The organism is Amycolatopsis ponsaeliensis (assembly GCF_030182635.1).
Lineage (GTDB): Bacteria > Actinomycetota > Actinomycetes > Mycobacteriales > Pseudonocardiaceae > Amycolatopsis > Amycolatopsis ponsaeliensis.
The window spans coordinates 57,672-113,691 of the sequence record NZ_JAPZLD010000026.1 but is presented as its reverse complement, the minus strand read 5'-3'; the positions used below and the strand labels follow the sequence as shown (position 1 = coordinate 113,691).

Annotated in this window: 51 protein-coding genes and 1 pseudogene (2 of these 52 only partly in view); 17 read left to right on the top strand and 35 right to left on the bottom strand. The window is 71.8% G+C overall.

The window, feature by feature from the left end; translation table 11 throughout:
* Both QQ657_RS33310 and QQ657_RS33305 read right to left on the bottom strand, forming a co-directional pair.
* On the bottom strand, positions 1-227 hold the 5' end (the start) of the coding sequence (locus tag QQ657_RS33310; RefSeq protein WP_284746260.1) for a DUF6529 family protein. 319 nt of this gene lie to the left of the window's left edge; 227 of the gene's 546 nt are visible here — the first part of the coding sequence; it begins with the start codon at positions 225-227; the stop codon falls past the left edge of the window.
* Positions 227-907 carry a hypothetical protein gene (locus tag QQ657_RS33305; RefSeq protein ID WP_284746259.1) on the bottom strand — a complete coding sequence of 227 codons (681 nt, stop codon included), beginning with the start codon at positions 905-907 and terminating at the stop codon, positions 227-229. Before QQ657_RS33305 ends, QQ657_RS33310 begins: the two co-directional genes overlap by 1 nt.
* Positions 908-1,042: 135 nt before the next feature.
* Here QQ657_RS33305 and QQ657_RS33300 point away from each other — a divergent pair, with 135 nt between their 5' ends.
* Positions 1,043-2,065: an alpha/beta hydrolase gene (locus tag QQ657_RS33300; RefSeq protein WP_284746258.1), complete on the top strand. Its 1,023-nt coding sequence runs from the start codon at positions 1,043-1,045 to the stop codon at positions 2,063-2,065.
* A 3-nt stretch (positions 2,066-2,068) separates the two neighbouring features.
* Here QQ657_RS33300 and QQ657_RS33295 read toward each other — a convergent pair whose 3' ends face one another.
* Positions 2,069-2,380, bottom strand: coding sequence for a hypothetical protein (locus tag QQ657_RS33295; protein ID WP_284746257.1), 312 nt, complete (start codon positions 2,378-2,380; stop codon positions 2,069-2,071).
* A gap of 78 nt (positions 2,381-2,458) precedes the next feature.
* Between QQ657_RS33295 and QQ657_RS33290 the strand changes: the two genes are divergently transcribed.
* Positions 2,459-3,313 (top strand): alpha/beta fold hydrolase, encoded by an 855-nt coding sequence (locus QQ657_RS33290; protein ID WP_284746256.1) that lies wholly within the window; start codon positions 2,459-2,461, stop codon positions 3,311-3,313.
* Here QQ657_RS33290 and QQ657_RS33285 read toward each other — a convergent pair.
* Entirely contained in the window at positions 3,271-3,612 is a 342-nt protein-coding gene (locus QQ657_RS33285; RefSeq protein WP_284746255.1) for a DoxX family protein, read from the bottom strand. The two genes, QQ657_RS33290 and QQ657_RS33285, sit on opposite strands and share 43 nt — an antisense overlap.
* Before the next feature lie 155 nt (positions 3,613-3,767).
* Between QQ657_RS33285 and QQ657_RS33280 the strand changes: the two genes are divergently transcribed.
* Entirely contained in the window at positions 3,768-4,286 is a 519-nt protein-coding gene (locus QQ657_RS33280; protein ID WP_284746254.1) for a hypothetical protein, read from the top strand.
* 1 nt (position 4,287) lies between these two features.
* On the opposite strand, the gene QQ657_RS33275 is transcribed toward QQ657_RS33280, so the two are convergent.
* The 5 genes from QQ657_RS33275 to ligD (QQ657_RS33255) all read right to left on the bottom strand — a co-directional run bounded on the left by QQ657_RS33275 (position 4,288) and on the right by ligD (QQ657_RS33255) (position 7,823).
* On the bottom strand, positions 4,288-4,752 hold the full coding sequence (locus tag QQ657_RS33275; RefSeq protein WP_284746253.1) for a GNAT family N-acetyltransferase: 465 nt from the start codon (positions 4,750-4,752) through the stop codon (positions 4,288-4,290).
* Positions 4,749-5,741, bottom strand: coding sequence for a non-homologous end-joining DNA ligase (gene ligD / locus QQ657_RS33270; protein ID WP_284746252.1), 993 nt, complete (start codon positions 5,739-5,741; stop codon positions 4,749-4,751). The genes QQ657_RS33275 and ligD (QQ657_RS33270) overlap by 4 nt, the downstream gene beginning before the upstream one ends.
* A 32-nt stretch (positions 5,742-5,773) precedes the next feature.
* Positions 5,774-6,193 (bottom strand): DUF6292 family protein, encoded by a 420-nt coding sequence (locus tag QQ657_RS33265; RefSeq protein ID WP_284746251.1) that lies wholly within the window; start codon positions 6,191-6,193, stop codon positions 5,774-5,776.
* Between the two features lie 56 nt (positions 6,194-6,249).
* Positions 6,250-6,654 (bottom strand): STAS domain-containing protein, encoded by a 405-nt coding sequence (locus QQ657_RS33260; protein WP_284746250.1) that lies wholly within the window; start codon positions 6,652-6,654, stop codon positions 6,250-6,252.
* 248 nt (positions 6,655-6,902) lie between these two features.
* A complete protein-coding gene (ligD, locus tag QQ657_RS33255; RefSeq protein WP_284746249.1) occupies positions 6,903-7,823 on the bottom strand; it encodes a non-homologous end-joining DNA ligase in 921 nt (306 codons plus the stop codon).
* Between the two features lie 59 nt (positions 7,824-7,882).
* Here ligD (QQ657_RS33255) and QQ657_RS33250 point away from each other — a divergent pair, with 59 nt between their 5' ends.
* The gene (locus QQ657_RS33250) at positions 7,883-8,104 is read left to right on the top strand and encodes a hypothetical protein (RefSeq protein WP_284746248.1); all 222 of its coding nucleotides are present in this window, start codon (positions 7,883-7,885) and stop codon (positions 8,102-8,104) included.
* 106 nt (positions 8,105-8,210) lie between these two features.
* Here QQ657_RS33250 and QQ657_RS33245 read toward each other — a convergent pair whose 3' ends face one another.
* The 8 genes from QQ657_RS33245 to QQ657_RS33210 all read right to left on the bottom strand — a co-directional run bounded on the left by QQ657_RS33245 (position 8,211) and on the right by QQ657_RS33210 (position 18,207).
* A complete protein-coding gene (locus QQ657_RS33245) occupies positions 8,211-10,997 on the bottom strand; it encodes an AfsR/SARP family transcriptional regulator (RefSeq protein ID WP_284746247.1) in 2,787 nt (928 codons plus the stop codon).
* A gap of 287 nt (positions 10,998-11,284) precedes the next feature.
* The gene (locus QQ657_RS33240; RefSeq protein ID WP_284746246.1) at positions 11,285-12,037 is read right to left on the bottom strand and encodes a D-Ala-D-Ala carboxypeptidase family metallohydrolase; all 753 of its coding nucleotides are present in this window, start codon (positions 12,035-12,037) and stop codon (positions 11,285-11,287) included.
* A gap of 97 nt (positions 12,038-12,134) precedes the next feature.
* Positions 12,135-12,563 carry a S26 family signal peptidase gene (locus QQ657_RS33235; RefSeq protein WP_284746245.1) on the bottom strand — a complete coding sequence of 143 codons (429 nt, stop codon included), beginning with the start codon at positions 12,561-12,563 and terminating at the stop codon, positions 12,135-12,137.
* Positions 12,560-14,374 (bottom strand): ABC transporter ATP-binding protein, encoded by a 1,815-nt coding sequence (locus tag QQ657_RS33230; RefSeq protein ID WP_284746244.1) that lies wholly within the window; start codon positions 14,372-14,374, stop codon positions 12,560-12,562. Before QQ657_RS33230 ends, QQ657_RS33235 begins: the two co-directional genes overlap by 4 nt.
* Before the next feature lie 3 nt (positions 14,375-14,377).
* Complete coding sequence (locus QQ657_RS33225; protein WP_284746243.1) at positions 14,378-14,881, bottom strand: thioredoxin domain-containing protein; 504 nt, start codon at positions 14,879-14,881, stop codon at positions 14,378-14,380.
* Positions 14,881-15,387 (bottom strand): MauE/DoxX family redox-associated membrane protein, encoded by a 507-nt coding sequence (locus tag QQ657_RS33220; protein ID WP_284746242.1) that lies wholly within the window; start codon positions 15,385-15,387, stop codon positions 14,881-14,883. Before QQ657_RS33220 ends, QQ657_RS33225 begins: the two co-directional genes overlap by 1 nt.
* Before the next feature lie 73 nt (positions 15,388-15,460).
* Complete coding sequence (locus tag QQ657_RS33215) at positions 15,461-15,628, bottom strand: hypothetical protein (RefSeq protein ID WP_284746241.1); 168 nt, start codon at positions 15,626-15,628, stop codon at positions 15,461-15,463.
* A gap of 155 nt (positions 15,629-15,783) precedes the next feature.
* Entirely contained in the window at positions 15,784-18,207 is a 2,424-nt protein-coding gene (locus QQ657_RS33210) for a tetratricopeptide repeat protein (RefSeq protein ID WP_284746240.1), read from the bottom strand.
* A gap of 414 nt (positions 18,208-18,621) precedes the next feature.
* On the opposite strand from QQ657_RS33210, the gene QQ657_RS33205 reads away from it, so the two are divergent.
* Positions 18,622-21,486 carry an AfsR/SARP family transcriptional regulator gene (locus QQ657_RS33205; RefSeq protein WP_284746239.1) on the top strand — a complete coding sequence of 955 codons (2,865 nt, stop codon included), beginning with the start codon at positions 18,622-18,624 and terminating at the stop codon, positions 21,484-21,486.
* Here the strand turns inward: QQ657_RS33205 and QQ657_RS33200 are convergent.
* From QQ657_RS33200 to QQ657_RS33165, 8 genes are all read right to left on the bottom strand, one after another.
* A complete protein-coding gene (locus tag QQ657_RS33200; protein ID WP_284746238.1) occupies positions 21,459-21,875 on the bottom strand; it encodes a S26 family signal peptidase in 417 nt (138 codons plus the stop codon). The two genes, QQ657_RS33205 and QQ657_RS33200, sit on opposite strands and share 28 nt — an antisense overlap.
* Positions 21,875-23,665 (bottom strand): ABC transporter ATP-binding protein, encoded by a 1,791-nt coding sequence (locus QQ657_RS33195; protein WP_284746237.1) that lies wholly within the window; start codon positions 23,663-23,665, stop codon positions 21,875-21,877. Before QQ657_RS33195 ends, QQ657_RS33200 begins: the two co-directional genes overlap by 1 nt.
* Positions 23,662-24,153, bottom strand: coding sequence for a TlpA family protein disulfide reductase (locus QQ657_RS33190; protein WP_284746236.1), 492 nt, complete (start codon positions 24,151-24,153; stop codon positions 23,662-23,664). Before QQ657_RS33190 ends, QQ657_RS33195 begins: the two co-directional genes overlap by 4 nt.
* 12 nt (positions 24,154-24,165) lie before the next feature.
* Positions 24,166-24,699 carry a MauE/DoxX family redox-associated membrane protein gene (locus QQ657_RS33185; protein WP_284746235.1) on the bottom strand — a complete coding sequence of 178 codons (534 nt, stop codon included), beginning with the start codon at positions 24,697-24,699 and terminating at the stop codon, positions 24,166-24,168.
* Positions 24,700-24,771: 72 nt separating this feature from the next.
* Positions 24,772-24,915 carry a hypothetical protein gene (locus tag QQ657_RS33180; protein WP_284746234.1) on the bottom strand — a complete coding sequence of 48 codons (144 nt, stop codon included), beginning with the start codon at positions 24,913-24,915 and terminating at the stop codon, positions 24,772-24,774.
* A gap of 131 nt (positions 24,916-25,046) precedes the next feature.
* Positions 25,047-26,117 (bottom strand): S53 family peptidase, encoded by a 1,071-nt coding sequence (locus QQ657_RS33175; protein WP_284746233.1) that lies wholly within the window; start codon positions 26,115-26,117, stop codon positions 25,047-25,049.
* A complete protein-coding gene (locus QQ657_RS33170) occupies positions 26,066-26,815 on the bottom strand; it encodes a protease pro-enzyme activation domain-containing protein (protein WP_284746232.1) in 750 nt (249 codons plus the stop codon). Before QQ657_RS33170 ends, QQ657_RS33175 begins: the two co-directional genes overlap by 52 nt.
* Positions 26,816-26,939: 124 nt before the next feature.
* Entirely contained in the window at positions 26,940-29,816 is a 2,877-nt protein-coding gene (locus tag QQ657_RS33165; protein ID WP_284746231.1) for a glycoside hydrolase family 9 protein, read from the bottom strand.
* Between the two features lie 239 nt (positions 29,817-30,055).
* Between QQ657_RS33165 and QQ657_RS33160 the strand changes: the two genes are divergently transcribed.
* The 6 genes and pseudogenes from QQ657_RS33160 to QQ657_RS33135 all read left to right on the top strand — a co-directional run bounded on the left by QQ657_RS33160 (position 30,056) and on the right by QQ657_RS33135 (position 36,366).
* Positions 30,056-30,805, top strand: a complete 750-nt coding sequence (locus QQ657_RS33160; RefSeq protein WP_284746230.1) for a GH12 family glycosyl hydrolase domain-containing protein — start codon at positions 30,056-30,058, stop codon at positions 30,803-30,805.
* A 20-nt stretch (positions 30,806-30,825) separates the two neighbouring features.
* The gene (locus QQ657_RS33155; RefSeq protein WP_284746229.1) at positions 30,826-32,196 is read left to right on the top strand and encodes a glycoside hydrolase family 10 protein; all 1,371 of its coding nucleotides are present in this window, start codon (positions 30,826-30,828) and stop codon (positions 32,194-32,196) included.
* A 56-nt stretch (positions 32,197-32,252) separates the two neighbouring features.
* Positions 32,253-32,654 (top strand): annotated as a pseudogene (locus QQ657_RS56780) (DUF998 domain-containing protein); the annotation flags it as partial.
* A gap of 388 nt (positions 32,655-33,042) precedes the next feature.
* Complete coding sequence (locus tag QQ657_RS33145) at positions 33,043-34,419, top strand: glycoside hydrolase family 10 protein (RefSeq protein ID WP_284746227.1); 1,377 nt, start codon at positions 33,043-33,045, stop codon at positions 34,417-34,419.
* Positions 34,420-34,527: 108 nt separating this feature from the next.
* A complete protein-coding gene (locus QQ657_RS33140) occupies positions 34,528-35,511 on the top strand; it encodes a MerR family transcriptional regulator (protein ID WP_284746226.1) in 984 nt (327 codons plus the stop codon).
* Between the two features lie 150 nt (positions 35,512-35,661).
* A complete protein-coding gene (locus tag QQ657_RS33135; protein ID WP_284746225.1) occupies positions 35,662-36,366 on the top strand; it encodes a FadR/GntR family transcriptional regulator in 705 nt (234 codons plus the stop codon).
* A 4-nt stretch (positions 36,367-36,370) separates the two neighbouring features.
* Here the strand turns inward: QQ657_RS33135 and QQ657_RS33130 are convergent, their stop codons facing one another.
* The 4 genes from QQ657_RS33130 to QQ657_RS33115 are packed head-to-tail and all read right to left on the bottom strand — an operon-like array spanning position 36,371 to position 41,333.
* Positions 36,371-37,396 (bottom strand): ABC transporter permease, encoded by a 1,026-nt coding sequence (locus QQ657_RS33130; RefSeq protein WP_284746224.1) that lies wholly within the window; start codon positions 37,394-37,396, stop codon positions 36,371-36,373.
* Positions 37,386-38,888 carry a sugar ABC transporter ATP-binding protein gene (locus QQ657_RS33125; protein ID WP_284746223.1) on the bottom strand — a complete coding sequence of 501 codons (1,503 nt, stop codon included), beginning with the start codon at positions 38,886-38,888 and terminating at the stop codon, positions 37,386-37,388. Before QQ657_RS33125 ends, QQ657_RS33130 begins: the two co-directional genes overlap by 11 nt.
* A gap of 29 nt (positions 38,889-38,917) precedes the next feature.
* Complete coding sequence (locus tag QQ657_RS33120; protein ID WP_284746222.1) at positions 38,918-39,964, bottom strand: sugar ABC transporter substrate-binding protein; 1,047 nt, start codon at positions 39,962-39,964, stop codon at positions 38,918-38,920.
* Positions 39,965-40,010: 46 nt separating this feature from the next.
* Positions 40,011-41,333 carry an enolase C-terminal domain-like protein gene (locus tag QQ657_RS33115; RefSeq protein ID WP_434056807.1) on the bottom strand — a complete coding sequence of 441 codons (1,323 nt, stop codon included), beginning with the start codon at positions 41,331-41,333 and terminating at the stop codon, positions 40,011-40,013.
* 166 nt (positions 41,334-41,499) lie between these two features.
* Here QQ657_RS33115 and QQ657_RS33110 point away from each other — a divergent pair, with 166 nt between their 5' ends.
* From QQ657_RS33110 to QQ657_RS33100, 3 genes are read left to right on the top strand one after another with little or no spacing between them, the layout of a single operon-like run.
* Positions 41,500-42,597 (top strand): sugar ABC transporter substrate-binding protein, encoded by a 1,098-nt coding sequence (locus QQ657_RS33110; protein WP_284746220.1) that lies wholly within the window; start codon positions 41,500-41,502, stop codon positions 42,595-42,597.
* 9 nt (positions 42,598-42,606) lie between these two features.
* Positions 42,607-43,581, top strand: coding sequence for an ABC transporter permease (locus tag QQ657_RS33105; RefSeq protein WP_284746219.1), 975 nt, complete (start codon positions 42,607-42,609; stop codon positions 43,579-43,581).
* Positions 43,578-44,345 carry an ATP-binding cassette domain-containing protein gene (locus tag QQ657_RS33100; RefSeq protein ID WP_284746218.1) on the top strand — a complete coding sequence of 256 codons (768 nt, stop codon included), beginning with the start codon at positions 43,578-43,580 and terminating at the stop codon, positions 44,343-44,345. The genes QQ657_RS33105 and QQ657_RS33100 overlap by 4 nt, the downstream gene beginning before the upstream one ends.
* Here QQ657_RS33100 and QQ657_RS33095 read toward each other — a convergent pair.
* Positions 44,257-45,129 carry a transporter substrate-binding domain-containing protein gene (locus QQ657_RS33095; RefSeq protein ID WP_284746217.1) on the bottom strand — a complete coding sequence of 291 codons (873 nt, stop codon included), beginning with the start codon at positions 45,127-45,129 and terminating at the stop codon, positions 44,257-44,259. The genes QQ657_RS33100 and QQ657_RS33095 overlap by 89 nt on opposite strands.
* A 79-nt stretch (positions 45,130-45,208) precedes the next feature.
* Complete coding sequence (locus QQ657_RS33090; RefSeq protein WP_284746216.1) at positions 45,209-46,465, bottom strand: serine hydrolase domain-containing protein; 1,257 nt, start codon at positions 46,463-46,465, stop codon at positions 45,209-45,211.
* Between the two features lie 178 nt (positions 46,466-46,643).
* Between QQ657_RS33090 and QQ657_RS33085 the strand changes: the two genes are divergently transcribed.
* The 3 genes from QQ657_RS33085 to QQ657_RS33075 all read left to right on the top strand — a co-directional run bounded on the left by QQ657_RS33085 (position 46,644) and on the right by QQ657_RS33075 (position 50,192).
* Entirely contained in the window at positions 46,644-47,906 is a 1,263-nt protein-coding gene (locus QQ657_RS33085) for a sensor histidine kinase (protein WP_284746215.1), read from the top strand.
* Positions 47,891-48,547, top strand: coding sequence for a response regulator transcription factor (locus QQ657_RS33080; protein WP_284746214.1), 657 nt, complete (start codon positions 47,891-47,893; stop codon positions 48,545-48,547). The genes QQ657_RS33085 and QQ657_RS33080 overlap by 16 nt, the downstream gene beginning before the upstream one ends.
* Before the next feature lie 199 nt (positions 48,548-48,746).
* Positions 48,747-50,192 (top strand): non-reducing end alpha-L-arabinofuranosidase family hydrolase, encoded by a 1,446-nt coding sequence (locus tag QQ657_RS33075; protein WP_284746213.1) that lies wholly within the window; start codon positions 48,747-48,749, stop codon positions 50,190-50,192.
* 43 nt (positions 50,193-50,235) lie between these two features.
* Here QQ657_RS33075 and QQ657_RS33070 read toward each other — a convergent pair whose 3' ends face one another.
* The 4 genes from QQ657_RS33070 to QQ657_RS33055 form a co-directional block, all read right to left on the bottom strand.
* Positions 50,236-51,438 (bottom strand): PucR family transcriptional regulator, encoded by a 1,203-nt coding sequence (locus tag QQ657_RS33070; RefSeq protein ID WP_284746212.1) that lies wholly within the window; start codon positions 51,436-51,438, stop codon positions 50,236-50,238.
* Between the two features lie 26 nt (positions 51,439-51,464).
* A complete protein-coding gene (locus tag QQ657_RS33065) occupies positions 51,465-52,181 on the bottom strand; it encodes an alpha/beta fold hydrolase (protein ID WP_284746211.1) in 717 nt (238 codons plus the stop codon).
* 124 nt (positions 52,182-52,305) lie between these two features.
* Positions 52,306-53,772 (bottom strand): arabinofuranosidase catalytic domain-containing protein, encoded by a 1,467-nt coding sequence (locus QQ657_RS33060; RefSeq protein ID WP_284746210.1) that lies wholly within the window; start codon positions 53,770-53,772, stop codon positions 52,306-52,308.
* Positions 53,773-53,803: 31 nt separating this feature from the next.
* Positions 53,804-56,020, bottom strand: partial view of a ricin-type beta-trefoil lectin domain protein gene (locus QQ657_RS33055; RefSeq protein ID WP_284746209.1) — the 3' portion only. The gene runs 165 nt beyond the window's last position; only the last 2,217 of its 2,382 coding nucleotides appear in the window; the start codon falls outside the window, past its right edge; its stop codon occupies positions 53,804-53,806.

Sequence of the window (56,020 nt, the reverse complement as noted above, 5' to 3'; positions counted from 1 at the left end):
TTGCCGTACATCGCCAGTGCCGAGAGCAGCTGGACGATCGCCAGCACGACGACGACCGTCGCGAGCCACGCCTTCACCGACATCGGGCTGGAGAAACCGGCGACGTTCACCGCGACGCCGGTCGGCGTGTGCAGGCTGCCGTAGACGCCGAGCACCACCGAGACGACGGCGCCGGCGACGAGCGGCACGAGGAGCGCGACCCCGGCGCGGTTGCCCGCCGTGGTCATCAGAAGTCACCTTGCCCGGCCAGGCCGCTGACCGGCTCGGCGGTCACGCGCGCGCCGTCGACGAGCGCGCCGGCCCCGTCTCCGAAGCCGAGTGCCGGGGCGGACGCCGAGTCCTCGTCCGTGGTGAGGATGCCGACCTGGCTGCCGTCGGACTGCACGATCCAGCCGACCTTCGCCGTCTTGCCCTTCACCTTCGGCGCCGCGCGGTAGAGCCCCGCGGGCTTCTTCGCGGTGGGCGCGCTGAACTGCCACGTCTTGCCGGCCGCTGTCACCGTCCCGGTGACCGACGCGGCGTCGAAGCTGCCCGTCAGGCTGGTGTTCTTGGCGCCCCTGAGGTCCAGCTTCCCGCCGACCGTCACGCCCTGCAGCCAGGCTTCGACCTTCTTGCCGTCGCAGAGGTAGGCGATCGCGTGGCCGTCACGCACCGATACCGCCACGGACGCGCCGCCGCCGGTGACGCGCCCGGCGTAGTCCGCCCGGGCGGGCGCATCCGCCTTCGGCGCCTCGGGTTTCGGTGCCGCCGCCGATGTCGTCGGCGGCGAAGAGCTCGCGACGCTCGCCGCGTTGGCGGCGCCGGCGACCGGCGCGACGCCGGTCCCGGTCGCCAGGTTGACGATCCCGATCCCGCCGGCGAGCGCGACACCGGCGAGCAATGTGAACAACGGCCCCGGATGTTTCATCGTTCTTCCCCGCATTCCCCTGACCCACCACCGTGCCCATAACACGGAGGTCGGGGCGGAACGGCTCAACGCTACCCGCGGAAAAGAGGTATCGCTTAGCCCGTGCAACCGGTTGAGCCGTGGTTGACTGGCGGCATGCTGCCCTGGGACGGCGACCTCGCCGGCCGGCTCGACCGGCACACCGTGGAATCCGCGCTGCTGCGGGACAACCCGCTCGGCGACCCGCACGAGCGACCGCTGTGGGTGTACGTCCCCCCGGGCTACGACGACGGCGCCGAGCGGTACCCGGTCGTGTACGTCATCCAGGGGTACACCGGGCACCTGTCGATGTGGGCCAACCGGACGCCGTTCCGGCAGCCGTTCGTGGAGACGGCGGACGCGGTGTTCGCCGGCGGCGCGCCGGGCTGCGTCGTGGTGTACGTCGACGCGTGGACCGCGTACGGCGGCTCGCAGTTCGTCGACTCCCCGGGCACGGGCCGCTATCACTCGTACCTGTGCGACGAGATCGTGCCGTGGGTCGACGTGCACTACCGGACGATCCCGGACCGCGAGTCCCGCGCGATCGCGGGCAAGTCGTCGGGCGGGTTCGGCGCGATGATCACGCCGATGCTGCGTCCCGACCTGTTCGGCGCGCTGGCGACGCACGCGGGCGACTCGCTGTACGAGCTGTGCTACGTCCCGGACTTCGGCAAGGCGGTCCGTGCCCTGCGCGGCTACGACCGCGACATCCAGGCGTGGTGGGCGGACTTCCGCGCGCGGCCGGCGTTCACCCGGCCGGAGGACGCGACGCTGCTGCAGCTGATCGGGGTCTCGGCGTGCTTCTCGGCGGGTCCGGACGGGACGCCGGAGCTGCCGTTCGACCCGGCGACCGGCGTCCTGCGGCCGGAGGTGTGGCAGCGCTGGCTGGACTGGGACCCGGTCCGCATGGTCCCGGACCGCGCGGAGGCGGTCCGGTCCTGGCGGGCGGTGTGGATCGACGCGGGCACGAGCGACGAGTACTTCCTCGACGTCGGCGCGGAGGCGTTCCGGGCGGAGGTCGTCAAGGCGGGGCTGGCGGAGGACCGGATCCACTTCGAGCTGTTCGAGGCCGGTCACGCCGCGATCGACTACCGGTACCCGCTGTCGCTGGCCTGGCTCGCGGAACGGCTGGCCCGCTGAGCCTCACCGGCCGGCGGCGAGCGCCTCGATGACCTGCGGGCGCTGGGCGAGCTGCCGGGGATGGACCGGGACCTCGTCCGGCGCGGCTTTGCCCTGCTGGCGGAGGTACCGCGCGAACCGGTTGAAGTTGCCCGGGTCGTAGTCCGCCGAGCGCGGGTTCGCGTTGAACTCGCGGAAGAACCCCGGCTTCTGCCCGTTCCCGTCGGTCAGCCGGGGGTCGCTGCAGGTCAAGTGGATCGACTGGCTCTCCTCGTCGTACCGGACGGTGAAGGGGTACCGGTCTTCCCCCAAAGTCGCGTAGTTCCCGGTCGTCATGGCGGCTCTCCTCGCGGTCGTGTCGTGGTTCTCCGACGATCGGAACCGGCCTTTCGTTACAGCGGCTAGGCTCGGCGCATGGTGATCGAGACCGACCTCGCGCTGCCGGACGGACGCACCCTGCACGTCTACGACACCGGCGGACCCGCGCGGCTCACCGTCTTCTGGCACCACGGCACGCCCAACCTCGGTGCCCCGCCCGGACCGCTGCTGCCGCTCGCCGAAAGCCTCGGCGTCCGCTGGGTTTCCCACGACCGGCCCGGTTACGGCGGCTCCACGCACCTGCCGGACCGGACCGTCGGGAACGCCGCCGAGTGCGTGGCCGCCGTCGCCGACGCGCTCGGAATCGAGGACTTCGCCGTCATGGGGCACTCCGGCGGCAGCTCCCACGCCCTCGCCACCGCGGCCCTGCTGCCCGGCCGGGTCAAAGCCGTCGCCGTTCTCGCCGCCGTCGCGCCCTTCGGGGCCGAAGGCTGGTTCGACGGCATGGCCGCCGCCAGTGCCGCTTCCCTGCGCGCCGCCGCCGAAGGCCGGGCCGTCAAGGAAAAGCACGAGGCGACCGCCGAGTTCGATCCCGAAGTCTTCACCAAGGCCGACTTCGCCGCGCTCGCCGGATCGTGGGCCTGGCTCGACGACGTGGTCCGGCCGGCCCTCGGCGCCGTCGGCCTGATCGACGACGACCTCGCCTACGTCACGCCGTGGGGCGGCGACCCCGCGGCCATCACCGCGCCGACGCTGCTGGTGCACGGCGCCGACGACCGGATGATCCCCGCCACGCACAGCGAGTGGCTCGCCGCGCGGATCCCCGGCGCCGAGCTCCGGCTCACCCCCGGCGACGGCCACATCTCCGTGCTGGAGCACGCGGCCGACGCGCTCACCTGGCTCGCCGGTCAGGACAGCAGCGCCAGCGAAGCGACCACCGGCGCCATGTAGAGCACCGGGAACGCCAGGTGCCCGTACGAACGGGCACGGGCCACGGTGACGACGGCGCCGAGGAAGTACAGCACCAGCCCGATCGCCGCGGCGACGCCGATCGGCGGCACGAACAACCCGACGACCAGGCCGATCGCGCCGGCGGCCTTGGCCGCGCCCAGCCACGGCCACCACGCCTCCGGCACGCCGTAGGAGGTGATCGGCTCGACGACCCACTTCGCGCGGGCGAAGACCGAGACGGCCGAGAAGCCGACGAAGGCGGCGGCGAAGAGGGTGACGACGAGGTAGGCGGTGGACATCGGGATTCCTCCAGGGGATCGCGTTTCTTGGTCGGTCACCCCGTCGACTCCGCGGCCCGGGCCGATGTGACAGCTCCGGCCGTGACGACGGCCACAGTGCCGGTGACGGTGTTTGTCCCCTCTCGGCGAGCCCGCGCCCGTGATCGGCTGGGCCGATGATCGTGCTGCGGCTCATCGGGACCGTGCTGTGGTTCGCGATCCCGGCCGGGCTGCTCACGTACTCGATCCACGACCTGAACGTGCGGGACGCGCCGACCTACGACATCGAAGGCACGGTCGTCGCCCACCGGCAGGTGGTCCACCCCGCCACCGATCCGGGCACGACTTCGTCCACGACCTACTACATCACCGTCCGCAGCGCGGGCGAGCCGGACTGGGAGTTCGGCGACAGTCAGCAGGCACTCGACACCGAGCCGGGCACGCCGGTGGTGGTCAAGGTTTCGAAGGTGACCGACGAGGCCGTCCTGGTGCGCAAGAACGGCACCGTCGTCGACCTGCGTGCCACGATCGGCGACGACGTCTGGATGATCGTGTTCGGCGGGTTCGGCCTGCTGGTCGCGCTCGTGCGCGAGTCGTTGCTCGAGGACTACGACATCCCGCACTGGGCCGGGTTCGTCCTCGGGGCACTGTCCGCCGGCGGCGGTGTGTACCTCGCGCTCCGGCTGGCCGGGTAGGTCAGAGGGCGAGCCGCACGACGATCTCGCCGTGGTCGATCTCCCCGGTCGGGGTGAACCCGAACTTGCGGTAGAAGGCGCCTGGGCCGTCGTCGCCGGGCTGATGGCTCGTGAGCAGTTCGGTCGCGCCGTCGGCCCGGACCAGCGAGACGACCTCGGTCAGCACCGCGCGGCCGATCCCGCGGCCCTGGTGCCGCCCGTCGACGAGCAGCCGCCACAGGAAGTACGGCCCGAGGATGCCCGGGCGGCCGGGCGGGACGTCCCAGCTGAGCATCACGAAGGCGACCGGCTCGTCGCCCGCGTAGACAGCGCGATACCAAGGCTCGGCTTCGGGCGTCGTCGCGGCGTCCTCCAGCGACTTCACCACCGACGCGACGAACCGCTCCTGCCCCGGCTGCACGCTCAGCGCGCACACCGCGTCCCGGTTTTCGCCGGTGATCTCGACCAGACGCACGGCTGGGGTCACAACGCTCCCGTCGGTTTCGGCACCCGCACCTCGCCGGGGGTCCGGTCCGGCCGCAGGCCGCGCCACGAAGTGTGGCGCAGCCGCAGATCCGGCGTGACGCGGCGGTGGACGACCTCGCCGACCAGGTCGGGTTCGACCCAGTGCGCGCCGCGGGCGCGGTCGCGCGGCACCTCGGTCGTGAACGGGGACTCCGGGCGCGCCAGCGGGGCGAGGACGTCGCGGAGGCGGTCGAGGGCGTCGTCGGTGAACCCGGTGCCGACGTCGCCGATGTACACCAGCGAGCCGTCGTCGTCGTACGCGCCGAGCAGCAGCGCGCCGAGCGTGCCCGCGCGGCGGCCGGCACCGGTCCGCCAGCCGCCGACGACCACTTCGCGCGTCTGGGTCAGCGCGCGCTTCGTCCACAGCGGCGACCGGGCACCGGGCAGGTACGGCGCGTCCAGCCGCTTCGCGACGACGCCCTCGATGCCGTGCTGGGCCGCCGTCGCCAGCAGCTGGTCCGGCGTGATGTCGGCGCGGGTGTACCAGGGCGGCACGACGAGCCGGCCGTCGGTGGGCCGGACCAGCTCCGCGAGCAGCTCCCGGCGCTGCTCGTAGGGCCGGTCCAGCAGCGACTCCGACCCGATCCGCAGCAGGTCGAAGGCGAAGTAGACGACCGGGACCTCGGCCCGCAGCTTCGGCGTCGGCTCGTGCATCGCGCGGCGCTGCATCAGCTCGAACTCCGGGCGGCCGGCCGCGTTCAGCGCGACGACCTCGCCGTCGAGCACCGCCGCGTGCCCGCCGAGCGCGGGCGCGAAGATCTCCTGCAGCTCGGGGTAGCGGTGGGTGTGGTCGCTGCCGCTGCGGCTGGTGATCCGGGCCTCGCCGGTGCCGGCGACCCGGGCACAGCCCCGGAAGCCGTCCCACTTCCACTCGTAGCCGTGCTGGTCGTCGTCCGGGAGGGTCCCGTCGACGGCCAGCATCGGCACCACCGCGTCCGGCACCGTCCCCATCGCTCCAGTGTGGAGGATCGGCCGGGGCCGCGTCACCCCGCCGGCAGCAACGGCAGGAGCTCCTGGTGGCTCCCGGCGCGGCGCAGCACGGGCGAACCCGGCCCGTCCGGCTCCAGATCCCCGGCCCGCAACGCGGCCAGGAACCGCACGATCGCGCGCGACGGCGGCAGGATGTCGGCGCCGCCGAGGTAGGCCAGCACGATCATCTCCTCCCCGCACGCCGCCTCGACCGCGACGGCCCAGCCGTGCACCTCGTCCCACAGCAGCGCCACGTCGCGGTCGGGGAACCGGCGCAACCGCCAGTCCACCGCGAGGTAGGCCGACACCGGGACGTCCACGTCCACGGTGCAGGACTCGAGGCCGAAGCCGAGCGCCCCGGCCACCTCCCCGAGGTACGCGCGCAGGCCGCGCTGGAACCAGAACTCGAGATCGGTGTCGATCAGGCCGGACACCCGTTTCCCTTCTTCCCGGAGCCCGGCCGCGCACCCTGCGCGGCCGGTCGAGCGGATCAGCCGACCGCCGCCAGCGCGTCGGCCCGATCCCGGTAGCAGGAGAAGCCGGCGGCGCCGGTCCCCCGCAGCTGCCGCCACATCGACGGCGTGCGCACCACCCAGGCCAGCGGGACGGCCAGTTCGTCGGCACATCCCTGCACGCGCCGCAGCGCGCGGAGACCGACGCCGGAGCAGAACGTCACCCCGCCGAGGTCGACGACGAGCCGGCGGCCGGCCTTCAGCGCGGTTTCCGCGCATTCGACAAGAATGGCGACGGTCGCGAGATCAATGTCGCCCACCACCGCGATGAGCGTGCTCCGATCACCCGGGAACGACGTCGTGACCGAGAACGGCTCGCACAACGCGCCCGGCGAAGAACGGCCGAAGGCCCGCGAAAGCCGCGGCGGTTTCTGGATCTTCATGACCGGCTCCGGCGGCTCAAGATGGTGGTTTACGCGTAGACCGTACCCAGTTCGTCCAGCTTGGTGCACAACGGAATCGTCCCGCCCACCGGTGCCGTGCACCGACACGGCCGTCTGCACGTGCAGCGGTCCACAAGGGACGATCGAAATCGCCTGGTCGGCCCCGCCGTCGCGCAATTGCGTCCACAGTGGCATCCGGCACCGCCGGAACCGGTGCGGTTTCCCCGCGGAATTGCGAATTCCGAAATTCAGCCGAACGCAGGAATCGGGACGCGCGTCCGGTCCAGTTCGGCGAAGAGGTCACCGAGGTCGCCGACGCGGTCGAGGACCTCGTCGGCGGTGAAGCGCAGGTGCGAGACGTGCCGGCAGGCGCGCACCTCGTCCCACGTGACCGGAGTGGACACGGTCGGCTCGTCGCGCCCGCGCAGCGAGTACGGCGCGACCGTCGTCTTGAACGGGTTGTTCTGGCTCCAGTCGATGAAGACCTTGCCCGGCCGCAGCGTCTTCGTCATCCGCGCGACGACGAGGTCCGGCGTCTCGGCGGCGAGCCGCTCGGCGAGCGCCTTCGCGTACTGCGACGTCTCGGCGCCGTCCGTCGTCACGACGCCCGCGTAGAGCTGCATGCCCTTGGAGCCGCTGGTCTTCGCGACCGGGGTGAGCCCGTCGGCGGTGAGCACGTCGTGCAGGCGCTCGGCGACGCGGCAGCAGTCGACGACCGTCGCGCCGGGCCCGGGGTCGAGGTCGAACACGAGCCGGTCCGGCGTGCTGCGCTCGTCGGAGTCGTCGACCGTCCACTGGTGGACGTGCAGTTCGAGCGCGGCGAGGTTGGCCGCCCAGACGAGCTCGGGCAGGTCGTTGATCAGCGGGTAGGCGATGATCTCGGGATCCTTGCCGCGGCCGCCGACGGTGAGCCGGGCGGTGCGGACCCAGTCGGGCGCGTGCCGCGAGACGTCCTTCTCGAAGAAGGAGCCGCCGGCCACCCCGTCGGGGAACCGCACGAACGTCATGGCCCGGTCGCGGATGTGCGGCAGCAGCAGCGGCGCGATGCGCGTGTAGTAGTCGAGCACCTCGCCCTTGGTGAAGCCGTGGCGCGGGTAGAGCACCTTTTCGAGGTTCGAGAGCGTCAGCTGCCGCTCGCCCACCTGCACCGTGATCCGGCTCCCCGCCACGCCGCAACGTTATCACCCATGGTTATGATACGGCCGTATCACCAACTGGAGGGGGCATCGTGAAATTCGACGTGCTGCAGATCCTGGGAGCGGTCCTGACGGTCCTGGGCGCCCAGGGCGCGATCCGGCTGCTGGTCGACCACGCGAACACCGGGCTGCTCGCGTGGCTGGGGGCCGGGTTCGCCGGGACCCTGGTCGGCTACCTGGTGGTCACGGCGCTGGGTGTCGTGCTCGCCGGCTGGGCGCACGACCGGGCGAAGGCGCTCGGACGCCGGAAGTAGCGGCGATCCGATTCCGAGCCGGACCGTGGCGAACGGCCAGCGCCGCGATGACCGTGGTGGCCGCGGCCTTCGGGCTTCCGTGCGGCGGCGCACTTCGCGTCCCTGGTCAGCGCACTTGTGACTCGCCCGGTTCTCCGAGCGCGTCCAGCCGCTGCCGCACCCGCTCGGCTTCGTCCGGTCGATCCTGGCGCCGGTAGAGCTCGTGCGCCTCGCTCCAGGCCGCGCGGGCCCGCTCGACGTCGCCGAGGGCCGCGTACGGGTGGCCGATGTTGTCGAGGGTGTTGGCGATCTCGAAGGTGTAGCCGAGCCCGCGCAGCACCCGCACGGCCTGCTCGTAGTACTCGACGGCCTCACGGTGGTGGCCAAGGTGGTCCTGGATGTAGCCGAGGCTGTCGAGGGTGGCCGCCTCACCGGACGGGTCGTGGTTGCCGCGGAACAGGTCCAGGCCGGCCAAGCAGTGCGTCAGCGCCGTGTCGTGGTCGCCGAGCCGGGCGGTGTACCACCCCAGTGCGTTGAGCGCTTCGGCTTCCCACACTGGCCGGGCGAGGCCGCGGAACAGGTCGAGCGCGTCGGCGGCGTGCATCGCGGCGAGCTTGTCGTCCCCCTGCCTGGCCCACGTCAAGGCGAGCACGCGATGGGCGTAGGCGTGCGCGATGTCATCGCCGTGTTCGACGGCGAGGGCGAGCGCTCGGTCGAGGTGCCGCGTGGCCTCCTCGAAGCGACCGAGTTCGGCGTAGGCGCCGCCGAGGAGCCGCTGCACGAGGCTGCCGGTGGCGCCGCCGGGCAGGGACGCGGTGGTCTCGGCGGCGAGCTGCCACCCCGCAAGGTGGTCTTCGCGGCGCCCGGACCGGTGCTGGAAGGTCGTCAGGGCCCAGGCCAGCTGCCAGGCCGTCGTGTGCCTCTTCTGCGCGACGGCGGCGTGCTGGGCGGCGAGCAGGTTGGCGTACTCGCTGTCGAACCACGCCATGGCGGCCGCGTCGTCGGCCGGCCGGCCGGGGCCGGCTCCGGCCGCCGCGGGATCGAGCTCGATCGGATGGCGATGGGGCGCCAGCCGGCGGTCCGCGGTGAACGCGGTGTGGCAGTAGAAGTCGAGCACCCGCCGCAAAGCTTCCCGCCGCGCGCCTTCGGGCAGTTCGCAGGCGATGTCGGTCGCGTACCGGCGGGTGAGGTCGTGCATCCGGTAGCGGCCGCGGGCGTCCTGGGAGATCAGCGACGACTGCTCCAGGACGCGCAGCGTCGTCCGGCACGCCTCGGGCGGGCTGCCGACGAGCGCCGCGGCGGCGGGCAAGCCGATGTCGGGCCCCGGCGCGATGCCGAGGAGGGTGAACGCGGTGGCCTGGTCCTCGGTGAGCGCGTGCAACGACCACGACAGCACGGCGGGCAGGCCGCTGGTGGGTTCGACGCCTTCGAGTGCGCGCAGGCCGGACTCGCGCAGTTCGGAGACGAGGCCGGCGAGCGACGCGTGCGGCCGGGTGGCGGCTCGGCCCGCGACGATGCCCAGCGCCAGCGGGAAACCGCCGCAGAACCCGGCCAGCCGGTCCACCGCCGCTTGCTCCGCGCGGGTGCGCGCGTCGCCGAGCCGGTCGGCGAGCAGGGCGGTGGCCTCGTCGCCGGACAGAACGTCCAGGGGCAGGTGCCGGGCACCGTGTCCGGTGATCAGGCCGGGCAGCTGCGTACGGCTGGTGACCACGACCGTGCAGGACCCGCCGCCCGGCAGCAGGGGCACGACCTGCTCGGTGTCGACGGCGTTGTCCAGCACCAGCAGCATCCGCTTGTCCGCCACCAGGCTGCGGAACAACGCCGCCTGGGCCTGGGTGCCGGCGGGGATCCGCGCCGGTTCGACGCCGAGCGCGCCGAGGAACCCGCGCACGGCCACCGCCGGATCCATCGGCTGCCCCGCGGGGCTGAATCCGCGCAGGTCCACGAACAGCTGCCCATCCGCGAACCGGTCCAGCCGGCGCCGGATCCAGTGCAGCGCCAGCCACGTCTTGCCGATCCCGCCGGCACCGGCGATGGCCAGCACGACCACGCGCCCCGGCTTCGCGTCGTCCAGAGCGGCGTCGAGGAACCCGAGTTCGGCGTCACGGCCGACGAACGAAGCGGGAACCGCGGGCAGCTGGCGGGGCGGCACGACCGGCGCGGCCGCGGAACGCGCGTCGAGTGCGGGATCGGCGCCCAGGATCCGCCGGTGCACGTCCCGCAGCGCGGTGCCGGGTTCGGTGCCGAGTTCGGCGACCAGCCGTTCCCGCAGCCGCCGGTAGTACGCCAGCGCGTCGGCCGTCCGGCCCGCGCGGTGCAGGGCGAGCAGGTAGTGCCCGGCGGCACGCTCGTCCCACGGGTGTTCGGCGGCGCGGGCGGCGAGGCCGGTGACGAGGTCCTCCCCGTGGCCCAGCGCCAGCAGCGCGCCGGTCAGATCGTGTTCGGCGTCCAGGCGTTCCCGGTGCAGCCGTTCGCGTTCGGCGGTGACCCACTCGCCGGTCAGGCCGGCCACCGCATCGCCGTGCCACAGGCCCAGCGCTTCTTCCAGCAGCGCCGCGGCGTGGCGCGCGTCGCCGGCGCGAGCCCGTGAGCAGAGGCGGCGGAACCGGTGCACGTCGATCTCCGCCGGGTCCAGCCGCAGGGAGTAGCCGCCCGCGTGCCGCCGGATGACCGCGTCCGCCGGTCCGGCCGTGGCCAGGGCATGACGCAACCGGGTGAGGTAGTTCAGCAACGTCTTGCGGGCCCGCAGCGGCGGATCGTCTCCCCAGACCCGGTCGACGAGCCGGTCCACGGACACCACCCCGGGGGCGTCGACCGCCAGCGCGGCCAGCACGCACTGCTGCCGGACCGGACCCAGTTCGACCACGGTGCCGTCCACGACGGCGACCACGGCTCCCAGCAGACGGAACTCCACAGCCGCCCCCTCCCCCTCGCCCGGACTATACGTACCGGCCTTGAGCAGCGGGTTGTGCTAAATCGCAGACCGTTCACACGAACGGCCGTCCAGGCTGGCCCCACGGCGAACCAGGAGGACTGAAATGCACAGGAAGATCGTGCTCGGGACGGCAGGCGCAATCGTGCTGGGCGGCATGGCGGCCGGCGTACCGGCGAGCGCCGGACAGCAGGCGCTACGCGGGTTTCATCCCGGAGGCCTACCTGGACGACAAGCCCAGGACTTGCACTGCTGACACAGGGACACGGTCAGATCCCGCAGGACGACGCCGACCAGAACCGGCTCGAGCGGTGCGCCACGTGGGTGTGGTCGCCGTGGTCCGGGTAGCCCGGCCCGAGGATCTCGCTGAAGCCGTGGTTGCGGGCCTGCAGCGCCAGTCCGCAGAATCCCTGCGCGCCCGCGCCGAGGTCGACCGCGTCTCCGTAAAGGTGGCGGCTGGCGGCCGCCCCGCCGACTGCGTTGTTGCAAGCGACGCTGCGGAACCCGCCGTTGACCACGATCGGGCGGTCACCCATCGCGTGCCGCATCGCCTGCAGCTTCCACATCGACACCAGCGCGTTGGCCTTCGCCGTCGCGGCGGGTACGTTGCCGCCCGACCAGTCCGCGTTGCACCTGTTCAGCTCGGCGTAGGTGAAGTTGACCGGCGTGCAGTCGTCGTCCTGCAGCTGGTAGACCTTCGCGAACGTCGCGGGTCCGGCGATGCCGTCCGCACCGAGCCCGTAGGCCTGCTGGAACCGGGTGACCGCGGCCTTGGTCCCCGCGCCGAACTGACCGTCGATGGCCAGGACACCGCCATAACCCGGATAACCCGCGACCCGGATCTGCAGCTGCCGGACGTCGTCGCCGGACGCCCCTGGGGACAGGGTGCGTCCCCAGGAGTAGCAGGCGTCGGCGGCGGCCTCGGCCGTCATCGGACCCGGATCCGCGGCCATCGGAGCGGCCACTCCCGAGCCGACGCCGGCCAGCACGGCGAGCAGGGGCAGGACGAGACGAATGCGCATGACAGGAACACCTTTCGAACGGGGAAGGTGCCGCAGGTGGTCGGCGATTCACTGTCCTGCACGGTAATGCGGTTCCGGGCACCGTACTGTGGGTCGTTCACACCACAGGGCCGCGAGCACCCCGCACCACCACGCCGACCACCCGCTCCCGCGGCACGAACCCGTAGTGCCGGGAGTCCCAGCTGGCCGGCCGGTTGTCGCCCAGGACGACGGCGCAGCCGCCGGGCACCACCGCGCCGCCGAGGCCGTGCACGTCCGGGTCGGCCCACTCGGCCGGCAGGCGGTCGCCTGCCACCGCCACCACGCGTTTGAGCAGCAGCTGCTCCCCCGTCGGCGCTCCGCTCGGCAACGGCGGGTAGCGCAGCAGGGCCACCTGACCGCGCCGTGCGCGGCGGGTGCGGCGCACCAGGACCCGGTCGCCGGACCGCAGGGCCGGTGCCATGCTCGAACCGTCCACTGTGGTCAGGATCAGCAGCCGCCGGGCGGCGAAGGCGGCCAGCAGCCCGGCCAGGACCAGGACTCTCACGGCACGGCCTGGTAACCGTCGGCCTGCAGGCGGAACAGGCGCGCGTAGCCACGGCCGTCGGCGAGCAGGGTGTCGTGCGTGCCCAGCTCGCCGATCCGGCCGTCCTCGAGCACGGCGATGCGGTCGGCGTCGCGCACCGCGCTCAGCCGGTGCGAGATGAGCAGGCTCGTGCGGCCCTGCCGGTGCTCGCGGATGCGGGCGTGCACCTCGTGTTCGGCCTCCGGGTCGAGACCGGAGCTCGGCTCGTCGAGGATCATCAGGTCCCGTCCCTCCCGGACGAGCGAGCGGGCCAGTGCCAGCCGCTGCCACTGCCCGCCGGAGAGCACCACCCCGGTCGAGGTGTCCTCGCCGATCTCGAAGATCCGCGTCAACGGCGTGTCGTAACCGCTTGGCAGGGCGGCGATCCGGTCGTGCGCGCCCGCCCGGGTCGCGGCCGCCACGACCCGGGCCCGGTCGTCCATCGCGGACAGTTCGCCGAGCCCGATGTTCTCGGCCGCGGTCATGTCGTAGTTCATGTGGTCCTGGAACACGGCGCTGATCCGCTCGCGCAGCGACGCGGGCGGGATGTCGCGCAGGTCCACGCCGTCCCAGAGGATCCGCCCGCGCGTCGGGTCGTACATGCGGCACAACAATTTCACGAGCGTGCTCTTGCCCGCGCCGTTGAGGCCGACGAGGGCGACGGCCGCGCCGTGCGGGATGGTGAGGTCCACCCCGCGCAGCACCCACGGGTGTTCGTCGCTGTAGCGGAACCACACATCGCGCAGCTCGAGTCCCTGCCGCAACGCGGGTGCTGTACCACCGGCGTCGCTCGGCAAATCGGGTTCCGCCCGGACCACGGCGACGTAGTGCGCGAACGACAGCAGCCGGGCCTGGCCGTTGGCGATCGCCGAAGCCAGCGTGCCCAGCGCGGCCTGCACCCCGGCGACGGCGGCCACGAACATCGACACGTCACCGGCGCTGAGCGACCCGTCCCGCGCCGACGTGATCGCCCACCAGAGCCCGGCACCGGCGACCGCCGCGCTCAGCGCCGTCAGCCCGCCCATGGTCCGCAGCTCCCGCTCGTCCATGCGGCGCTGGGCGTCGTTGGCGCTGCGGCGCTCGTCCATCATCCGGGCGCGCAGGAACGCGCCGATGCCGAACAGCCGGATCTCGGTCGCGGCGGCGACGCCGGTGAGCAGCTGGCTGTAGAAGAACTCGCGCCGGGCGAACCGTTCGATGCGCCATTCCACCGCGGCGCGGCGCCGGGCCAGCAGCAGTTCAGCCAGCAACGCGGGGACCGCGGCGGCCAGCACGACCCCGGTCATCGCCGGGCTCAGCAGGAGCAGCGAGCCGAGGAACCCGGCCAGGGAAAGCGTTCCGCTCAGGGTGCCGCCGACGCCGTCGACGATCTCCGGCACCCGGCCGCAGCTCTCCTGGGCCAGCCGCAACCGGTCCTGGTAGGCGGGGTCCTCGAAGGTGCGCAACCCGACCTGACGGCCCAGCGCGTCGAACAGCCGGTCGGTGGCGACCATGCTCGCCGCGCGGCCGATCTGCGCGCGGACGTAGTGGACCACCACCGGCAGCGCGGCGACGGCGAGCCCGGCGAGCACCAGCGCCAGGGCGAGACCGCCGACCGCGCCGGTGCGCGAGACGAGCCGGTCGAGGACGAGCTTGGTCAGCCACGCGGTGGCGATCGGCGCGGTGGCCGCGGCCGCCGTCATGACCAGGAGCCCGGCCAGCCGCGCCCGGCCGGACCGCCACAGCAGCACGGCGGCGGCCGCGGCCGCCGCCCGCACCTGGTCCGCGCTGATCCGCCGGTCCGGTTCGCGCACCGGTCAGCGCCCGGCGGGCACGGGCAGCTCGTGCACCCGGCCCGCGGTCGCGACCACCCGCCCGTCGGCCACCACGTACAGCGCGGGGGTCCAGGTGTTGCGGAACGCGGCGGCCACCGGGCCGCCGTCGAGGTCGGCCGGCACCACCCGCGCGACCTCGGCGAGCGCGCGCACAGTCTCGGGCTCGTCGCCGCCGAAGACGGCGAAGACGTTGTCGCGGCCCTGATCGCGGGCGTAGGCGAGGAAGTCCGGCAGGGTGTCGTGGCAGGCGGCGCAGTCGGCGGAGAAGAACGCCACGGTGCCGGTCAGCGTCGCGGTGGTCACCGGCTCGCCCTCGGTCGTGGTGGCGGCGAACTCGCCGACGGCCGAACCGGGGCGCAACGCGAAGAGCGAGCCGGAGCCCGTGGTGCTTTGTGCCCGCATCCGGCGCAGGATCCCGACGGTCAGGAGCAGGTTCAGCAGGCACAGCAGGCCGAGCAGCACCAGGGCGGCGACGACGAAGGGCATCAGGAACTCCTTGCGAACACGACGGCGATGTCATCCATCGCGATGACGAGCACGGCCACCACCACGCCCGCCGCGACCGCGACGGCGGCCCCGGCGACGGGCGGCAGGTATTCCGGCGCGAGCGCGCCGAGAACGGCGAGGCAGGCCAGCACGGTGTTGCGGGCCAGGTGGCGCGGGCCGACCGGGGTGTCGGCCGCGCCGAAGCAGCGGCACGACGCACGCTGCCCGCGGCGCAGTGAAGCGGCGATGGCGACGGTGAAAGCCAGCAGCAGCCCCGAGGCGAGGACGAACCCCGCCGTCGCGGTGGCGGGCACGACCACGAGGACCGCGATGCTCGCCTCGGCGACCACAACGGCCACCGACACGGGCGGGACCCAGCTCGCGGGCATCGGCACCAGCACGGGCACCGACCGCGCGAACCCGCGGAAGTCCCGCAGCTTCGACACCGACGAGACGGCGAACACCACGGCGATCAACGCCGCGCCGGCCGCCCGGAGGTACTCCATGTCACTCCTTCGATGCCGGGTGGTGTCCGCGGGGAAGGCGGCGGACACCACCCGGCAAGCCCGGGACTGCCGCTCAGCAGCTGCTGCGGATCTTGGTCCATTCGCAGCCGTCCTGCGGGCAGCAGAACCGGTACCAGTAGCCGGGGTGGCCGGCCGCGTTGCAGAAGTAGCCGCCACTGCAGGCGGAGGCCTCGGCCGTGGGCACGATCCGGGCGAGCACGCGGTCGATCAGGCGCCCCATGGTTTCTCCCTTCGACGGTGGATGTCCGAGGCGTGGGAAGCGTTTCCGCATCCCGCGCCGGCTGCGAGCATCGCGGTGACACCGCGCCCCGGGCAGCAATCCCGGACGAACCCGGACGCCGTCACCCGAGGGGGTCCGGCCGAACCCGGACGCCGTCACCCACCGGCCGCCACCGAACAGTCCGCGCCCGCCGTGATCTCGGCCGGTTCCGGCAGGCCCAGTTCGCGGTGGTGGTCGCGGGCCGCGAGCCAGTGGTGCCGGGCGCGCACCGGGTCGCCCAGGACCGTCAAAGCCCGGGCGAGGCCGGTGTGCGCGCGGGCCGCCTGGTGCAGGCTGCCCAGGTCCACCGCCATCGCGAGCGCGCACTCGTGCGTGGTCCGGGCGTGGCCGGTGCGGCCGAGCTCCAGTGACGCGTCCGCGAGGCACAGCAGCGCTTCCACGTGCAGGTCCCGGTCGCCCGCCTGCTCGGCGATCGCCGTCGCGCGGCGGAAGTACCCGCACGCCTCCGCGTGCCTGCCGGACCGCAGGTGCGTGTCGCCGATGTTGAGCAGGGTGCGGCCGGTGTCGCTCAGGTCGCCGGTCTCCTGGTCGATGGCGAGCGCCTTCAAGTGGATTTCCAGTGCCTCGGCGTACCAGCCCAGCCGGCCGTAGACATAGCCGAGATTGGTCAGTGCGGTGCGTTCGCCCGATCGGTCGCGGACCTCGCGGGCCAGGGTCAGCGCCTCCCGCAGGAACCCCGCCGATCGCGGGAAGTCGCCGTTCCAGGAGGCGATCGCGCCCAGCGTGCCGAGTGCCCGGCACTCGCCCCAGCGGTTTTCCGCACCGCGGAAGCAGTCCAGCGCCTGTTCGGCGAACCGCGTCGCCAGCTCGTAGCGGCCGACCTGGCTGTGCGTGGCCGCGAGGCTCGCCAGGGCGTCCCCGCGGGCGACCGGGTCCGCCGACTCCGCCGCGCTCGCGTGCAGGACCAGCGCCTCCCTGATGTAGCCGCCGGTCTGCAGGTACCGGAACAGGATCTTCGACAGCAGTCCCGCGTGGCCCGACGGCACCCCGTGGATGCCGGCACCGACCAGGTTGGCTCGTTCGGCGTCCAGCCACGCGGCCGCCGGCCCGCGGTCGGTCAGCGGCGGGATCGGCAAGCCGGGGTCGGGGACGGGCGGCAGAAGACCACGCACGCGCGGCGCGTAGTGGGCCATCGCGGTGACGGCGGCGAACGTGTAGTAGTCGAGCAGCCGCGACACCGCGGCCCGCCGGCCGGCGGAGACGTCCTCGTCCTGCGCCCGCGCCATCCCGAACGCGCGGACGAGGTCGTGCAGCTCGAACCGGTTCGCCTCGCTGCGCCGCACCAGGCTCGCGGCGACGAGCCGGTCCGACGTCCGGGTCGCCTCGTCCAGGCCGGTGCCGGTGAGCGCGGCGATGCCGTAGGCGTCCAGGTCCGCGCCCGGGTGCAGGGCGAGCAACCGCAGGGCCCGCCGTTCCGGCTCGCCGAGCTGGTCGTAGGACAGGCTGATCGAGGCGTCCACGGCGTTGTCCAGGCGCAGGTGCGCGCGCCGCTGCTCGAGCCGCTCCAGGTGGTCGGCCAGCAGCCATGACCGGTGGGCCGGCGCGGTCATCCACAACCCGGCGAGGCTCAGCGCGAGCGGCAGGTGCCCGAGTTCGGCGGTGATCCGGCGGGCCACGGCGGGCGCCTGGTCGACCCGCTCCGCGCCGACGGTGCGCCGCAGGTAGGCCAGCGCCTCGTCCGGGCTCAGCACGTCCAGCCGGACGTGCGCCGCACCGGTCAGGCCGGGCAGTGCCAGGCGGCTGGTGACGAGCACCGGCCCGCCCGGCAGCAGTGGCCGGACCTGGTCCTCGCTGCCCGCGTTGTCGAGGACGACGAGCAGGCGCCGCCCCGCCGACCGCTCCCGGTACAGCCGGGTCTTGCCCCGCAGGTCGGCGGGGACGGCGTGCCCGGGCACACCGAGCAACCGCAGGAAGGAGTCGAGCACCGCGGCCGGGTCCACCGGCGGGCGGCCGGGGTCGGGGTGGAAACCGCGCAGGTTCACGAAGAGCGCGTTGTCGAACCGGCCCGTGTCCAGGAGCTCGCGCCCGACGTGCACGGCCAGCCCGGTCTTCCCGACGCCGGCCATCCCCGCGATCACCGGCACCTGCCCGCCCGCGGCATCGCCGAGCACCTCGCGCAGCCGCGCGAGTTCCGCCCGGCGCCCGGTGAAGTGCGGGATCGCCTCGGGCAGGCCGAGCTGGGCCTGCACGAAGGTCGCCGCCTCCGCGCGGCTGCGGACCGCCCGCAGCATGTCCTGCCACTGGGCGACGTACCCCGGGTCCGGGTGCAGCACCTCGACGACCGCCAGCACCAGATCGGTGTTGGGGCGGGCGCGGCCGGTCTTGAAGCAGTCGGCGACCGTGGTGCGGGCGGTGCCTTCGGCGGCCGGGCGCCCGGCCGCCGTCCAGAGCCGGTTCACCCGCTCGGTGATCTGCGCGTACGACGGGCCGCCCGCCCACGCCTTGAGCAGCCGCAGCTGCGCGATCAGCTCGGCCAGGGTGCGCGCGTGGCCGGGATCAGGTGGTTCGGTGTACGCCATACCACCATGGTGGCCGCGGTTGCGGTGACTGCTCCGTCCAAAGCGGACAAGCGGTTGCCCGATCCAGGGAGCGGCCTCATGTTTCGAGCCAGCACGAAACGTTTTCGGGCCGGTTGACGGTGCTCGCGCGCCGCTGGCAGCGTCGGCACGGACGAGAGTGGCTTCACCGTGCCGGGGAAGGCGGCGGTGACGAGCCGGCCACTTTCGTCACTGGGGCTGAATCTTCACCGGGGAACGCAGACGCCCGCATGACGACGGCGCAGCTGCGGGCCCGCGTCCGGGAGCTGTCGCGAACCCGGGTACCTCATCGATTCCGGCCGACGGCCGAGTGCCGCGCCGCGGCGTCGAGCGCCTGCGCGCGCTCCGGACCCGGCTATGGGATCGCCACACTGTCTTGAAGGGTGCGGGCACGTATTGCTGGAAGCCACTGTCCTCGGCCCGGTCGGCGCGCGGGTCCACGGGACACCGGTGCCGGTCAAGGGGCGGTTGGGGCGCACGGTGCTCGCCGCGCTGGCGCTCGCCTGCCGGCAGCCGGTGTCGGTGGAACGGCTGATCGACGCACTGTGGGGCGAGCTGCCGCCGGCCACCGCGCGGACCCAGGTGCACATCCAGGTGTCCAAGCTCCGCGCGTCGCTCGACCGGGTGGGTGCGGGCGGAGCCGTGGTCACCGTGTCGAGCGGGTACCTGCTGGACTGCGTCGCCGACGTCGACGAGGTGCGGCAGCTGCTGGTCACGGCCCGGGCGGCCGGGGACCCGGCGGACACGGCCGGTCTGCTGCGGGCCGCGCTCGACCACTGGACCGGGACGCCGCTGGGCGGGGTGACCGCGCACCTGGCCGGCGCGGAGCTGCCCCGGCTGGACGAGCTGCGGATCGGCCTGGCCGAGGAGTGGATCGACGCGGAGATAGCGTGCGGGCGGGCCGCGCGGCTGCTGCCCGAGCTGACCGCGCTGGTGCAGGCACATCCCCTGCGCGAGGGCCTGCACCACCGCCGGATGCTGGCGCTGCACCGCGCCGGACGGCGGGCGGACGCGCTGGCGGCGTTCCAGGAAGCCCGGCGCGTGCTGCGCGACGAGCTGGGCATGGATCCCTCCCGGGAGCTGCTCGCGCTGGAGGCGGAGATCCTCTCCGTCGAGACGCCTCCGGCGGTGACCGTGGTGCCCGCCCAGCTGCCGCCGCGGACCTCCGGGTTCGCCGGGCGCGACGCGGAGTCGTCCGCGATCAGGACCGCGCTGGCGCGCCGGACCGACGCGCCGCCGCTGGTGCTGATCACCGGGATGCCCGGGATCGGCAAGACGGCGCTGGCCCTGCACGCGGGCGCGGCGTCGGCGCACGCCTACCCCGATGGGCAGCTCTACGCCGACCTGCGGGGCGCCGACACGCGACCGGCCGCACCGCACGAGATCCTCGCCGGCTTCCTCCGTGCACTCGGTGTGCCGGCCCGGTCGATGCCGGCCACCGTCGAGGAGCGCACGGCCGAGTTCCGCAGCCGCACGGCGGGCAAGCGGGTGCTCGTGGTGCTGGACAACGCCGCCACCGCCGCGCAGATCGAGCCGCTCCTGGCCGCCGATCCGGGCTGCGCCACGATCGTGACCAGCAGGTCCGTTCTTCCCGACGTCGAGCAGGCGGTCCGGGTGCCGCTCGCGCCGCTGTCCGACCGGGTGGCCGGGACGGTGCTGGCGAACGTGGCGGGCGCGGCTCGGCTGGGCGAGGACGAAGACACGGTCGCCACGGTGCTCGAGGCGTGCGGGGGTGTGCCGCTCGCGTTGCGGATCGCCGGGGCGCAGCTCGCCGCGTACCCGAAGCTCAGCGTAGCGGAGCTGGCCGCGCGGCTGTCCGACGAGTCGAGGCGGATGCGGGAGCTGACGGTCGGGCAGCGCAGCGTTCGGGACAGCCTCGACGCCAGCTTCCGGTTGCTGGACCGGGAAGCGCGGGCCGCGATGCTGGCCCTGGCGGCCATCGGGGCGCCGACGTTCACCGGCTGGCCGCTCGCCCCGGTGCTCGACGTGCCACTCCCCCGCACCGACGAGGTGCTGGCCCACCTGTGCGCGATGAGCCTGCTCGACCAGGCCGGGCCGGGGCGTGACGGGGTGCCTCGCTACCGGATGCACGACCTCGTCCGGGCCTACTGCCGCACGGTCGGCCCGTCGCTCGGCTCGCACGCCCTGGACCGGCTGGCCGGGTGGGCGGTCGCGCTGACCCGGCACGCCTACGAGGGCATGCTGGGCATGCGGGTCGGTTACGCGGTGCTCGCCGAGACCGCCGCGCCCCTCGGCCAGGACGTGGTGGGGCACGTGGTGAAGGAGCCGCTGCCGTGGGTCGGCGCGGACGTCGACGTCCTGCTCGCCGTATTCGGTCTGGCCGTGCGCGGCGGCCTGCTCCGTCCCGCGGCGGCGCTGCTGCTGGTGCTACGCGCGCCGCTCGTGCGGCTCGACCTGTCCGACCACGGGGCCCGGGCGGCCGCGCGGCTGGCGAACGTCGCCGGCTCGGACCCGGTGGTGCGGGTGACCGCGGCGCTGGTGGCGGCGACGGCGCGGATGCACCGCAGCCGGTACGCCGACGTGGTCGCCATCCTGACCGAGGTGCCGCTGGCCGGCGTCGACCTCGCGCTGCGGGCGGAGGTGCTGACCAAGCTGGGCGACGCGTACGAGCGCTGCCGGGACTGGCACCGCGCGATCACCGCCATGCGCGAAGCCGTCGTGTGCTTCCGGAAGTCCGGCAACCTGGCGGGGATGTCGGGCTGCCACGGCACGCTGGCCGCCCTGTACCGGGACCACCTCGGCGACCTGCGCGCGGCGACGGCACACGGCACGAAGGCCCTGCGCCTGGCCGACGCCGCCGGCGACTGGAAGACCCGCGCCCAGGTGCGGCTCGTGGTCTTGCGCACCGCCTTGGCCTGCGGCGACGCGACGTTCGCGGCCGAGCTCGCCGAACAGGCCCGCTGCCTGTCGGAGCGGAACGGCGACCCGATCGGCCAGACCTGGTGCCTCACCGCCGAAGCCGACGCCCACCGCGCGAACGGCGACCTGTCCGCCGCCCGGAGATCCGCGGACCGCGCGCTGGGCCTGGCCCGCCGCATCCGCCGCCCGGACGCCGAGTCCGCCGCGCTGCTCGCCCTGGCCTCGATCGAGCTGGCCGCCGGTGACCGGGCCGCGGCCCGCCGCATCGCCCACGCGGCTCTGCGCCTGCAGGACCGGTTCGACAGCCCGGTCGAACGAGCCGGGGTGGAGAAGGTGCTGGCGGAGATCGATTGTCAGCTGCCCTCCGGTGCGGAGCGGTGAGGGACCGCCCCGGCGACGCCGGCCAGCTCGATGTAGCCGAGCTGGCGGGAATCCTGGCTGTGGCCGGCATTGTCGCCGGCCACCACCACCCGCCCGGCCGGGACGACCGGGTGGTCCGTCTCCAGCCAGGCGGGGACCGGGTCGCCGGCGACCGCGGCGATCCGCTTGATGCGCCACGCGACGTCAGCGTCCTTGGTGGACCCGGTTCGCGGGCGGAAGACGATCACGTCGCCGACGCGGTAGTGCCGTCGCCGGGTCGCGACCACCCGCTCGCCGTCGTGGAAAGTCGGGGACATGCTGTGGCCCCGGACGCGGGCCACCACGTAACGGCGGCGCAGCAGCACGACCAGCAGAACCAGCACCACCACGACCACAGCGAGCCCGGCCATCACGCCTCCGCCATCGCGTATCCCTTGGCCTGCAACGAGAACAGCCGGGCGTACTCGCCGCCCGCGGTGAGCAGCTCGTCGTGGGTGCCCTCTTCGATCACCTGGCCACCACCCAGTACGACGATCCGGTCCGCGCCGCGCAGGGCGGACAGGCGGTGGGAGATCAGCACGCTCGTCCGGCCGGCCCGGTGGGCGCGCAGGGCCTCGTGGGTCCTGGTCTCGGCGTCGGCGTCCATGCCGGAGCTGGGTTCGTCGAGGATGAGCAGGTCGGCTTCGTCGCGCATGAGTGACCGGGCCAGCGCCACCCGCTGCCACTGGCCGCCGGACAAGGCCGCCCCTGCCTTGTCGTCGACGTCCAGGAACGCCCTGGACAGCAGGGTTTCGTACCCTCGCGGCAACGCCGAGAGGGCCGGATCGATTTCGGCCAGGCGGGCCGCCGCGCGAACGCGGTCGAGGTCGCCGAGGCGGCTGACGTCGCCGATGCCGATGTTGTCGGCCGCGGTCAGGTCGTAGCTGGTGAAGTCCTGGAACGTGGCACCGATGCGGGCACGCAGCCCGGCCGGGTCGCAGGAGCGGATGTCGACGCCGTCCCAGAGGATCCGGCCGCGGTCCGGGTCGTAGAAGCGGCACAGCAGCTTCACGAGCGTCGACTTGCCCGCGCCGTTCACCCCGACCAGCCCGACCGCCGCGCCGCTGGGGATCACCAGGTTGACCCCGCGCAGCACCCAGGGGCCGGTCTCGTCGTAGCGGAACCACACGTCACGCAGTTCGATGCCGGCCTTCAGCTCGGGCACGGCGTCCGTCCCGGAGGTCAGGTCGGGTGCGGTCGTCACCACGTCGAGGTAGTGCTTGAACAACCCGAGCGAGCTGCCGGCCCGGCCGAGCTGGCCCAGCAGCGAGCCCACCGGTGACTGGATGCCGGCCACCGCGGCGGTGAAGAGCGTTACGTCGCCGATGGACAACGCCCCGCGGGCGGCGCCGGTCGCGGCGACCACGAGGGCGATGCCGGCCACCAGCGCCGACACGATCGCGGCGGAGATCCCGGCGACCGCGATCCGGCGCTGCATCGCGCACTCGCTCGCGGTGGCCGTGCGGACGGCGGTCACCATGCGCGACCGGAACAGGTCCGCGAGGCCGAAGAGCCGGATCTCCTTGGCCGCCCGGATGTCCGAGCACAGCGAGCGGAACAGGAACCGCTGGCGCTGGGTGGTCATCATCGCCTCGGTCTCCCGCGCGCGCAGGCGGGACAACGTCAGCTGGGCGATCGCCGTCGCCGCCAGTGACGCGGCGAGCAGCCCGGCCATCGGCGGCCACACGAGCAGGACCGCGCCGCCGAACGCGAGCACGGCGATCAGGGTGCGCACCGACTCGACGGTCAGCGCCAGCACCGCGGGCGCTGCCTCCTGCGCGCCCTGTTCGGCCAGCCGCACCTGGTCCAGGAACGCCGGGTCCTCGAGCCGGCGCAACCCGGGTAGCGCACCGACCGCGCCGACCAGGCGGTCCTCCGCCTCGATCGCGGCCTCGGCCCGCACGAGCGCGGTGCAGTAGGAGGCGACGGCGGTGATCGCGGCCGCGACGGCGAGGCCGGCCGCCGAGCCGATGGCCAGCAGCACGATCAGGCCGCTGTCCCGGCCGCCGGCCAGCTCGTCGAACAGCAGCTTTCCCAGCCACGCCGACACCGCCGGCACGGCCGCGGCGAGCACCGCCAACGCGACCGAGCCGGCGGTGGCCACCCGCGACGCGCGCCAGGCGATGCCGAACGCGGGGCCCGCCGCCCGGAACAGGTTCATCGGACGTGCTGCGGACGCACGGCGTCGAGGTCGTGGCCGGCGGCGGCGATCCGCCGGTCCCGGACGCGGACCAGCGTCGGGGTGACGTCGCCCGCGTCGAACGCGGCCGCCACCGGGCTGCGGTCGCCGACGAAGGCGACGCGCACCGCGGGGCCCAGCCCGGCCGCGTACTCGACGGCCTTGTCCCGGTCCCCGCCGTCGAGCACGAACGCGACGGTCGGCTCGGTGAGCTTGCCGGCGATGCGCAGGCACGGCCCGCAGGTGGGCGAGAGGAACGCGACGAGCACGTCGTCCAGCTCGCGGTCGGTGACGGTCAGACCGTCGGCGTCGGTCACCTCGAACGCCCCGATTTCGGTGCCCACGGCGGGCAGCGCGGGTGTCACCGGCCGGCGCTGCTCCTTCAGCATCCGGATGATCGCCGAGGACAGCAGGAGGTTGAGCACCGTCAGCACGGCCAGCACCGCGACCACGGCCACCAGGAACGACATGAGATACCTCTTTCAGCGATGGGCGGTGTCCGCCTTGCCGACCAGGCCGGCCAGGCTGTCCCAGTTGATTGCGACGAGCGCGGCGAACGCGCCGACGAGCGCGGCGGCCGCGGCGGTGTCGAGTCCGAGACCGAGCCCCGGCGGGACGGCGAGGGCCGCCGCGGCCCACCCGGCGAGGAGCGCGTTGCGGACGAGGTGGGCACGGCCGAGCACCGCCCCGGAGCGGCCGAAGCAGCGGCAGGTGACGCGGCGGCCCAGCCGCATCGAACGGGCGATCGCGGCGCAGAACACGAGCATCACCGCCGTCGCCAGCCCGAGCCCGAGCCGGTAGGTAGCGGGGAACGCGACGAGCACGGCGACGGCCAGCTCGGCGACGGCGGTCCCGGCGGCGATCGGCAGCCAGCCCACCGGCGACCGGCCGAGCGGCGCCAGCGACGCGGCGAACTCCGCCAGCCGCACCCGCCCGGCGAGCTTGCCGACGGCCGCGACCGCGAACACGAGCCCGGCCAGTACCCGGGCGGCGAGCACGAACTGGGCGCCGATCATCGGTGAACCTCCTTTGCGCGGCAACGCCTTTCCCGCCGCGAGGCCGCGGCGGGAAAGGCATGGGCGTCGCGGTTACTTGCAGCTGCCGTAGCAGTCGTAGTGGTAGTAGACCGTCTTGCAGACCTGGCCGTGCTCGGGGACGCAGGCGCCGGCCTTGACCTCGCGCAGGAACAGCCCCAGCAACCGGTCACCCAGGGTGTTGATCATGCGAGCCATGATCACTCCTCTCACTAGCGGGAATCGACCGGGAGATCGTGGCTCAGCCTCGCTATCCGTTCGCTATCGAGGACAACTCCGTCCTCGGGGCGGTCCGGAACGAAGCCGCGTGGAAGCCGGACGGAAGCGGCCTAGTGCTTCCGGCGGAAGGACTCGATCAGCTGCCGGGTCGGTGAGCCGAGGCCGGTGACCGTGTCGTAGCCGGGGGCGTGGGTCAGGTTCGCGTCCGCGTACTGCCCCGGTGTGATCAGGTCGACGAACCCGTGGCTCACGACCGCGAACGCCACCGTGTCCGGTGTCCCGGCGGGGTTGTCGGCGATCGCGTGGTACGCCGACCGGGGCCGCGCGTACAACGCCGGGTTCGCGAAACCGAGGGGACCGTGCTCCTGCACCAGGAGCGCCTCGACTCCGGCGAAAGCGGGCGAAGACAGGCTCGTCCCGCCGCCGTTGCCCACCTTGTAGCTCAAGGTGCCGTCGAGGTTGTAGTCGGTTTCGCCGACGAGCAGGCACAGATCGGGATCCGCCAAGGCGGCGACGTCCGGCACCGTCCGCATCGGCGGGGAACCCGCGAACGACGCGGGCACGACACCACGCTGGTAGAACGGCTGCGGGAACACGGTGCTGGTTCCGCCGCCGGAAGCCTTTCCCTGATAGCCCGGCGGTGGCAGATCCCACGACGTTCCGTCGGCGGACAGGGAGGTTTCGTCGGTCGCCCAGCCGATCTCCCACCGGTAGGAGTTCCCGGGCCCGATCGCCAGCGTCGTGCCGCCCACCGCGGTCACCCACGGGCTGGACGCCGGGTACTCGACGGTCCGGGCCTCGTCCGGGGTGCCGCCGCCACCGGAGTCGCCGCCGGCGAAGGTGAACGTGATGCCCTCGACGGCGCCTTCCTGGAACGCGCGTTCGTACGCGACGATGGCGTCCGGGGCGTAGCCCGGGGTGAAACCGACGATGATCGACCCCGACACGACGTCGGCCAGGTGCCGGTCGACGATCGCGAACTCGCCGCTGCCTTCCTCGGGGGCGACATCGGCCGGAACGTAGGCGGTGAACTGACCCGGGGCGAAAACGGGCTCACCGTGCTCGGCCGCGAACCGGTTGGCATCGGGCAGGGTGTTGACCTCGTTGCCGATGCTGATGATCCCGACGGTCACCCCCTTGCCCGTGAGGCCGGTTCCGGTGATCCCGTACGCGTCGCGCACTGCCGGGGTGTGTAACCACACGGCGCCCACTGCACGGGATGCCCGTAGGCGGAAGGCAAGTCGGCGGCCGGGGTGTCGCCGTAGTGGTCCGGGCAGGGACTGGCAGGCGTCCCGACGCGGGCGGCGGTGCGGGATCCGGTCGTGGGCGGTCCGGGCGGTTGCCAGGTACCGGTCGCGACGGTGAGCCCGGTGACGGTCAGGATGTCGGGCCCGAACCCGGCGGGCACCGTGGGGTCCACCGCCGCCCGGAACGGGATCTGCTGGTAGGTGTAGTTGTCGAACCGGGTGCCGAACGCTACCGCCGCCTGGGCGACCGTGCCGCGGGCGACGACGGCACGCGGGCCGGCGCTGACGATCGACAAGCCGGTGCCGCGCAGCCAGCCGCTGACGGCGTCGATCCGGTGCTGCGCCGGTCCGAAGCGGGCGCGGACTTGCCCGGGCGTCAGGAAGTGGCCGTAGCGGAAATCGCGCGGGTCCGACACGGCGCGGGCGTAGTCGGCCAGCCGCCGGGTGTCCCCGGCGAGGAACACCTGCGTGGTGACCTGTGCTGCCGGATCAGCCGGTCCGATGTCGGTGCCCTCCCGGACCACGCGCGAGGATTTGGTGCCCTCCGACCCGCCGACCGGTACCCGCGCCGGCCCGTCCGCGGACGCGGCGGCGGGCACGAGAACGGTCGCGGCCAGGAGGCTTCCGAGCAAGACCAGAAGAGGTCGGTGTCTCCGCACTGGCTGTCCCTTCGTCGGAGGACGGTCCCCCTCTCTCAGATGCTCGCTCGGGTACATCCTGTTGCACGTCCTGGTATCGAATCGGTGATCGGCGTGGTCAGCCGCAGGTTCTCCCGTCGACCGTGAACGACGCCGGGTTGTCGTTGGTTGCCGGGTAGCTGCCGTTGAAGCCGATCGCGACCGACTGCCCCGGGGCCACCGAAGCGTTCCAGGACAACGCCGTCGCGGTCACGTCCGCGCCGGACTGCGCCCACGTCGCCGACCAGCCCTGCGTCACCTTCTGGTTGCGGGGGAACGCAAACCCGAGTTTCCACCCGGTCCACGCCGTCGTGCCGGTGTTCTTCACCGTGACGGTGGCCGTGAAGCCGCCGTTCCACGTGTTCGCCGCGTACGTCACCGCGCAGCCGCCCGCCGGAGTGGCCGGCCGGGTGGTGAACTGCGCGGCGGCCGAGTCCTGGCTCGTCAGGCCCGCGCCGTTGCGGGCCACCACGACGACCGAGTACGCGGTCGACGGCGAGAGGCCCGTCAGGGTGGCGGTCGTGCCGGTGACGGTGGTGAGGACCGTGCGGGCCGAGCCGGTCACGCGGACCACGTCGTAGTTCCGCACCCCGCTCTCCGGATCCGCGGCCGCCGTCCAGGTCAGGGTCGCGCCGCCGCTGGACACCGCGGACACGGCCGGGGTGCCCGGCGCGGCCGGAGCCGTGGTGTCCACATCGGACGGAGACTTCTCCGCGGTCCAGTTCGCCAGCCAGGCCAGCGCCGAGTTCCAGTTGATCGCGACCTCGTTCACCGAGTACGCCTGGATGTCGTCGACGAAGCAGCGCTGCGGGGCGCAGCCGGCGAGCAGCCGGGCCGCGGTCGGGTCCTGCAGGCCGCTGTTGGGCCCGCCCGACAACGCACCGGGCGGCGCGGCCGGCAGGGACGCGTCCAGCTGGTGCGCCCAGAACCGGTGGTGCACGTTCCGCACCGGCTGGTCGCCGTGGCCGGAAACGTAGGAGTAGTTCGCGGGGTTGCGGCCCAGCAGGTAGTCCATCGCGGCGAACGCGCCGTCGCGGTACTTGTCCTGCTTGGTGAAGTCGTAGGCCAGCGCGAGCACCACGCCGTTGTTGGCCACCAGGCCGTTGGAACCCCATTCGTAGGAGCCGTCGGCGGTGCGGTAGGGCGCCGGGTAGCCCATGGCCGCCATCTGCGCCAGGTGGCTGTCGGCGGTCGTGGTGATCGCCGACCTGATCGCCGTGACGTCCGCCGCCGGCAGATCGGTGGGGACCACCGCGAGCGTGATGTCCCCGAGCGCGCCCGTCGAGGCCCAGTCGAAGCCGTGGGTGGTGAAGCTCTTCCCGCGGTAGAGCGCCGAGCCGGTGACGTCGGCGCGGTACGCGCTCTTGCCCGTGGTGGTGAACAGCTCCGCGGCCGCCCAGTAGAACTCGTCGGTGACGCTGTTGTCGCTGTAGGTCCCGCCGCCGGTGCCGTCGTCCGGATCGGCGAGCCGGCCCGGGTTCGCCTTGGCCGCGGCGTACGCCTTTTCGGCCGCGGCCAGCAGCTTCGCCGAGTACGCCGGATCGATGGCCCGCCACAGCCGGGACGCCTGCGCCGCGACCGCGGCCGTGTTCAACGTCGCCGCGGTGCTCGGCGGCGACAGCCGGCGCGGCTGGCTGTCCTGGTCGGGCCGGGTGGGCAGCGACGTCCACTGCGCGTCGTGGATCTTGTGGTGCACCATGCCCGCGTCCGGCTTGCCGGCCGGCACCTGCATGGAGAGGAGGAAGTCGACTTCCCAGCGGGCTTCGTCGAGGATGTCGGGCACGCCGTTGGCCCGTTCCGGGATGGCCAGCTTGCCGTCGCCCAGCGCGCTCGCGTCGCCCAGGCGCAGCGCGCGCTCGTACTCGTCGAGCAGCTCCCACGCCGCGATGCCGCCGTTGACGACGTACTTGCCGTGGTCGCCCGCGTCGTACCAGCCGCCGCGCACGTCGAGGGTGTAGCCGCAGTTCAGGTCCGCCCGGCAGGGAACGGCGTCGTCGCCCTGGTTCGGGGCCACGTTCACGTGACCGGCGGGCCGCGCGTAAGCACTGCCGACGTAGGTGGCGTCGATCGCGATGCCGCTGCGCTGGTGGTAGAAGAACGCCAGCGAGTCGTAGCGCAGCTTCCGCGGCCCGGCGGCGGAGATGTCGAACGGGAAGCTCGTCTCGGAGCCGACGCTCAGCGTGTACCCGGTCCCCGCGGTGTCGTAGGCGGAGAAGTCGATCTCGTGCACGTTCTCGCCGGAAGCCGCGTCCGCACCCCGCGGCGTCGTCCGGCCGGTGGCCACGGCGGTCCCCGCGGAGCTCTTCAGCGTCCAGGTCTGCGCGGCGGCCGAATCGCTGATCAGCGTGGCCCGCTTCGGCAGGCCCGGGATGTAACTTTCCTGGTTCACCCGGATGCCGCTCGTCGGCGGCAGGCCGCCGGGCGGGACGACGCCGCCGACGAGGGAGATGTTGTCCAGGCAGACGGTGTTCGCGGCGGACTGGCCGCCGAACCAGAACGCCAGCTGGCCGTTTCCGGCGGCCGGGAAGTCCAAAGTGGACGTGAAAGTGACCGTGAAGTGCTGCGTGGACGGCGTCACCGTCAGGTCGGTTCGCGAGATCTGCCGGTAGGGCGACACGGCCTCGCCCGCGACGGCGGAGATCTGCTGGGCCGTCGTCGCGTGCGCGTCGAAGGTCAGGGTGTACTGCTGTCCCGCCTCGAACGGCACCCCGTTCTGGCCGGACAGCGCGTCGTACCCGTTGGCCGTGCCGCCGGGGACGTCGGTGCAGAACTCCCCGCCGGTGACGTGGCCGGTCGTGCCCGACCCGGCCCACCAGGGGTCGAGGGTGCCCCCGGAGAAAGTGCCGTTGAGCAGGCGTTCGTAGTCCGCGGCGGACGCGGGTGCCGCGGCGCCCGCCAGCCCGAGCGCCACCGCGACCAGCAGGGCCGGACCGGCCCGCAGCTTCCTTGCCCGCATTCGCCAGCTCCTCGTCTTCGTCGGCGTGTCGATGGTGATCCGGACTGAGAGCGCTCCCAGGTGAAGGTAACCGTTCCCACGCTCCCCTGGCAATCACCGGCGAAACTTTCGAAGACGAGCTGGAAAATTGATCACGGCCGAGGTCTTTGCTCCCCGCGCCCCTTGTGCTTTCATCGGAACGACCCCGGGCTGAGAGCGCTCCCAGCAGGTTCCCGCACACGACGAGGTGGAGGCGGCACATGAAACTGAAGCACGCTCTTTCGGCGGTGGTCCTGGCCATGGCGGGGCTCGTCGTCCCGGCCGTCGGCGCGGCACCGGCCGCCCACGCGGACACGCTCATCTGCGACCAGTACGGGTCGACCACGATCGGCGGCCGGTACGTGGTCATGAACAACCGCTGGGGCAGCAGCGCGACCCAGTGCATCAACGTCACCGGCAGCGGGTTCCGCATCCAGACGCAGCAGGGCTCCACCAGCGGCGGCGCGCCCCTGTCCTACCCGGCGGTCTACGCCGGGTGCCACTACGGGAACTGCTCCCCCGCCACGAACCTGCCCCGGCAGCTGAGCCGGATCGGCAGCGTGTCGTCGTCGATCTCCTACACCTACACCAGTGGCACCTTCGACGCCTCCTACGACATCTGGATGGATCCCACCGCCAAGACCACGGGGGTCAACCAGATGGAGCTGATGATCTGGTTCACCCGCACGGGCGGGGTGCAGCCGGTCGGCGGCCGGGTCGGCACCACGACCATCGGCGGGCGGAGCTGGGAAGTCTGGCAGGGCAACAACGGCGGCAACGACGTGGTCTCCTACGTCGCCCAGTCGCCCATCTCGAGCTGGTCGTTCAGCGTCCTGGACTTCGTCAACGACGTCGACGCCCGCACCCGCGTGGACCGCTCCTGGTACCTGACCAGCATCCAGGCCGGTTTCGAGCCGTGGAGCGGCGGCGTCGGCCTCGCGGTCAACTCGTTCTCGGCCACCGTCAGCTGACCGTTCCGGAAAGGCACGCCATGAAACCGACCTCGCGATCCCTGTCCCGCGCAGCGCTCGCTTCGACGCTGCTGGCGGCGTCGCTCGGTGCTTCGCTGCTGCTCGCCACCTCCGCCGGAGCGGCCACGACGCTCGGCGCGTCGGCCGCCCAGACGGGCCGGTACTTCGGCACCGCCGTTTCGGCAGGGAAGCTCGGCGATACGACCTACGTGGGCATCCTCAACCGCGAATTCAGCATGGTCACCCCCGAAAACGAGATGAAGTGGGACGCCACCGAACCGAACCAGGGCCAGTTCAGCTACGGCAACGGGGACCGCATCCTCAACCAGGCGGTGAGCAACGGCAAGCGGGTGCGCGGGCACGCGCTGCTGTGGCACCAGCAGCAGCCGGGCTGGGCCCAGGGCCTCAGCGGCTCCGCCCTGCGTCAGGCCGCGATCAACCACGTCACCCAGGTCGCCACCCACTACCAGGGCAAGATCTACGCCTGGGACGTAGTCAACGAGGCGTTCGCGGACGGCGGCGGCGGCGGGCGGCGTGACTCCAGCCTCCAGCGCACCGGCAACGACTGGATCGAGGCCGCCTTCCGGGCCGCACGGGCCGCCGACCCCGCCGCGAAACTCTGTTACAACGACTACAACACCGACGGCGTCAACGCGAAGAGCACGGGCGTCTACAACATGGTGCGGGACTTCAAGTCCCGCGGTGTCCCGATCGACTGCGTCGGCTTCCAGTCGCACCTGAGCAACTCGGCACCCGGCGACTACCAAGCCAACCTCCAGCGGTTCGCCGACCTCGGCGTCGAGGTCCAGATCACCGAGCTCGACATCTCCGGCTCCAACCAGGCGAGTGTCTACGGCACGGTCACCCGAGCCTGCATGGCCGTCGCCCGCTGCGCCGGCCTCACCGTCTGGGGCATCCGTGACAGCGATTCGTGGCGCACCGGCGAGAACCCGCTCCTGTTCGACGGCAACGGGAACAAGAAGGCCGCCTACACGAGCGTTCTCGACGCCCTGAACGCCGGTGGCACGACCACGACGCCGACCACCCCGACGACGCCCACCACACCCACGACACCGACAACGCCGACGACCCCGTCGGGCGCCGGCTGCACCAGCTCGGTCTCCCTCGACTCGTGGAACGGCGGCTTCGTGGCCACCGTGCGGGTCACCGCCGGCGCCACCGCCCTTTCCGGCTGGTCGGTGACGACGAACCTGCCGTCCGGTGCCGCGGTCACCAGCGGCTGGAACGCCGGCCAGAGCGGCACCACCGGCAACGTCACCTGGACGAACGTCGGCTACAACGGCAGCGTCGCCGCCGGGCAGTCGACGCAGTTCGGATTCCAGGGCACCGGCAGCGCCGACGGCATCACCTCGTCCTGCGCGGCCGGCTGATCCTCGCCGGCGCGGCTCTCAGTACGGTCTCAGAGAGGAGTCCCCAGCCTCGCACCATGAATTGGCGACGCGCGATGCTGTGGTGCGGGGCGACCGGATCGGCTTTGTTCATCGTGCTCTTCCTGGTGAACGATGCGGTCAAACCGGACTACAGCCCGGTCCGCTTGTCTTCCCTCGCGCTCCGGCGGACGGTGGACCGCTGGACGAGCGGGCTGATCGCGCTCGCCGGGGCGGGATTGGCGCTGGCCGGTGTGTTCCTGTCCGATCCGGTGCCCGCCGAGCAGGGCACCTGGCACGGGATGGTCCACGACGTCGTCGGGACCGTGAGCTCCGCCGCGTTGATCGCCGCGTGTTTCACCGCCGCGCGGCGGACCACGGCCCCGCTCTGGCGCTGGTACTCCCTCGCGGTCGGTATCGCCATGCCGGCGACCTTTTCGGTCGCCGTCGTGGCGACCGAATCGCTCGGTGTCTGGCAGCGGCTGACGAACGTGCTCGGCTGGACCTGGCTCATCGCACTGGAACTGCGTGCGCTGCGGGCACCCGGTCGCGATCCCACGATCCTGACGTTCTCGCCGGAACGGTTGCGCAACATTCTCCGCAAGCTTCCGGCGCCGCCGGAGAGCCCCGCCCGGCGGCAAGTTCCGGAGACAGGTGGTCGGCCCGCGGGTGAACCGGTCGAAACTCGACCGAAACTCTTTGCCCGGCAACGAAGTGCCGTGTTCTCCTGCTCGCAGCAAGTGAACATCATCGGATCGTCCAGGTCACCGGCGACTTGGTTCCCGGCTCCAGCCGGGACTCGTCGTCGGGTGGGCTACTCCTGGGCGTACGCCCGGAAGGAGACCACGGATGGCAAGAAGTTCCTCGAGCCCGAGCGGCAAGCGGTGGTGGCGGTCACCGACCGGCCGCGTGGTGGCGGCCGCGGCCACCGTCGCCGCGACAGCCGCCGTCCTCGTGACCGCCCCCGGCGCCGATGCCGCGGCGAGCACATTGGGCGCCGCGGCCGCGCAGTCCGGCCGGTACTTCGGCACCGCGATCGCCGCCGGCAAGCTCAGCAACTCGGCCTACACCACGATCGCCGCACGTGAGTTCAACATGGTCACGCCCGAAAACGAGATGAAGCCCGACGCGACCGAGCCGAACCAGAACCAGTTCAACTTCTCCTCGGGCGACCAGATCTACAACTGGGCGGTCAGCCACGGTGCGCAGGTCCGCGGCCACACGCTGGCCTGGCACGCCCAGCAGCCCGGCTGGATGCAGAACATGGGCGGCAGCTCGCTGCGCAGCGCGATGATCAACCACATCCAGAAGGTGATGGCCCACTACCAAGGCAAGCTCGCGTACTGGGACGTCGTCAACGAAGCCTTCAACGAAGACGGCAGCCGCCGTTCGTCGAACCTGCAGAGCACCGGCAACGACTGGATCGAGGTCGCGTTCAAGACCGCGCGCGCGGCCGACTCGTCGACCAAGCTCTGCTACAACGACTACAACATCGACAACTGGAACTACGGCAAGACCCAGGGCGTGTACAACATGGTGCGGGACTTCAAGTCCCGCGGCGTGCCGATCGACTGCGTCGGCCTGCAGGCCCACTTCACCGGCGGCAGCTCGGTCCCGAGCAGCCTCCAGACGACGATCTCCAGCTTCGCGGCGCTCGGCGTCGACGTGGCGCTGACGGAGGTCGACGTCACGAACGCGTCCACGTCGCAGTACGCGGCGCTGACCCAGGCGTGCATGAACGTCGCGCGCTGCGTCGGCATCACGGTGTGGGGCGTGCGGGACAGCGACTCCTGGCGCTCCGGCGAGAGTCCGCTCCTGTTCGACGGCAACGGCAACAAGAAGTCCGCCTACAACTCGGTGCTGAACGTCCTCAACTCCGGCGGAGGTACGACCACCACACCGACGACGACCCCGACGGGCACCACCACCCCGACCACTCCGACCACGACACCCGGCGGGGGCAGTTGCACCGCCTCGCTTTCGGCCGGGCAGTCCTGGAGTGACCGGTACAACCTCAACGTCTCGGTCAGCGGCTCCAGCTCGTGGACGGTCACGATGACCGTGCCGAGTCCCGCGAGGATCAGCGCCACCTGGAACATCAACGCCACCTGGCCCAGCAGTCAGGTCCTCGTCGCGACCCCCAACAGCAACGGCAACAACTGGGGCGTCACCATCCAGCACAACGGGAACCGGAACTGGCCCAGCGTCGGCTGCAGCACTTCCTGAGGCAGGGCACCACAAGTCGTCACCAGCCCGTCCGCGCACCGGGAGCTTCGCGGACGGGCTGGTGATGTCCTTGACTCTCAAGCCACTCGAGACCCCATAGTGGTCGGTATGGAAGAGCTCTACCCCATCGGGGACGTCGCCCGCCGCACCGGTCTGAGCGTGAGCGCGATCAGGTACTACGCCGACGAAGGCATCGTCGCGCCCACGGCGCTCACCGCGGGCGGCTTCCGGCAGTACGACGTGCAGGCCATCTCGCGGCTCGAGCTCGTGCACACCCTGCGCGAACTGGGCGCCGGCCTGGACGACGTCCGTCGCGTGCTGGCCGAAGAGACCGCCCTGCCCGACCTGGCCCGCACGCACCTGCGGCTGGTCGAGGACCAGCTGCGGCAGTTCCGGGCCCGCCGCGCCGTGCTGCGGACCGTCGTGCGGCAGCGGAGCACGGCGGAGCAGGTGAGCCTGCTGCACAAGCTCGTCTCCCTGTCCGACGACGAGCGCGACCGTCTCGTCGTCGTGTTCTGGGAGTTCGTGACCGAGGGTCTCGACGTCCATCCCGAGTACGTCGAACAGCTGCGCAGCCGGCGGCCGCACCTGCCCGAGGATCCGTCCACCGAGCAGCTCGAAGCGTGGATCGAGCTGGCCGACCTCGTGCAGGACGACGGCTTCCGGGCGTCGGTGCGCGACTTCTACCACCGCACCTTCGCCACCGAGCGGGGCAAGCTGATGACCACGCCGGACATGCTGGCCCGCACCGAGAAGCATCGGAAGCTCCTCCTCGAAGCGCGGGCGGCCCAGCAAGCGGGGGTGGCCGCGGACTCCCCGCAGGCCCGGGACCTCGCCGAACGCGCGGCCGCCGGCTCGGCCGACCTCGTCGCCGCCATGACCGGGACGCACGACCCCGCAAAGGCCCGGCTCAGCATGACCGAGCCCGACCGCGACGGCAAAGCCGCGCAATGGCTCGCCAAGTCGGCCGGCCTGAAGCTGCTGACCCGGTACGAGGCCCTGGTCGCGACGATCAACGGCACGCCTGTGCCGGACGTGGATCCGGAAAAGGCGGCGGCTCTGCGGGAGTGGATCGCCACCGCGCTGCGGTAGAACTGCCGCGGCCGGAACGTCACATGTCCCGGTGACCGAAAGTCACTTCTCTCGCGACAACCCGTCGAATCCGGCGAACGCGCCCGCGCTTCCGCGACATTCATCATATGACTGATAGGGTCTGGGGCAGTTCACTGCCCGAGGAGCACCATGGCGAAGTCCCTGACCGACGATGCGATCGACCGGATCCGGGAGTTCGTCCGGTCCGGGCGGTTCCCCGCGGGCTCCCGGCTGCCGCCCGAGCACGAGCTGGCCACCGAACTGGGGATTTCGCGCAGTCCCACGCGGGAAGCCGTGAAGGCGCTGGAGCTGGCCCGGGTGCTCGAAGTCCGCCGCGGCGACGGCACCTACGTCACGAGCCTCGCGCCCAGCCTGCTGCTGGAGGGCTTGGGCAACGCGGTGTCGCTCATGGAAGGCAGCGTGCTCGAGCTGACCGAGGTGCGGCGGCTCCTGGAGCCGGCCGCCACCGGGCTCGCCGCGACCCGGATCACCGACAGCGGGCTGCGCACCGTGGCCGATCTGCTCGACGCGATGCAAGAAGCGGTCGAGGACGTCGAACGCCTGACGGTCCTCGACGCCGCCTTCCACCGCGAGGTCGTCGCCGCGGCGGGCAACGAAACCCTGACCGCGCTGCTGGACGGCATCTCCTCGCGCACACTGCGGGCGAGGATCTGGCGCGGCACCGTCGACCGGGGCGTCACCCACGTGACCCTGGACCAGCACAAGGCGATCTACGACGCCCTGGCCGGCCGCGACCCCGCCGTGGCCACCGCGGCCGCGCTGATGCACGTGGACACGTCCGAGCGCTGGCTGCGCGACCACCTGGCCGAGCTGCGGACCCTCGGCGAGCAGTAGCGGCTCAGCTCTGCCGCTTGCCGCTGGTGATCCGGGACATCACCAGCGCGACCAGGATGATCGTGCCGTTGAGCGCCCCGATCCACTGCGCGGGCACCCCGGCCAGGGTGAGCACGTTCTGGATCATGTACAGCAGCAGGATCCCGGTGAAGGCCCCGAAAAGCGTGCCGCGGCCGCCGTTCAGGCTGACCCCGCCGATCACCGCCGCGGCGAAGACCGTGAAGATGTAGCCGTTCCCCTGGGCGGCGGCCACGGAAGCCAGCCGGCCGGAGAGCAGCAGCCCGCCGAGCGCGGCCAGCACGCTCGCTCCGATGAGGACGATCCACACGATCCGGTCGGTCCGGATGCCCGCCGCCTTCGCCGCGTCTTCGTTGCCGCCGATCGCGTAGAGACTGCGGCCGAACCGGGTGTGGCCGAGCAGGACGATGCCCCCGGCGAACAGCAGCACGCAGACCCAGATGGACGCCGGGATCCCGGCCCACAGCGTGGTGCCGAGGTAGAGCATCGAGTCGGGCATGCCGAAGAACGTCTGGCCGCCGGAGATCCCGGTCAGCAGGCCGCGCAGCACGATCAGCATGCCGAGGGTGACCACGAACCCGCTCAGCCCGAACCGGACGATCAGCAGGGCGTTGAGCGCGCCGACCAGCACCCCGACCGCGAGCACCAGTGGCACCGCCGTCCACGCGGGCAGGAGGCCGAGCGAGTGGCCGCCGTCGATCGTCAGCCAGGCCGCCACCCCCGGGGCGAGGCCGAACGTGGACTCCAGTGACAGGTCCATCTTGCCGACGACCAGGACCAGCGTCTGGGCGAGCACCAGCAGGGCGATCTCCGACATGGTCTGCAGGATGTTGATCACGTTGTCGTACTGGAGGAACACGGGGTTCACCAGCTGGCCGACCACGGCGATCGCGACGATCCCGGGTACCAGCGCGAAGTCGCGCACGCGGGCGAGCGCGATCCTCCGCGGCGGCCGGGCGGCGGCGGGCTCGGTCCGTGCCTCGGCACGCACGGCGGTGGGGCTATCCGGCATCGAGGTCGACTCCTTCCATGGCGGCCACGACCTCGCGGTCCGGCCAGCCGGCGGGGATTTCGGCGGTGAGCCGTCCGTGCACCATCACGAGCACGCGGTCGCAGAGGCGCAGGTCGTCCAGCTCGTCGGAGGCGATCAGCACCGCGGTGCCCTCGGCGGCGGCTTCGGCCACCTTGCCGAGCAGGAACTCCTTCGACCGCACGTCCACCCCCGCGGTCGGGGTGATCAGCACGAGCACCCGGGGATCGCCGGCGAGCGCCCGGGCCATGACGACCTTCTGCTGGTTGCCGCCGGAGAGCGCCGACACCGCGAGGTCCGGACCGGGCGTCTTCACCTCCAGCCGGTCGATCATCGTCCCGGCCAGCCGGTCACGGAGGCCGGCCCGGACGAAGATGCCCGGGCCGAGCCGGTCCATGACGGACAGGGTCGCGTTGTCCGCGACCGACATGTCGGGCACGAGTCCCTGCCGGTGGCGGTCTTCCGGGACGAAGCCGATCCCGGCGGCGAGTGCCGCCGGGACGTCGCCGGGGCGAGGACGGTGTTCCCCGACGAGGATGGTTCCCGAGCCGGCCGCCCGCAGCCCGGTCAGCGTTTCGGCGACCTCGGTCTTGCCGCTGCCGCCGGCCCCGGCCAGGCCGACGATCTCCCCCGGCGCGACGTCGAAGGAGACACCTTCGTACTCCGGAGTGAGGCTGAGCTCACGGACCTGGAGCACCGGGGGCGAGCCGGACCGCACCGACGACGGGCGTTCGTCGGCCGCCACGGCGTTCTCCCCGGTCATCGCCGCGACGAGGTCGGGCTTCGGCAGCTCGGCGACCGGCGCGGTCAGGACGTGCCGGGCGTCGCGGAAGACCGTGACCGTGTCGCAGATCTCGTAGACCTCCTGCAGGTGGTGGCTGATGAACAGGAACGTCACGCCGTGGCGCTGCAGGTCGGCGATGTGGCCGAACAGGCGGGTGATGGCGCCGCCGTCCAGCTGCGCGGTCGGCTCGTCGAGGATGACGAACCGCGCGCCGAAGGACAGCGCTCGCGCGATCTCGACGAACTGCCGCTGCTCGACCCCGAGCTCCCCCGCGGGCCTTCGGACGTCGACGTCTACCGACCAGCGTTCGAGCAGCCGGGTCGCCGCCCGGCGCACCGCGGACCAGCGGACGAATCCGCGCACGGTCTCCTGCCGGTTCAGGAACAGGTTCTCCGCCACCGAGAGGTCCGGGATGATCGTCGAGCGCTGGTACACGCAGGCGACCAGCGACCGCCAGGCGTCCCGATCGGACAGTCCCGGCGCGGGCTCGCCGTTCAGCAGGAGCGAGCCGGAATCCGGCCCGGTCAGGCCGGTGAGCACGGAGACGAGCGTCGACTTCCCGGCGCCGTTGCGGCCGACGAGCGCGTGCGTCTGTCCCGGCAGGACGGTCAGGTCGGCGTGGTCCAGCGCGACGGTGGCGCCGTAGCGCTTGACCACCTGCCGTGCTTCGACGACCGGCACGGTACTCATGTCCACCTCCTCTCCGAAGCCGGTCGCGGTCAGCTCTTGCTGTTGCCCCACAGGGACTTGTCGTCGACCTTGACACTGGCGACCGGACCGAAGGTGGCACCGTCCGCGGTGACCAGCGGCGCGGCCAGCTGGTCCTCCATCAGGCCGTCGCGGACCGCGACGATGGTGCTGTCGTGGTCGGTCTTGCCCGGCGCCGGCGTCTTGCCCGCGATGGCGTCCTTGAGGTACTGCAGCGCGTACTTGGCGAACAGGTCCGCGGGCTGGGAGACGGTCGCGTCCATCTCGCCGGCGCGGATCTTCTCGAGCTCCTCGGGGATCCCGTCGTTGGACACGATGAACACGTGCTTCGGGTCGGCCGCCGGCACGAGCAGGCCCCGTTGCTTCAGCAGCTGCAGCGTCCCCGAAAGGGCGAAGCTGGACTGCATGTAGACGCCCTTGATGTCCGGGTTCGCGGTCAGCCGGGTCTGGAGCTTCTGGGCCGCGGTATTGGCGTCCCAGTTCGTGGCCTCCCCGAAGACCGTGATGCCGGGGAAGTTCTGCTTCATGCAGTCGTTGAAGGCTTCGGTGCGGTCCCGTCCGTTGATCGACGCGAGGTCGCCCTGCAGCATCACGACCTTCCCCTTGCCGCCGAGCTTCGTGCCGAGGAACCGGCACGCCTTTTCGCCGTAGGCACGGTTGTCCGCCCGCACGACCATGTAGACGTTGCCCTGGTCGGGGCGGGTGTCGACGGACACGACCGGGATCTTCTTCCCGGCCAGCTGCTGCAGCGTCGGGATGATCGCCGCGGTGTCCTGCGGGGCCATGACGACGCCCTTGACGCCCTGGCTGATCATCGTCTGCACGTTGGCGGTCAGGGTGGCGACGTCGTTCTGCGAGTTCGTGGTCTTGAGCTCGAAGCCGTCCTCGCCGGCGAACTGGGGCACGTACTTGATGTAGGCGTTCCAGAAGTCGGTGTCCGAGCGGGGGTAGTCGACGCCGACGACGGTTCCGCCGGACGCGGTGGTGCCCCCGCCACTGCAGCCGGCGAGCAGGCCGGCGGCGACGACGGCGGCCGAGCACAGGTAGCGGATCTTCATGACCTCTCCTCGTTGACAGGCTGCAGAAGGACGTGCGGGCCGGTGGTCACGCGACCACCACCACTCGGTCGCGCCAGGCCGGACCGTCGGGATACCGGTAGCGCGCGACGGATTCGGTGTGCAGGCGGGCTCCGAGGCCCGGCCGGACCGGCGCCAGGTACCTCCCCCGCTCGACCCGAGCCGGGTCGACGAAGTGCTCGTGCAGGTGATCCACGTACTCGATGACCCGGTCCTGCCGGGTCCCGCTGACCGCGACGAAGTCGAACATCGCCAGGTGCTGCACCATCTCGCAGAGCCCGACCCCGCCGGCGTGCGGGCACACCGGCACGCCGAACTTCGCGGCCAGCAAAAGGATCGCGATGTTCTCGGTGACACCGGCGACCCGGCTCGCGTCGAGCTGGAGGATGTCGATCGCCTCCGCCTGGAGCAGCTGCTTGAACATCACCGCGTTGTGCGTGTGCTCCCCGGTGGCCACCTTGATCGGCGCCACCGCCCGGCGGATCGCGGCGTGGCCGAGCACGTCGTCGGGCGAGGTCGGCTCCTCGATCCAGTACGGGTCGAACTCCGCCAGCGGCCGCAGCCAGGCGATCGCCTGCCCGACGCCCCACACCTGGTTGGCGTCGATGGCGATCCGCACGTGGGGGCCGACGACCTCGCGCGCCAGCCGCAGCCGCCGGATGTCGTCGTCGAGGTCGGCCCCGACCTTGAGCTTGATCTGGGTGAACCCGTCTTCGACCGCCGCCGACGCGAGCGTCGCCAGCTTCTCCGGCGAATAGCCGAGCCAGCCGGGAGTGGTGGTGTAGGCGGGATAGCCCGACGCGAGCAGCTCGGCCTGGCGGCCCGCCCGGCCCGGTTCGGCGGTACGCAGGATGGTCAAGGCTTCCTCGCGGGTAAGCGCTTCCTCGAGGTATCGGAAGTCGATCAGGTCGACCAGTTCCGCCGGCGGCAGTTCGGCGAGCAGCCGCCACACCGGCTTGCCTTCGCGGCGCGCCCGCAGGTCCCACACGGCGTTGACGATCGCCGCCGCGGCCATGTGGATCGCCCCCTTGTCCGGGCCCAGCCACCGGAGCTGGCTGTCCCCGGTCAGCCGGCGCGAGAAGCCCCCGAGATCGGCGAGCGCGTCGTCCACCGGCATGCCCGCGACCAGGGGGACCAGCGCCCGGACGGCGGCGACCTGGACGTCGTTCCCGCGTCCGACGGTGAACGCGAGGCCGTAGCCCTCCTCCCCCGCGCTCGTGCGGATGGTGACGTACGCGGCGGAGTAGTCGGGTTCCGGGTTCATCGCGTCGGACCCGTCCAGGTTCAGCGACGTCGGGAAACGCACGTCCACGGCTTCGATCGCGCTGATCACCTCGGGCAACGTCGCCACCTCTCACGCGAACACCAGGGCCAGACAACATACGTATAGGTACGCCTCGCCCGGCCGATTGTCCAGAACTCCGGCGATCACGCGGAGAAGCTGGTCGAGACATCATACGTCTGCTACCGTCGATGACAGTTCCGCTCCGGTCCACTGAGACGAACGCGGGGACACGATGACTGCTGAAACAGGCACCACCTCCCGAAGAACCGCACTGAAGTACCTCGGCATGGGCGGCGGGACGGTGGCCGCGACCGCTCTGCTCGCGGCGTGCACCGGCGTCCAGGAGGCGCAGAACGGGGGCAAGTCCGGCCCGTTCCCGAGCACACCGCAGTGGCGGTTCGTGTTCGTCAACCACGTCACCACCAACTCCTTCTTCGTCCCGACCCGGACCGGGCTCGCCGACGCCGCGGCGTTGCTCGGGGTGCCCGAGCCGCAGTGGACCGGCTCGGAGAACGGCAACGTCGCCCAGATGGCGAGTGCCATGGAAACCGCGATCAACGGCAAGGCCGACGGGATCGCCGTCGCGCTGACCGACGACAACGCGTTCGTCGACCTCACCAAGCGCGCACTGGGCGCGGGCATCCCGGTGATCGCGTACAACGCCAGTGCCGCCGGCAACTACCCGCTCACCTACGTCGGCCAGGACCTGTACCTGTCCGGGTTCCGGATGGGGCAGCGCATCGCGCAGAAGGTCACCTCCGGCGACATCCTGGTCGGCATCTCCCAGCCGGGCGGCAACAACGTCCAGCCGCGGCTGGACGGCATCACCGACGCGCTCAAGCAGGCCGCGCCCGGCGTGCGCGTCCAGTCGGTGAACACCGGGGCCGAGCAGGCCGGCGAGCTCAACGCGATGACCGCCGCGTACACCGGAAACGCCGCGGCGAAAGGGATCTACGCGGTCGACGCCGGCAGCACCGCCGCGTGCGCGAAGCTGATCGCCGACCGCAAGCTGTCCGGCAAGCTCGGCAGCGGCGGGTTCGACCTGCTCGACGACACGGTCACCGGGGTCAAGGACGGCGCGCTCGACTTCACCATCGACCAGTCCCCCTACCTGCAGGGCTTCCTGTCGGTGCTCTACCTGTACCTGTTCCGGCTGTCCGGGACGCTGGTCGCACCACCGGTCACCGACACCGGTCTCACGTTCGTCACCAAGGAGAACGTCGGCCCGTACGCCTCGGCCCGCAGCCGGTTCGAAGGCGGCGACAACAAGGACGTCCTCGCGATGCCGGGGTCGATCCCCCTGCCGCCACCGTCGGTATTGAGCCGGTAGGCGGGGGCGATGTCGTCGAAACCGGTGCTGCTCGGCGTGATGCAGGTCAAGGAGCTGAGCATCCTGCTGGTCACGATCGCCGCCGGGATCTACTTCACGGTGACGAGCGGAGCGTTCAACTCCCCGGACAACTACCAGACGATCGCCCAATACGTCGCGCCGTGGTCGATCATCGCGGCGGGGCAGGTGATGCTGCTGATCTGCGGGGAGATCGACCTGTCCGCCGGTTTCGTGTTCACCCTCGCCCCGTTCACGATGATGCAGTTCTTCGTCAACGGGTGGCCGCTGTGGCTCGCGCTGCTCGGCGCGATCGCGGTGAGCACGCTGGTCGGTCTCGCGAACGGGATGATCCGGACCGTGCTGGGGATCCCGTCGTTCATCACCACGCTGGGCATGGCCTTCCTGTTGCAGGGCCTGGTGCTGATCATCTCGAACGCCCGCCCGGTCGCCGCGCCGAAGGGCAGCGGGGTGCTCGAGGTGTTCGGCGGGGCGCAGTGGACGGAGTTCCTGTGGGCGCTGGGCGTGGTCGTCGTCATGCAGGTGGTGCTCTCGGCGACCCGGTTCGGCATCCACACCCAGGCCACCGGCGGGAACCCGGTCGGCGCCGCGGAGTCCGGCATCCCGGTCAACCGGGTGAAGGTGGTCAACTTCGCGATCACCAGCACCCTGGCCGGGCTCGCCGGCATCCTGCAGGGCACCCGGGTCGGCTCCTACGACCCGACCAACGGCGGGTTCACCACGATGTTCTTCGCCGTGGCGGCGGCCGTGATCGGCGGCACGGCGCTGCTCGGCGGGTCCGGCACGGTGGCCGGGGCGTTCCTCGGCGCGCTGCTGCTGGGCATCGTGTTCGACGGATTCAACCTGACCGGGGTCAGCGCGAACGCGTTCAACGTGGTGCTCGGCGCCGCCATCCTGGGCGCGATGGTGCTGAACGTGACGCTGATCGTCGTGCGCAAACGCGTCGGATCCCGGGAGCGGACATGACCGAAGAGCCGGCCGGCGAGATCATCCGGGTCGAGGGCATCAGCAAGAAGTTCGGTTCGGTCACCGCGCTCGCCGACATCAGCCTGCACGTCCGGCGAGGTGAGATCCTCGGGCTCATCGGGGACAACGGTGCCGGCAAGTCGACGCTGATCAAGATCCTCACCGGCTACCACCAGCCGGACGGCGGGAGCATCGCGTTCGAGGGCGAGCCGACGACGCTGAAGTCCGTGGTGCACGCCAGGTCACTGGGCATCGAAACGGTGTTCCAGGACCTGGCGATGATCAACGACCTGCCCGTGTACCTGAACCTGCACCTCAACCGCGAGCTGACCCACCGCCCGCTGCCGTTCCTGCGGCGGCGCGAGATGAAGCGCCGCGCACGCGAGGCGCTGGACTCGATCGGGATCAGCATCCCCTCGGTGACCGCCGAAGTGGGCATGCTCTCCGGCGGTCAGCGGCAGGCGATCGCGGTCGCCCGGTCGGTGTATTCGAAGGCGAAGCTCCTGCTGCTCGACGAGCCCCTCGCCGCGATGGGCGCCAAGGAGAGCGCGGTGATCCTGCGCCTGCTGCGGGAACTGAAGAGCCGCGGCGACATCGCGATCATCCTCATCGCGCACAACTACGGGCAGGTGATGGACGTCTGCGACCGGGTGAACCTGTTGCAGCACGGCGAAATCACCTTCGACCGGCCGTCCGGGGAGACCTCGGTGGCCGAGCTCCTCGAGCTGGTGAACGCGGAATACCGCCTCGAAGGCCGCCCTTGATCCTCCACAGTGGACGTCCGCGGCTCAGTGCGCCGTTGCCGCGTTGAACACCGGCTTCGGAACCGAGACCTGACTTGGGGACGTACAAGGCCAGGTCGTCCTTGGTCGCCCCTTGCGCTTCGGTCTGGGCGACGTACTTGGTCCCACCCTGCTTCTGCGTGACGTCGATCGCCGCGGCCTCGGTCATCCCCGCCGCGTCCGCGCGCCCCGAGCGGGTGGCCAGCAGCGTGCCGTTGGTGTCGTCGAGGCCGACGGTCTGCGTGGCCGCGCGTTTGTTCTGCGTGCAGAAGCGGGACAGCTTGTTCAGCTGCTCCTCCACGACGCTGGCGGTCACCACCGCGACGCGCTTGCCGCAGAGGTCTTCGACCCGCGTGATCCCCGCCGTCGAATCGGTGGGGAACACGTAGGCCGTGCGGGTGGTCATCCAGGTGATCGTGTCGAACTGCTTCTCGCGCTCGGCGGTGGCCTTGACGGGGCCGTTGAACGCGTCGTACCGGTTGCTCAGCATGCCTTGCAGCGCGGCCGGCAGCCCGGTGACGACGCTCGTCTGCGTCTTGACCCCGAGCACCTGCCCGATCGCGGCCTGGAAGTCGGCGTCGATCCCGGTGACCGTGCCGTCCTGCGCGACCGTGCGATAAGGCGGGTGGGAGTCGCCGGCGAACCGGATCACCCCGGCGTCCTTGATCGCCTGCGGCAGCGCGTCGTGCAACGACTGCACCACCGCTTCGGCTTCGACGACGAAGGGGGGATCGCATAGTTCAGTCTTCTTCGGACGTACCCGCACGCCTTGCTGCCATATCCCCGACCGCAAGCACAAATGGTGACTACCTGTCCACCGATCGCACTTCGAAGTGCCTCCGGGTTCAGCCGGCCGGGACGGTCGAGGTGGCGGGAACCGGCTTGCCGAGCATGGCGCACACCGCGGCGTTCACCAGCTCCCGGTTGGCCGCGCCGGCCTTCGGGGCGGCCAAGCCGAAGATCGTGGCGGTGAGGACGGAAGCGGTGCGCTTGCCGGTGTCGTCGGTGTAGGCCTCACTGGAGTACCCCGCGACCTGACCGTTGTGCCCCCAAACGGTGCCGCAGGGCGTGGTCACCCGCTCGAGGCCCAGTCCGTACCGCCGGTCCGGGAACGCGGCTTCCTCGGGGCGGGTGGTTTGCATTTCCTCGAGCAGGGCGGGCGGCAGGAGCTCGCCGGACAGCAGCGCGCTGTCGAACCGGGCCCAGTCCGGCGCGGTGGACACCATGCCACCGGCGGCCCACTGCGTGCTGGCGTTGACGAAGGTGGTGTCGACGTACCCCGCGGACCGGGCTGGGCCGGCGAACGCGGTCCCGGCCGGCGTGCCCGAGGGAAGCAGCGGGGCGATGTGCGCGGCGTCGGGTTCATAGCCGTGGGCGAGCGCGGAACTCTCCCCGGTGCCGTCGTTTCCTTCGACCAGGTAGGTCCGCTTCAGGTGCAACGGTCCGGCGATCCGCTCCTGGACCAGGTCTCCCAGGGACCGCCCGGTCACCTTCTCGGCGACGAGCCCGAGCGCGACGTAGTTGGTGTTGCTGTAGGCGTAGTCCGTCCCGGGCGCGAACAGCGGGTCGTGCGCGGTGGCGGCGGCCAGCAGTTCCCGGGGTGTCCAGACCCGGGTGTCCTGGCCGGTGAACGCCTTGAGCACGTCAGGATCATCGCGGTAGTTGAACAAGCCACTGGTGTGGCCGAGCAGCATCCGCAAGGTGATCGCGTCCCCGTTCGGCACGAGGCCGGGCAGCCACTTCCCGACCGGGTCGGTCAGCCGCAGCCGCTGCTCGGCGACCAGCTGGAGGACGACGGTGGCCACCATCGTCTTGGTGTTGGAGCCCATCCGGAACGCGTCGCTCGCGCTCAGGACGTGGTCGGCCGTCGTCCACGGCGCCTGCCGGGCGAGCTCGACCACCCGGCCGCCGCCGTCGTCGACCCGGACGATCACCCCGGGAGCGCCGGCGTCGACGTCCCGCTGGGCGAGCTCGGCCAGGCCGACGCCGGCGGGGCCGGGCGTCTCGTCGCAGGCGGTGAGCACGCCGCTCAGGGCGACGGCCACCAGCAGCGCCAGTCCCGCCCGGCGGTGGTGGCGGGGGAACAGCGGATTCGCGGTCATGGGCAAGGCCTCCTGGCTGGTCGGTCGCCGGTCGTCCGACCGGCAACCTCAGCTTCTCCGGGCAACGGACCGAGATCACTGGTGCCGGCTCCCACGGAAGGTGGAGCCAGCCCTACCGCGCGAACACCCCTCCACCGGTCATCATCGACATCCGATCCGTCGACGCCGGGAGGGAAACGTGCCGACCGCACTGGTTTCGCGGCTGACCCTGCTGGGCTGGTCCGCGTTGCTGCTGACGGGCTCGGTCACGGGTGCCGCGCTGGCCACGCTCTGGATCACGTCGGCGCCGCTCGTCGCGCTGGGCGCCGGAATCCCGCTGACGCTGCTTTCCACCGCGCTGGTCCGCTGGCTGGCCGACCTGCACCGGCAGTGGGCCGGGCGGCTGCTCGGCGAACCGGTGGCCCGGCCCTACCTCCCGGCACCGGACGCCGGCTGGGCGGCACGGCTGTGGACGATCCTGCGCGACCCGGCGAGCTGGCGGGACTGGGCCTGGCTGGTCGTCAACGCGGTCACCGGCTGGCTCACCTCCGGGCTGTCCCTGCTGTTGTTCGCCGGCGGCTTCTTCTACCTGCTCTATCCCCTGGTCTACCTGCTGACCCCGGCCGAGGTGTTCCGCACCCCGCTGGGCGGGGCCTTCCGGCTGCACAGCGTCGCGCAGACGTTCGTACTGCTCCCGCTCGGCCCGGTGTGCTTCGGGCTCTGGTACGCCACCGCCGCCCGGCTGGCCGACCTCAACGCTCGCGTGATCCGCCTCCTGCTGGGCCCGACCGAGCAGACCCGGCTGCGCGCCCGGGTCCGGCAGCTGGCGACCTCGCGCGCCGAGACCGTCGACACCCAGGCCGGCGAGCTGCGCCGGATCGAACGCGACCTGCACGACGGCGCCCAGGCCAGGTTGGTGTCGCTGGGCATGAGCCTGGGCCTGGCCGAACAGCTGCTGCCCGAGGACCCGCGGGCCGCCCGGCGGCTGCTGGCCGAGGCCCGCGACTCGACCTCCAGTGCCCTGGCCGAACTGCGCGACCTGGTCCGCGGCATCCACCCGCCCGTGCTGGCCGACCGCGGCCTGGACGGCGCCCTGCAGGCCCTGGCCCTGGTCAACCCGATCGCGACCACGGTGACGACCCGCCTGCCGGGCCGGCTGGCGGCACCGGTGGAGTCCGCGGCCTACTTCGCCGTTTCCGAAGCCCTGTCGAACGCCATCAAGCACGCCCGGGCCCGGCACATCCGGATCACCGTGGAGTTCACGCCCCGCCAGGACGGCGCCGACGGCGACTTGACGATGCGGGTGGCCGACGACGGCCGCGGCGGTGCCTCGCTCGACCACGGCACCGGCCTGCGCGGCGTCGCCCGCCGGCTCGCGGCCTTCGACGGCACGCTCGCCGTCGACAGCCCGCCGGGCGGCCCGACCGAGATCAGGATGGCACTGCCGTGCGCGTCGTCGTAGCCGAAGACCTCGTCTTGCTCCGCGAAGGCCTGATCAGGATCCTCGAAACGACGGGCTTCGAGGTGGTGGCGGCCGTCGGCAACGGACCGTCGCTGGTCCGGGCGCTCACGACGCACCGCCCCGACGTCGCCATCGTCGACGTCCGGCTGCCCCCGAACTTCGCCGACGAGGGCCTGCGTGCCGCGATCGCCGTCCGCAAGCAGATCCCGGGGCTGCCGATCGTGGTGCTCTCGCAGTACGTCGAGCAGCTCTACGCCCGGGAACTGGTGGCGGACCGAGCGGGAGCGGTGGGCTACCTCCTCAAGGACCGGGTGCTGGACGTCGGCCGGTTCGTCGCCGACGTCCGGCAGGTCGCCGCGGGCAGCACGGTGCTGGACCCGGACGTCGTCCGCGCCCTGCTCACCCATCGCGCGGCCGATCCGGTCCTGCTGAAGCTGAGCCCCCGCGAGCACGAGGTCTTGGCGTTGATGGCCGAGGGCCGTTCCAACGCCGCGATCGCCACGCGAATGTTCGTCACGGAGAAGACGGTGAGCAAACACATCACGACCGTCTTCACCAAGCTCGGACTCGGGCTTTCCGAGAACCACCACCGGCGGATCCTCGCGGTCCTCGCCTACCTGGAGCGGCCCGTCGGCGCTTGAGGAGGGAAATGTAACTTTCACGACCCAGCTGTCCTTTGTGGACCTACCGCGGTGGTCGTGAGGTGGCCCGGCCGCCCGGCCGGCGTCCGGGTCCCCGAGGACGCCGCCGCCCGGATTGACATTTCTTCTCCCGGAAGCCCAGGGTGACGCACCGCATGTTAGCGATAACACTCGTCTCGCTCGCCGGGAGAAGGTCGTCATGAACAGAGGAAGTACCAGCCGCAGGATCCGCACCCTGATCGGGGTGCTCACCGCCGCGTCGACCGTGGCGCTGGCGGTGACGCTGGGGGCCGGCGCGGCCGCGGCCGACGTCACGGGCGCGCTGCGCGGTGCCGGCTCGGGCCGGTGCCTGGACGTCTCGAACACCAGCCAGGCCGACGGTGCCCTCCTGCAGATCTACGACTGCTCGGGCGGGGCGAACCAGCAGTGGACGTCGACGTCCGGCGGCCAGCTGACCGTGTACGGCAGCAAGTGCCTCGACGTGCCCGGCAGCGCGACCACCGCCGGTACCCGGGTGCAGATCTGGACCTGTCACGGCGGGGCCAACCAGCAGTGGCGGGTGAACTCCGACGGCACGATCGCCGGGGTGCAGTCCGGGCTCTGCCTGGACGTCACCGGCGCCGCGACAGCCAACGGCACCGCGGTGCAGCTCTGGACGTGCAACGGCGGCAGCAACCAGAGGTGGACGGGCCTGTCGACCACCACCACGCCGACCACGACCACGACCGGCGGCGGCACCGGCTGCTCCCTTCCCTCGAGCTACCGCTGGAGCTCGAGCGGGGTGCTGGCGACTCCGAAGAACGGGTGGGTCTCGCTCAAGGACTTCACCAACGTCGTCTACAACGGCCGGCACCTGGTCTACGCGTCGAACGTCTCGGGATCGTCGTACGGCTCGATGGCCTTCAGCCCCTTCACTAACTGGTCCGACATGGCTTCGGCCGGCCAGAACGGGATGAACCAGGGCACGGTGGCGCCCACGCTGTTCTACTTCGCGCCGAAGAACATCTGGGTGCTGGCCTACCAGTGGGGTGCCTGGCCCTTCATCTACCGCACGTCGAGCGACCCCACCAACCCCAACGGCTGGTCCTCACCGCAACCGCTGTTCACCGGCAGCATCTCCGGCTCCGGCACCGGCCCGATCGACCAGACGCTGATCGCCGACGGCTCGAACATGTACCTGTTCTTCGCCGGCGACAACGGCAAGATCTACCGGGCGAGCATGCCGATCGGGAACTTCCCGGGCAGCTTCGGCTCGTCGTACACGACGGTCATGAGCGATTCGACGAACAACCTGTTCGAGGCGGTCCAGGTCTACAAGGTCCAGGGCCAGAACCAGTACCTGATGATCGTCGAGGCGATCGGCGCGAACGGGCGCTACTTCCGCTCGTTCACGGCGAGCAGCCTGAGCGGTTCGTGGACGCCGCAGGCCGCCAGTGAAGGCAACCCCTTCGCGGGCAAGGCCAACAGCGGCGCGAGCTGGACCAACGACATCAGCCACGGTGACCTGGTCCGCAGCAACCCGGACCAGACCATGACCGTCGACCCCTGCAACCTGCAGCTGCTCTACCAGGGCAAGTCGCCCAGTGCGAGCGGTCCGTACGACCAGCTGCCGTGGCGGCCGGGCGTCCTCACGCTGCAGCGCTAGCCGTCTCGGGGGAGGAACCCCGCCAGGTTCCTCCCCCGAGTCACTACGCGATTCCCAGCAACGCGGCCTCGAGCGCGATCAGGATCTCCGCGGTCGCCTTCGGGTCGCCGAGCGAACGACCGGTGGCCGCCTCGATCCGGCGCAGGCGGTGGCGGACCGTGTTGGGGTGGCAGAACAAAGCCCCCGCCGCGGTCGATGCCGATCCCCCGCTGTCCCGCCACGCGGCCAGCGTCTCGAGGAGCATCTTGCTCTGCTCGGGTGGCAGGTCGAGGATCGGCCCGAGCACGGCCTGCCGGACGCGCTGCATCGCGTCGGGTGCGCTGACCGCCGCGACGGCCAGGGGAAAGTCGTCGAACATCGTGACGCGCGGGGTGCCGGCGACGGTGCTCGCCAACGCGATGCGCGCGAACCGCAGCGCGGCCGCTGTCTCGGTCAGGGCCACGTACGGCGGGCTGACGCCGATCCGGCTGCGGGCCGACTCCGTCAGGGTCGAGGTGAGCGGCTGCAGGTCGGCGTCGTTCTCGAAGCGCACGATCCCGATCTGGGCGTCCGGCAGCAGCCGCCAGGCCGAGCCGATGCGGCGGGCCCGCAAGCGGTTCTCGATGCCGGGCAACGCTTCCTGGGCCAGCTGCACCGATTCGGCCGCGACCACGACGAAAGGTCCGCGTTTGGGCAGGCGAAGCACGTCCGCCACGTCCCAGACGGACGTCTCGTGCAGCGGCCGTCCCTCCAGGAGGGCGCCGACCAGGGCCGAGCGCTCGCCCTCGTTGCGCAGCAGCAGCGTCATCGTCGCCTCGCGGTGCGCGGCGGCCATCTCCTCGGCGAAGGTGTCGTGGGCCGCCCAGAGGTCGGAGGCCGCGTCCACCAGCGCCTGCTCGGAGACCCGTTCCTGCGCCCGGGCGTGCAGCACGAGGCTGTGCCAGATCCGGCTGAACAGCACGCGGAACGCCGCCATGACGACCGAGAGCGGCACCCCCTGCTCGGCCCGCAGGGCACCGGTCGTCCGGGCGGCCGCGACATCGGCGTAGCTGTCCTCGCGCAACGACTTGAGGACGTACTCGAGGTTGCCGCGCACGGACCGCCGCAGGTCGTCGGCCGGCACGACGCTGTGCGTGACGTAGAACTCGACGCGCGCCTCGATGGCGGACGCGATTTCGTCCGCGAACTCGTCGATGGTGTCCAGCAGCCGGCCGGCGAGTGCCACGAGCTCCGGATCCGGCCCGCCCGTGGCCTCTCGTCGCGTCACCGGAGCAGCCTAATCCTCGTCCCGGCTCATCCGCCCGTGGCAGCCACGATGAGCTCGATCGTCTCGGCCGGCTTGCTGATCATCGCGACGTGCGAGGCGGTGACCTCCACCGTGTGCGCGCCGGCCCGCTTCGCCATGGCCCGCTCGGCTTCCGGCGGGATCGTGGCGTCGTCGGCCGCCACGAGGTACCAGCTCGGGATGGCCCGCCAGCCGGGCACCCCGGACGGAGCGGCCAGGCAGGACAGCGCGAACCCGCGCTGGGCGACGCCCATGAAGGCGGCGACGTCGGCGTCCAGGTCGGCGCAGAACAGCTCGTGGAAGTACGCCAGGTCGAGGTAGCCGTCGGCGTCGCCGTCGGGCGCACCCGGGTAGGGGCGCCGGACGAGCCGCTCACCCAGCTCGGTCTTCCCCCCGCCCAGCGCGATGGACTCGAGCAACGTCTCGCCCTCGTCCGGCGCGAACGCGGCGATGTAGACCAGCGCCCGCACGTTCGGGGCACCCGTGCTCGCGTTGGTGATGACGCAGCCGCCGTAGGAGTGGCCGACGAGCACGACGTCGCCCTCGAGCGTCGAGACGAAGTCCCGCAGGTAGCCGGCATCGGCGGCCACCCCACGCAGCGGGTTGGCCGGGGCGAGGACCTGGTACCCGCGTTGACGCAGGCCGTCGGCCACCGCCTGCCAGCCGGAAGCGTCGGCGAACGCGCCGTGGACCAGGACGACGGTGGGAAGTGCGGAAGCGGCCATGACCGGCCTCGTTTCTCTGCGGGGTGAAAGGGGGTGCCGCCTCACCGTGCAGCAAGGCACGCGCTCACGCGATGTTCCCGCTCACCCGGAACGTGCCCGCCCGTTGTCCGCACGCACAACCGGCCTAACCCAGCGTCCACTGCTGGTTGCTGCCGCCGTTGCAGGTCCACAGCTCGACCAGCGCGCCGTTCGCCGTGGACGCGCTCGTCACGTCCAGGCACAGACCGGACTGCCCGCCGGTGACCGTGCCGTTGGAGTTGACGGTCCACTGCTGGTTGGCCTGGCCGTTGCAGGACCAGGTCACCACCTTCGTCCCGGCGCCGGTCCCGTTGCCCGAGGCGTCCAGGCAGAACGTCTGCCCGCCGACGGTGGTCGTGAGCTGGTTCGACGACGTGCGGGTCCAGGTCTGGTTCGCCTGGCCACTGCAGCTGTAGATCTGCAGCTGGGTGCCCGGGGTCGTGGTGGAGCCCGGGACGTCGAGGCACTTGCCGGCGCCGACCGCGTACAGCGGTCCGGTGGTGGTGCCGCTACCGCCGCTGCCGTAGCCGGCCGCGGTGATGTTCGCCTGCACGGCGTTCTCGGTGGCGTCCGACGGGTAGCCGGACGTCATCACGCCTTCGTAGAAGGTGCCCGCCGAGCCGATGCTGTTGTCGCCGCCGGTGCCGAGGATGATCGCGCCTTCCTTGCGCATCGGGTTGTACCCCGACACGTTGGGGCGGGCACCGTCGTAGAAAGTGGAGAGGCCACCGGACTGCGCGTTGCCACCGCGGATCGCCCAGTGGTTGGACTCGCCCTTGATGATCGCGGTCAGGTAGCGGTGGCTGATGGTCGGGTCGTTGGCGTTGTACCGCTGGTTGATCCCGGAGAACAGGCCGTTTTCGAGGTCGGCCATGATCCACGGGCCGTTTCCGGCGCCGTAGCCCCAGACCTTGATGTTGCCGAAGTAGATGGCTTCCATGGTGCCGTTGCCGTTGTCGCGACTGTTGCGCTCGGCGTTGCCGTAGTCGAAGCAGCAGCCGCCGTTGTAGTGCGTGCCGTCGAAGATCGCGTACATGCCCTCCGGCTGGTCGCCGGTCGCCGTGCCGGTCGCGTTGTTGTTGCGGTAGCCGGTGCCGGGGGCCACGAACACGCCGTAGGCCTTCTGCCCGCCGACGGTGATCGGGGCGGCGGCCGCGTTCGCGAGGTTGTCGTACCCACCGGCCGCCGGGCCGGAGAACCCGCCGGGCGGGGCCTGCGTGAGGTGGTTGCCGCGGCCGGACTGGTCGTAGATGACGGTGATCAGGCACGTCGTGCCCGCGCAGAACGAATCCTGGGTCGCGGCGTTTGCGACGCCGCCCGCGCTCAGGACGCCGACGTCCCGCGTCGCGTTGTCGGAGGACCGCCGGACTTGGTACAGGGAACCGTTGTACGAGCCGTACAGTGCGCGGGTGGTGGAATGCGCGGCGACACACGGGGTGCCGCCCGCGGAGTAGAGGTCGCACGGCCCCTGCGTGGCGGCCTGCGCCGGCGCGGCCGGACCGGCCAGCACGCCCGCGGCCAGCGCCCCTGCCGCACCCACGATCCGAAGCAACCCTCTCCGTCGTGCGGTCATGAGCGAACTCCTTCGTCCGGTCGGGATGCGGCTAGCTTCGGGTCCACTTCTGGGCATCGCTGCCCGTGCAGGCCTGCAGGGTCACCAGTGCGCTGTTCCCGGTGCCGCTCGGGCCGAGGCAGAGTCCTGATTGGACACCCGTGATCGTGCCGTCGGTGTTGGCGTTCCACTGCTGGTTGGTGCCGCTCGTGCAGTCCCAGATGATCGCGCGGGTGCCCGCTGCCGTGCTCGCGCCCTCGGCGTCGAGGCACTTGGCGCCGTACACCTGGAGCTGCTTGCCGGAGGTGAGCGTCCACTGCTGGTTGCCGCCGCCGTTGCAGTCCCACAGCGTCACCTGGGTGCCGTTCGTCTGGGACACGTTGGGGACGTCGAGGCACCGGCTCGAGCCGGTGTTGCGTAGCACCGACGTCGACCCGCCGCCCGAGCCCGTCACGGCGAGGTTGTCGAACTGGGCGGGCTCCCCCTGGCTGGTCCCGATGCCGACCTGGCCGGCCGGGAACGTCGTGTCGGTGACGGTCCCGATCACCGTGCCGTCGACACTCGCGGTGATGGTGCTGCCGGAGAAGCCCAGCGACAGCTTGTGCCAGCTGTTGGTACCGAGCGCGGTCGTCGTGCCGCTGCGCAGGGTCGTGACCTGCTGGCTGGTGTTGTTGCGCAGGATCGACCACGCGCCGGTGTCGCTGACGCGCAGGTAGTAGGCGTTCACCGCGCCCTGGTTGCCGGTGTCCTGCGAACCGACCCGGCCGAGGAGCTGGACGTACCCGGACTTCTCCAGCAGCACGTCCGCGTTCACCGTGTAGGTGCTCCAGGCCACGTTGCCCAGCAACGCGTACGGATCGGTCGTCTTCTTCCAGGGGATCGCCTTCTGCGGCGCGGCCTGGCGCACGCAGGTGCCCGACCGCCCGGCGCCGCAGGAGGACGTCTCGAAGGCGCCCTCCATGTCCATCAGGTACTTGGCTTCCTTGCCCGTCGCGTACCCGTCGAAGTCGTCGCTGTAGGGCAGGTTCAGCGAACCCTGCGACGGGCTGCTCGCGGTGCCCTTGCCCTGCCCAGTGGTGGTCGTGACGGTGTACAGGTAGCCGGGTTGGACGGTCAGGGAGAAGGCACCTCCGGACGGGGTGATGTCGGTGGTGTGCGCGAAGAAGTCCGCGGGGTTGTTCGAGTTCAGGTTGGTCGCCCACACGTGCACCTGGCCGGTGGACAGCCCGCCGGTGACGTTCAGGTTCAGCGTCTGCGCCGAGGTGGCGTCCATCGTTTCGATGATCGTGCTGTAGTCGCTGGTGCTCGGGGACTTCAGCGAGACGTAGCTGCCGTTGGCGCGGTTCCCGCCGAGGTACCCGCTGGACGCGTCGAGGTACTTCCAGCCGGGCGCGGTGAACTGCGTGGTGTGCGCCAGCGCCCAGGCGTCCTTGCCGACCGAGTAGTAGCCCGACCACGGCTGGTTGGCCAGCACCAGGCCCACCGTCGGCCACGGGATGTTCGGCGTGGTCGCGGCGATGAGGTCCCAGTTGAGGTACGCGGTCATCTTGCCGTCGAGGTAGACGCGGTTGATGCCGCGAGCCAGCGGCTTGGCGCCGTCGTTGTAGTCCTGGGAGCCGTTCTCGCTGGACCACAGCGTCTTGCCGGTGTTGGTGACGCTGGCCGGGACCGTGCAGGACGTCTGCGCGCTGAGGTAGCCGCACGTGTAGTGGGCGCTGAGCACGTCGGTCGCGTTGCGGTAGGCCGTGTTGGTCGAGACGGCGCTCGCGGGTCCCCAGTCCCCCGGCCACGAGTCACCGGAGATGACCTTGACGGCGCTGTATCCGTTGGCGTTGAGCGCGTTGCGGAGGGTGACGGTCCAGTCGGCGCTCCACTGCTTCTCGTTCTGGACGCTCGTGAGGTAGTCGATCGTCAGGCCGTGCTGCTTGGCGCACCCGAGCCACGAAAGGTAGTAACCGGTCAGGTCGTCGGAGAAGAACGTGCCGTTGCCGATCCAGCCCGGCGCGCCCCAGGGCAGGCCCACGAGCTTGATGCCGGGGTTGCGCGCCTTGGCCTGCTCCATGATCCACCACTCGTACCCGCGGTTGCAGTCGAGATCACCGCGGAAGTGCGCGTGGCTGGGCTCCGCGCCGCTGGTGGAGTTGGTGTCCCCGCCCATCTCCACCTTGAGGATCTGCAGCGCGGCGCCGTAACCCGGCTTGAAGAGGTAGTCGAGGATCTGGCCGCGCCGGGGCTCGGGGTAGTCGATCAGCAGGCGGCTGTTGCCCCC

What these genes read in the sequence shown, in the direction of transcription:
- QQ657_RS33215 (WP_284746241.1), bottom strand. Translation starts at nt 15,628, where the DNA reads ATGGGGCGCCTGATCGACCGCGTGCTCGCCCGGATCGTGCCCACGGCC.
- QQ657_RS33130 (WP_284746224.1), bottom strand. Translation starts at nt 37,396, where the DNA reads ATGCCGGATAGCCCCACCGCCGTGCGTGCCGAGGCACGGACCGAGCCC.
- QQ657_RS33075 (WP_284746213.1), top strand. Translation starts at nt 48,747, where the DNA reads ATGAACAGAGGAAGTACCAGCCGCAGGATCCGCACCCTGATCGGGGTG.
- QQ657_RS33295 (WP_284746257.1), bottom strand. Translation starts at nt 2,380, where the DNA reads ATGACGACCGGGAACTACGCGACTTTGGGGGAAGACCGGTACCCCTTC.
- QQ657_RS33280 (WP_284746254.1), top strand. Translation starts at nt 3,768, where the DNA reads ATGATCGTGCTGCGGCTCATCGGGACCGTGCTGTGGTTCGCGATCCCG.
- QQ657_RS33165 (WP_284746231.1), bottom strand. Translation starts at nt 29,816, where the DNA reads ATGCGGGCAAGGAAGCTGCGGGCCGGTCCGGCCCTGCTGGTCGCGGTG.
- QQ657_RS33090 (WP_284746216.1), bottom strand. Translation starts at nt 46,465, where the DNA reads ATGACCGCGAATCCGCTGTTCCCCCGCCACCACCGCCGGGCGGGACTG.
- QQ657_RS33180 (WP_284746234.1), bottom strand. Translation starts at nt 24,915, where the DNA reads ATGGCTCGCATGATCAACACCCTGGGTGACCGGTTGCTGGGGCTGTTC.
- ligD (WP_284746252.1), bottom strand. Translation starts at nt 5,741, where the DNA reads ATGGGGACGGTGCCGGACGCGGTGGTGCCGATGCTGGCCGTCGACGGG.
- QQ657_RS33135 (WP_284746225.1), top strand. Translation starts at nt 35,662, where the DNA reads ATGGCGAAGTCCCTGACCGACGATGCGATCGACCGGATCCGGGAGTTC.
- QQ657_RS33210 (WP_284746240.1), bottom strand. Translation starts at nt 18,207, where the DNA reads ATGGCGTACACCGAACCACCTGATCCCGGCCACGCGCGCACCCTGGCC.
- QQ657_RS33190 (WP_284746236.1), bottom strand. Translation starts at nt 24,153, where the DNA reads ATGTCGTTCCTGGTGGCCGTGGTCGCGGTGCTGGCCGTGCTGACGGTG.
- QQ657_RS33140 (WP_284746226.1), top strand. Translation starts at nt 34,528, where the DNA reads ATGGAAGAGCTCTACCCCATCGGGGACGTCGCCCGCCGCACCGGTCTG.
- QQ657_RS33100 (WP_284746218.1), top strand. Translation starts at nt 43,578, where the DNA reads ATGACCGAAGAGCCGGCCGGCGAGATCATCCGGGTCGAGGGCATCAGC.
- QQ657_RS33105 (WP_284746219.1), top strand. Translation starts at nt 42,607, where the DNA reads ATGTCGTCGAAACCGGTGCTGCTCGGCGTGATGCAGGTCAAGGAGCTG.
- QQ657_RS33145 (WP_284746227.1), top strand. Translation starts at nt 33,043, where the DNA reads ATGGCAAGAAGTTCCTCGAGCCCGAGCGGCAAGCGGTGGTGGCGGTCA.
- QQ657_RS33300 (WP_284746258.1), top strand. Translation starts at nt 1,043, where the DNA reads ATGCTGCCCTGGGACGGCGACCTCGCCGGCCGGCTCGACCGGCACACC.
- QQ657_RS33185 (WP_284746235.1), bottom strand. Translation starts at nt 24,699, where the DNA reads ATGATCGGCGCCCAGTTCGTGCTCGCCGCCCGGGTACTGGCCGGGCTC.
- QQ657_RS33160 (WP_284746230.1), top strand. Translation starts at nt 30,056, where the DNA reads ATGAAACTGAAGCACGCTCTTTCGGCGGTGGTCCTGGCCATGGCGGGG.
- QQ657_RS33200 (WP_284746238.1), bottom strand. Translation starts at nt 21,875, where the DNA reads ATGGCCGGGCTCGCTGTGGTCGTGGTGGTGCTGGTTCTGCTGGTCGTG.
- QQ657_RS33125 (WP_284746223.1), bottom strand. Translation starts at nt 38,888, where the DNA reads ATGAGTACCGTGCCGGTCGTCGAAGCACGGCAGGTGGTCAAGCGCTAC.
- QQ657_RS33225 (WP_284746243.1), bottom strand. Translation starts at nt 14,881, where the DNA reads ATGCCCTTCGTCGTCGCCGCCCTGGTGCTGCTCGGCCTGCTGTGCCTG.
- QQ657_RS33065 (WP_284746211.1), bottom strand. Translation starts at nt 52,181, where the DNA reads ATGGCCGCTTCCGCACTTCCCACCGTCGTCCTGGTCCACGGCGCGTTC.
- QQ657_RS33110 (WP_284746220.1), top strand. Translation starts at nt 41,500, where the DNA reads ATGACTGCTGAAACAGGCACCACCTCCCGAAGAACCGCACTGAAGTAC.
- QQ657_RS33240 (WP_284746246.1), bottom strand. Translation starts at nt 12,037, where the DNA reads ATGCGCATTCGTCTCGTCCTGCCCCTGCTCGCCGTGCTGGCCGGCGTC.
- QQ657_RS33195 (WP_284746237.1), bottom strand. Translation starts at nt 23,665, where the DNA reads ATGAACCTGTTCCGGGCGGCGGGCCCCGCGTTCGGCATCGCCTGGCGC.
- QQ657_RS33290 (WP_284746256.1), top strand. Translation starts at nt 2,459, where the DNA reads ATGGTGATCGAGACCGACCTCGCGCTGCCGGACGGACGCACCCTGCAC.
- QQ657_RS33305 (WP_284746259.1), bottom strand. Translation starts at nt 907, where the DNA reads ATGAAACATCCGGGGCCGTTGTTCACATTGCTCGCCGGTGTCGCGCTC.
- QQ657_RS33120 (WP_284746222.1), bottom strand. Translation starts at nt 39,964, where the DNA reads ATGAAGATCCGCTACCTGTGCTCGGCCGCCGTCGTCGCCGCCGGCCTG.
- QQ657_RS33220 (WP_284746242.1), bottom strand. Translation starts at nt 15,387, where the DNA reads ATGGAGTACCTCCGGGCGGCCGGCGCGGCGTTGATCGCCGTGGTGTTC.
- QQ657_RS33260 (WP_284746250.1), bottom strand. Translation starts at nt 6,654, where the DNA reads ATGAAGATCCAGAAACCGCCGCGGCTTTCGCGGGCCTTCGGCCGTTCT.
- QQ657_RS33285 (WP_284746255.1), bottom strand. Translation starts at nt 3,612, where the DNA reads ATGTCCACCGCCTACCTCGTCGTCACCCTCTTCGCCGCCGCCTTCGTC.
- QQ657_RS33060 (WP_284746210.1), bottom strand. Translation starts at nt 53,772, where the DNA reads ATGACCGCACGACGGAGAGGGTTGCTTCGGATCGTGGGTGCGGCAGGG.
- QQ657_RS33155 (WP_284746229.1), top strand. Translation starts at nt 30,826, where the DNA reads ATGAAACCGACCTCGCGATCCCTGTCCCGCGCAGCGCTCGCTTCGACG.